The sequence below is a fragment of the Aeromonas sp. PS2Canimalfood6 genome (assembly GCF_048276795.1).
GTDB classification, from domain to species: Bacteria; Pseudomonadota; Gammaproteobacteria; order Enterobacterales; family Aeromonadaceae; genus Aeromonas; species Aeromonas caviae.
Genome location: NZ_JBLUXC010000023.1, coordinates 1 through 55267, shown reverse-complemented (window position 1 = coordinate 55267; position 55267 = coordinate 1). Strand labels below are relative to the sequence as shown.

The 55267-nt window shown below is 63.9% G+C and carries 42 protein-coding genes, 1 tRNA gene, 1 rRNA gene and 1 riboswitch; of the genes, 14 read left to right on the top strand and 30 right to left on the bottom strand.

The window, feature by feature from the left end; all coding sequences use genetic code 11:
- Positions 1–250: 250 nt before the first annotated feature.
- Positions 251–880, top strand: coding sequence for a PolC-type DNA polymerase III (locus ACNPAA_RS11490; protein WP_171865504.1), 630 nt, complete (start codon positions 251–253; stop codon positions 878–880).
- Between the two features lie 194 nt (positions 881–1074).
- Here the strand turns inward: ACNPAA_RS11490 and ACNPAA_RS11485 are convergent, their stop codons facing one another.
- The 3 genes from ACNPAA_RS11485 to ACNPAA_RS11475 all read right to left on the bottom strand — a co-directional run bounded on the left by ACNPAA_RS11485 (position 1075) and on the right by ACNPAA_RS11475 (position 2951).
- Complete coding sequence (locus ACNPAA_RS11485; protein ID WP_417891780.1) at positions 1075–1755, bottom strand: SDR family oxidoreductase; 681 nt, start codon at positions 1753–1755, stop codon at positions 1075–1077.
- Positions 1756–1786: 31 nt separating this feature from the next.
- Complete coding sequence (locus tag ACNPAA_RS11480) at positions 1787–2416, bottom strand: TIGR04219 family outer membrane beta-barrel protein (protein WP_128313680.1); 630 nt, start codon at positions 2414–2416, stop codon at positions 1787–1789.
- Between the two features lie 94 nt (positions 2417–2510).
- Positions 2511–2951, bottom strand: coding sequence for a copper chaperone PCu(A)C (locus tag ACNPAA_RS11475; RefSeq protein ID WP_368204325.1), 441 nt, complete (start codon positions 2949–2951; stop codon positions 2511–2513).
- An 89-nt stretch (positions 2952–3040) separates the two neighbouring features.
- Here ACNPAA_RS11475 and ACNPAA_RS11470 point away from each other — a divergent pair, with 89 nt between their 5' ends.
- Entirely contained in the window at positions 3041–3790 is a 750-nt protein-coding gene (locus ACNPAA_RS11470; protein ID WP_408794525.1) for an enoyl-CoA hydratase-related protein, read from the top strand.
- A gap of 2 nt (positions 3791–3792) precedes the next feature.
- On the opposite strand, the gene ACNPAA_RS11465 is transcribed toward ACNPAA_RS11470, so the two are convergent.
- Both ACNPAA_RS11465 and ACNPAA_RS11460 read right to left on the bottom strand, forming a co-directional pair.
- Positions 3793–4221: a DUF2753 family protein gene (locus tag ACNPAA_RS11465; protein ID WP_010672859.1), complete on the bottom strand. Its 429-nt coding sequence runs from the start codon at positions 4219–4221 to the stop codon at positions 3793–3795.
- A gap of 85 nt (positions 4222–4306) precedes the next feature.
- Positions 4307–5014 carry a ParB-like protein gene (locus tag ACNPAA_RS11460; protein ID WP_408794527.1) on the bottom strand — a complete coding sequence of 236 codons (708 nt, stop codon included), beginning with the start codon at positions 5012–5014 and terminating at the stop codon, positions 4307–4309.
- Between the two features lie 174 nt (positions 5015–5188).
- Here ACNPAA_RS11460 and ACNPAA_RS11455 point away from each other — a divergent pair, with 174 nt between their 5' ends.
- The 3 genes from ACNPAA_RS11455 to ACNPAA_RS11445 all read left to right on the top strand — a co-directional run bounded on the left by ACNPAA_RS11455 (position 5189) and on the right by ACNPAA_RS11445 (position 8914).
- Positions 5189–6793, top strand: coding sequence for a peptide ABC transporter substrate-binding protein (locus ACNPAA_RS11455; protein WP_128318329.1), 1605 nt, complete (start codon positions 5189–5191; stop codon positions 6791–6793).
- 110 nt (positions 6794–6903) lie between these two features.
- Positions 6904–7203 carry a hypothetical protein gene (locus tag ACNPAA_RS11450; RefSeq protein ID WP_010672856.1) on the top strand — a complete coding sequence of 100 codons (300 nt, stop codon included), beginning with the start codon at positions 6904–6906 and terminating at the stop codon, positions 7201–7203.
- Between the two features lie 151 nt (positions 7204–7354).
- On the top strand, positions 7355–8914 hold the full coding sequence (locus tag ACNPAA_RS11445) for a methyl-accepting chemotaxis protein (protein ID WP_042864414.1): 1560 nt from the start codon (positions 7355–7357) through the stop codon (positions 8912–8914).
- Between the two features lie 96 nt (positions 8915–9010).
- On the opposite strand, the gene ACNPAA_RS11440 is transcribed toward ACNPAA_RS11445, so the two are convergent.
- Together ACNPAA_RS11440 and tpx are read right to left on the bottom strand one after the other, a co-directional pair.
- Positions 9011–10231 carry a DEAD/DEAH box helicase gene (locus ACNPAA_RS11440; protein WP_244813085.1) on the bottom strand — a complete coding sequence of 407 codons (1221 nt, stop codon included), beginning with the start codon at positions 10229–10231 and terminating at the stop codon, positions 9011–9013.
- 146 nt (positions 10232–10377) lie between these two features.
- Entirely contained in the window at positions 10378–10878 is a 501-nt protein-coding gene (tpx, locus tag ACNPAA_RS11435) for a thiol peroxidase (protein WP_010672853.1), read from the bottom strand.
- Between the two features lie 254 nt (positions 10879–11132).
- Here tpx and ACNPAA_RS11430 point away from each other — a divergent pair, with 254 nt between their 5' ends.
- Entirely contained in the window at positions 11133–13550 is a 2418-nt protein-coding gene (locus tag ACNPAA_RS11430) for a zinc/cadmium/mercury/lead-transporting ATPase (RefSeq protein ID WP_113978337.1), read from the top strand.
- A 193-nt stretch (positions 13551–13743) separates the two neighbouring features.
- Here the strand turns inward: ACNPAA_RS11430 and pulA are convergent, their stop codons facing one another.
- Positions 13744–17778: a pullulanase-type alpha-1,6-glucosidase gene (pulA, locus tag ACNPAA_RS11425; RefSeq protein ID WP_417891779.1), complete on the bottom strand. Its 4035-nt coding sequence runs from the start codon at positions 17776–17778 to the stop codon at positions 13744–13746.
- Positions 17779–18039: 261 nt separating this feature from the next.
- On the opposite strand from pulA, the gene ACNPAA_RS11420 reads away from it, so the two are divergent.
- Entirely contained in the window at positions 18040–18441 is a 402-nt protein-coding gene (locus ACNPAA_RS11420; protein ID WP_042014589.1) for a hypothetical protein, read from the top strand.
- A gap of 15 nt (positions 18442–18456) precedes the next feature.
- On the opposite strand, the gene dmeF is transcribed toward ACNPAA_RS11420, so the two are convergent.
- Complete coding sequence (gene dmeF / locus ACNPAA_RS11415) at positions 18457–19398, bottom strand: CDF family Co(II)/Ni(II) efflux transporter DmeF (protein WP_043155840.1); 942 nt, start codon at positions 19396–19398, stop codon at positions 18457–18459.
- A 71-nt stretch (positions 19399–19469) separates the two neighbouring features.
- Here dmeF and ACNPAA_RS11410 point away from each other — a divergent pair, with 71 nt between their 5' ends.
- Complete coding sequence (locus ACNPAA_RS11410; RefSeq protein ID WP_041214512.1) at positions 19470–19745, top strand: metal/formaldehyde-sensitive transcriptional repressor; 276 nt, start codon at positions 19470–19472, stop codon at positions 19743–19745.
- 28 nt (positions 19746–19773) lie between these two features.
- On the opposite strand, the gene bcsC is transcribed toward ACNPAA_RS11410, so the two are convergent.
- Genes bcsC through bcsG form a run of 7 tightly spaced genes read right to left on the bottom strand, consistent with a single transcriptional unit; the run spans position 19774 to position 31642 of the window.
- Positions 19774–23214 carry a cellulose synthase complex outer membrane protein BcsC gene (bcsC, locus tag ACNPAA_RS11405; RefSeq protein ID WP_417891778.1) on the bottom strand — a complete coding sequence of 1147 codons (3441 nt, stop codon included), beginning with the start codon at positions 23212–23214 and terminating at the stop codon, positions 19774–19776.
- Complete coding sequence (gene bcsZ / locus ACNPAA_RS11400; protein WP_233759657.1) at positions 23199–24308, bottom strand: cellulose synthase complex periplasmic endoglucanase BcsZ; 1110 nt, start codon at positions 24306–24308, stop codon at positions 23199–23201. Before bcsZ ends, bcsC begins: the two co-directional genes overlap by 16 nt.
- Positions 24309–24311: 3 nt before the next feature.
- A complete protein-coding gene (gene bcsB, locus ACNPAA_RS11395) occupies positions 24312–26537 on the bottom strand; it encodes a cellulose biosynthesis cyclic di-GMP-binding regulatory protein BcsB (RefSeq protein ID WP_081844101.1) in 2226 nt (741 codons plus the stop codon).
- Entirely contained in the window at positions 26534–29101 is a 2568-nt protein-coding gene (gene bcsA, locus ACNPAA_RS11390; protein ID WP_417891777.1) for a UDP-forming cellulose synthase catalytic subunit, read from the bottom strand. The genes bcsB and bcsA overlap by 4 nt, the downstream gene beginning before the upstream one ends.
- On the bottom strand, positions 29098–29760 hold the full coding sequence (gene bcsQ / locus ACNPAA_RS11385) for a cellulose biosynthesis protein BcsQ (RefSeq protein WP_417891776.1): 663 nt from the start codon (positions 29758–29760) through the stop codon (positions 29098–29100). Before bcsQ ends, bcsA begins: the two co-directional genes overlap by 4 nt.
- Positions 29757–29981, bottom strand: coding sequence for a cellulose biosynthesis protein BcsR (gene bcsR / locus ACNPAA_RS11380; RefSeq protein WP_010672842.1), 225 nt, complete (start codon positions 29979–29981; stop codon positions 29757–29759). Before bcsR ends, bcsQ begins: the two co-directional genes overlap by 4 nt.
- Before the next feature lie 14 nt (positions 29982–29995).
- Positions 29996–31642 carry a cellulose biosynthesis protein BcsG gene (gene bcsG, locus ACNPAA_RS11375; protein WP_417891775.1) on the bottom strand — a complete coding sequence of 549 codons (1647 nt, stop codon included), beginning with the start codon at positions 31640–31642 and terminating at the stop codon, positions 29996–29998.
- A 392-nt stretch (positions 31643–32034) separates the two neighbouring features.
- On the opposite strand from bcsG, the gene ACNPAA_RS11370 reads away from it, so the two are divergent.
- Both ACNPAA_RS11370 and ACNPAA_RS11365 read left to right on the top strand, forming a co-directional pair.
- Positions 32035–33231, top strand: coding sequence for an aromatic amino acid transaminase (locus tag ACNPAA_RS11370; protein ID WP_043156135.1), 1197 nt, complete (start codon positions 32035–32037; stop codon positions 33229–33231).
- Positions 33232–33289: 58 nt separating this feature from the next.
- Positions 33290–34135 (top strand): LysR family transcriptional regulator, encoded by an 846-nt coding sequence (locus tag ACNPAA_RS11365; RefSeq protein WP_417891774.1) that lies wholly within the window; start codon positions 33290–33292, stop codon positions 34133–34135.
- 16 nt (positions 34136–34151) lie between these two features.
- Here the strand turns inward: ACNPAA_RS11365 and ACNPAA_RS11360 are convergent, their stop codons facing one another.
- The 4 genes from ACNPAA_RS11360 to ACNPAA_RS11345 form a co-directional block, all read right to left on the bottom strand.
- Positions 34152–34475, bottom strand: coding sequence for a DUF1820 family protein (locus ACNPAA_RS11360; RefSeq protein ID WP_010672837.1), 324 nt, complete (start codon positions 34473–34475; stop codon positions 34152–34154).
- A 117-nt stretch (positions 34476–34592) separates the two neighbouring features.
- The gene (locus ACNPAA_RS11355; protein ID WP_417891781.1) at positions 34593–35441 is read right to left on the bottom strand and encodes a YjjW family glycine radical enzyme activase; all 849 of its coding nucleotides are present in this window, start codon (positions 35439–35441) and stop codon (positions 34593–34595) included.
- 37 nt (positions 35442–35478) lie between these two features.
- Positions 35479–37005: a YjjI family glycine radical enzyme gene (locus ACNPAA_RS11350; protein WP_417891773.1), complete on the bottom strand. Its 1527-nt coding sequence runs from the start codon at positions 37003–37005 to the stop codon at positions 35479–35481.
- A gap of 164 nt (positions 37006–37169) precedes the next feature.
- Positions 37170–37649 (bottom strand): L,D-transpeptidase family protein, encoded by a 480-nt coding sequence (locus ACNPAA_RS11345; protein ID WP_047434434.1) that lies wholly within the window; start codon positions 37647–37649, stop codon positions 37170–37172.
- Between the two features lie 279 nt (positions 37650–37928).
- On the opposite strand from ACNPAA_RS11345, the gene ACNPAA_RS11340 reads away from it, so the two are divergent.
- On the top strand, positions 37929–41096 hold the full coding sequence (locus tag ACNPAA_RS11340) for a S41 family peptidase (RefSeq protein WP_201872272.1): 3168 nt from the start codon (positions 37929–37931) through the stop codon (positions 41094–41096).
- A gap of 15 nt (positions 41097–41111) precedes the next feature.
- On the opposite strand, the gene ACNPAA_RS11335 is transcribed toward ACNPAA_RS11340, so the two are convergent.
- Positions 41112–42416: a ferric reductase-like transmembrane domain-containing protein gene (locus ACNPAA_RS11335; RefSeq protein WP_337984039.1), complete on the bottom strand. Its 1305-nt coding sequence runs from the start codon at positions 42414–42416 to the stop codon at positions 41112–41114.
- A gap of 308 nt (positions 42417–42724) precedes the next feature.
- On the opposite strand from ACNPAA_RS11335, the gene ACNPAA_RS11330 reads away from it, so the two are divergent.
- Positions 42725–42958, top strand: coding sequence for a hypothetical protein (locus tag ACNPAA_RS11330; protein WP_058056487.1), 234 nt, complete (start codon positions 42725–42727; stop codon positions 42956–42958).
- 87 nt (positions 42959–43045) lie between these two features.
- Here ACNPAA_RS11330 and ACNPAA_RS11325 read toward each other — a convergent pair whose 3' ends face one another.
- Positions 43046–44908: a M3 family metallopeptidase gene (locus tag ACNPAA_RS11325; RefSeq protein WP_201872274.1), complete on the bottom strand. Its 1863-nt coding sequence runs from the start codon at positions 44906–44908 to the stop codon at positions 43046–43048.
- A gap of 294 nt (positions 44909–45202) precedes the next feature.
- Between ACNPAA_RS11325 and ACNPAA_RS11320 the strand changes: the two genes are divergently transcribed.
- Both ACNPAA_RS11320 and gbpA read left to right on the top strand, forming a co-directional pair.
- The gene (locus ACNPAA_RS11320; protein ID WP_010672830.1) at positions 45203–46882 is read left to right on the top strand and encodes a methyl-accepting chemotaxis protein; all 1680 of its coding nucleotides are present in this window, start codon (positions 45203–45205) and stop codon (positions 46880–46882) included.
- Positions 46883–47111: 229 nt separating this feature from the next.
- A riboswitch (cyclic di-GMP riboswitch) is annotated at positions 47112–47197 on the top strand.
- Between the two features lie 60 nt (positions 47198–47257).
- Complete coding sequence (gene gbpA / locus ACNPAA_RS11315) at positions 47258–48679, top strand: N-acetylglucosamine-binding protein GbpA (protein WP_043156145.1); 1422 nt, start codon at positions 47258–47260, stop codon at positions 48677–48679.
- Between the two features lie 111 nt (positions 48680–48790).
- Here gbpA and cbl read toward each other — a convergent pair whose 3' ends face one another.
- From cbl to rrf, 8 genes are all read right to left on the bottom strand, one after another.
- Positions 48791–49738: an HTH-type transcriptional regulator Cbl gene (gene cbl, locus ACNPAA_RS11310; protein WP_043156146.1), complete on the bottom strand. Its 948-nt coding sequence runs from the start codon at positions 49736–49738 to the stop codon at positions 48791–48793.
- A gap of 116 nt (positions 49739–49854) precedes the next feature.
- Positions 49855–50922 (bottom strand): sulfate/molybdate ABC transporter ATP-binding protein, encoded by a 1068-nt coding sequence (locus tag ACNPAA_RS11305; RefSeq protein ID WP_010672827.1) that lies wholly within the window; start codon positions 50920–50922, stop codon positions 49855–49857.
- Between the two features lie 31 nt (positions 50923–50953).
- Positions 50954–51847 carry a sulfate ABC transporter permease subunit CysW gene (gene cysW, locus ACNPAA_RS11300; protein WP_417891772.1) on the bottom strand — a complete coding sequence of 298 codons (894 nt, stop codon included), beginning with the start codon at positions 51845–51847 and terminating at the stop codon, positions 50954–50956.
- Positions 51844–52683, bottom strand: coding sequence for a sulfate ABC transporter permease subunit CysT (cysT, locus tag ACNPAA_RS11295; protein ID WP_039039454.1), 840 nt, complete (start codon positions 52681–52683; stop codon positions 51844–51846). Before cysT ends, cysW begins: the two co-directional genes overlap by 4 nt.
- Before the next feature lie 269 nt (positions 52684–52952).
- Positions 52953–53528 (bottom strand): RBBP9/YdeN family alpha/beta hydrolase, encoded by a 576-nt coding sequence (locus ACNPAA_RS11290; protein WP_161469995.1) that lies wholly within the window; start codon positions 53526–53528, stop codon positions 52953–52955.
- Between the two features lie 39 nt (positions 53529–53567).
- Positions 53568–54569, bottom strand: coding sequence for a sulfate ABC transporter substrate-binding protein (locus ACNPAA_RS11285; RefSeq protein WP_042864432.1), 1002 nt, complete (start codon positions 54567–54569; stop codon positions 53568–53570).
- A gap of 410 nt (positions 54570–54979) precedes the next feature.
- Positions 54980–55056: transfer RNA gene (locus tag ACNPAA_RS11280), tRNA-Asp, on the bottom strand.
- Between the two features lie 98 nt (positions 55057–55154).
- Positions 55155–55267 (bottom strand): 5S ribosomal RNA (gene rrf, locus ACNPAA_RS11275); the annotation flags it as partial.

Genomic DNA, 55267 nt, shown 5'->3' with positions numbered 1-55267 from the left:
AATATCAATATGATGCACGGCGACAGCAGGGTGATGGTGGTGGTGTGTTTGGAGACAGCCAGTTTACCAGCACCCTGTCTGTCAACTTCCACTTCCCCAAGATCCCGCGAAGAACCTTTTTATATGGCTCTCAGCCATGATGCACAAAAATGCGTCTCCAGCGTGAACCAATGAGATAACTGCATTGCCCTGTACACGGCACGGCTGATTTCCTAGACTGGCGCTCTTTACCCAGCTTGCCCGAGAAGTTATGTCCATCGCCTCAGCCAATACCGTTGTCGTGCTCGACTTCGAGACCACAGGGCTTTCACCCGGACAAGGGGATAGAGCCATCGAGGTCGGTGCCGTCAGAATCAAGGATGGCCATATCAGTGAGCGTTTCTCGGCATTGATGAATCCGGGCTTCAACGTGAGCAGCTTCATCGAGCAATATACCGGGATCAGCAATGCCATGCTGAAACAGGCTCCCCCCTGTAACGAGGTGATGGCGGATTTCGTCGACTTTATCGGTGATGACAATCTGGTCGCCCACAACGCCTCCTTCGACAAGCGCTTTCTGGATGCGGAAATAGAGCGATTGCCGGCGCAATACCGCGGCCAGTTCGCCTGTTCCCTGCTGCTATCAAGGCGCCTGTTTCCCGATGCCCCGGATCACAAGCTGGGTACCCTGGTGCAATACCGGAGTCTGCCCAATGACGGGGTGTTTCACCGTGCCCTGGCGGATGCAGAGGTGACGGCCCACCTCTGGCTTGCCTTGTTGGAAGAGCTGGCGTGTCGACATGGCATTATCGACCCGGACTTTGAATTGCTGCTGACCCTTGGCAAGAAGCCAAAACAGGTGATTCCATCCTTCCTGCGGGAATATGCGACTCGGAAATAATATGTGCCGACATGCATCATCAATCATCCATGCCATGTCGGCACTGAATTTACCCGCCTTCAAATCCATGATGGCCCGGCGTAAAGAGAGGCAGGCAAGCAGATAATTTAGCACTGCACATCAATGAAAAAGCGCGCCAAATGGCGCGCTTTTTGTTTCCTTGTCATCTGGCGACGGGGCCGGTTCACGGCGCTTCAGGCATTGCGACCGATAAAGAGATCGGTCACATGGCAGCTGCTTCTCGCGGCCAGCGCATCCAGCATGTAGGCTGCCGCGTCTTCCGGCGTCATGAAGCCACTCGAATCCACGTGATCCGAATTCTCCCAGAACTCGCTGCGGATCCCGCTCGGATAGAGGTTCACCAGTCGCAGGGGAGCACTCTTCAGCTCGGCCCGCAAGGATTCGAGAAAGCCGCGCATGCCCCATTTGGAGGCGCAATAGAGGCTCTCGTTGGCCTTGCCGGTCTGGGCGGCAGAGGAGAGCACATTCGCCAGCACCCCGCCCTTGTCACTGATGAGGCGCACCGTCTGCTGGGCCACCAGAATGGTGGAGATGAGATTGCTCTCCACCACCCGGCGGATCTGCTCGGCGGTGTAGACACCGACCGGGCCAAACTCGCCCACCCCGGCGCAGTGGATCACCATGTCGGGCTGCCCGCCCCACTCCACCGCAGCGGCGAAGGCGACGTCGACCTCTTCATGGTGCGCCAGATCGGCAGCGATGCCGATCACCGCCTTGCCGAGCAGCTCTTCCTGCTCCTGCAGTTTCTGGTAACGGCGACCCATCATGGAAACCTGATGGCCCCGCTCAACCAGTCCGATGGTCAGCGCCCGGCCGAGACCAGAACCGGCACCTGTCACTATGATGTGGCCCATTATCGCTCCTCGTCGTCAGTCGACGGTCAGATTAGAAAGTGAATTCGCCGCCCATGAACCAGCCATCGACAGACTGATCGATATTGGCGAAGTCGACCTTGGCTTCACGCCAGCCGGCACGCAGCTTGATCGGCATGGAGGAGAACTTGTAGGAACCACCCAGACGGTAGTCATAGTTGTCCGCATCGTGAGTGCGCAGATCGCCGAAGAAGGCGATGCCGGTGCCCGGGATCTTCACTTCACTGCCGGCATAGGCCATCAGGGTATCTTCGTCATAACCCTTGCGACCGGAGTAGACCTGCTCGCCATCGTAGTGACGACCGGTCATACCCAGATCGATCTTGAACAGATCGTTGTTGAACAGACGGTAGTAGAGGCTCAGATCGTAGGCTGTCAGGTCGTTCTTGAAGGCGCCACCGGAGGTGCTGAAATCGGAAATTTCAAATTTGGCGTTCGGCAGGAAGATGATACCGTGTTCCAGTTGCAGATAGCCGTTCCAGTTGTATTTGTCATCATAGTGATTGGCACTATAACCATATGCCTGACCACTGCCCTGAGAAGCCCATACATCAGCACCGGCGGCAAAACGCCAGTCGTCAGCGGCCATGGCACTCTGGCTGCACAGCGCCAACACAAAACCGGCAATCAGTGTCTTCTTCATTACTTCACTTCCTCTTGCATACATGGAAAGAGCGCTATTTTACCCGGTGCAGCCAAAATACCCAGTCTCAAATCTGAACAAACGACGATAAATGTCAGTGCTTCATCCCTTTCATGGGTTCGACCGGCTTCACGGGCAGGCTCAGTGACAGCGTCTGACCATCGTCCAGGGTCAGGGTCAGCGGGAAGGGGGTCCCCTGGGAGAGCTCGCGCACCTCGAACAGCATGATGTGCAGGCTGCCGGGCTTGAGGACGGCCTCCCCCCTGGCCGGGATCTCGATGCGCTCCACCTGGCGCATCTTCATCACCCCGTTCTCGTGCAGGTGGGTGTGCAGCTCGGCACGACCCGCTTCCGGGGAAGCCGCCGCCACCAGCGCCACCGGCTTGTCCCCATCGTTCTTGAGCACCATGAAGGCCGCCGTGTTCGGCGAGCCCGGTGGCAGCAGGCGCACATAGCCGTCGACGGCCTCGACCTTGGCCAGGGCCGGTGCGGCCAAGAGCAGGGCCAGGCTGGAGTAAAACGCACGTTTGAACATGGTTGAAATCCTTTTATGATGTTGTTAAACGAAGCGAAGCTTACCCCCTATGGCAAGCTTTTGGCAGCCCCGACAACAAGGATTCAGACATGCCCCTCACAATTCTGACCGAACAGCAGGATGGCCTGCTCATCCTGACCCTCAACCGGCCGGACAAGCGCAATGCCCTCAACGCCGGGATGTATCAGGCCCTTGCCGACGCGCTGCGCCAGGCGGCCCGGGACGAGCACGTGCATGCCCTGCTGCTGCAGGGACAGTCCGACTGCTTCACCGCCGGCAACGATCTGGCCGACTTTGTTGGCAAGCACGCCCTTGAGCCGGACGACCCCATCCTGCAATTTCTGCACACCCTGGCCGACTTTCCCAAACCGGTGATCGCCGCCGTGGGCGGCCCGGCAGTCGGCATCGGCACTACCCTGCTGCTGCACTGCGACCTGGTCTATCTGGGTGACAACGCCCGGCTGCAACTGCCTTTCGTCGAGCTGGGGCTGGTGCCGGAGTTTGCCGCCAGCCTGCTGCTGCCACGCGCCGTCGGTCACCTCAAGGCGGCGGAGCTGTTGCTGCTGGCAGAGGCCATCGATGGGGAAGAGGCGCTGCGTCTCGGGCTCGCCAACCAGGTGCTGGCCCCGGCGGACCTGCTCCCCTTCGCTCGGGAGCAGGGACTGAAACTGGCGGCCAAGCCGCCGATGGCGCTCCAGAAGAGCAAGGCGCTGCTCAAGCAGGAGCTCAAACAGGCAGTGCATTTCGTCATCGACCTGGAAGCGCGCGCCTTCGCCCAGGCCCTGCAAGGGGAAGAGGCGCAAAGCCGCATCGCCAGCAAGCTGCAAAAACGGCGCTGAACTCAGTTGAGACGGAACCGGCCTATCAACTCGCAGCCCTGCACCCTGTCCTGCACCTGGATAAGCCGGGCGATCTCCGGATTGGGGTGGCGCTTCAAGAAGGAGAGCAGGGCGGCGCGGCAGCAGCCCAGCTCACTGATGAGGGATTCGCACTCCCGGTTGGGGCACTGGGGCACCAGGGCGGTGACCAGCTCGGAGGCGAGCTTGAGGTAGCGCAGTTCATAGGCGGGCTCTTCCATGGCACGCCAGAAGTCAGCCATGCGGTGACAGGTGGCGACCCGCATGCTGGCCAGTTCGTCCAGATCCCCGGAGGCCAGCTCATAGACTTCCCCCAGGGCCTGCTGATAGAGGCAGATCGCCGTGCCCAGAGCCCCCATGCCAAGGGCATTCTCCGCCTCCAGCATGTAACGTTGCCAGTTCTGATGTTCCATGTTCCTCTCCTTTGCCGACACGAGTGGAGTCTGTATCATGGCCAATCGAGAACAAATATCAACCAGACCCTTTGTGCAGGATCCCTCAACCCGCCGTTCTGGGCTGATTGACGCGACACTGCTTGCCGGGGTAACCAGGCAGATCCGCCGCCTTGCTGCTGCACGCCAGCCGTTTGGCTTCGGCGAGGCGATCCGCGAGGTTGACCTCATCGATCGGCTGCCAGGCCATCTGCTGGCCGAGCCAGCTGGCCCAGGCAAACTCGACGAAGTAGACCTGATCCTTCTTGCTGAAGTAGCCCGCATCCTGCAACAGCCCCGCCAGGGTGCGGTAGGGATAATCCGGCAATTCACCGATATGACCGGGCAACTGCTCGGGAGTCAGGGGTTGACCCCGTTCATCCTTGAGCCAGGCCCAGTGGTTGTTCTGCATCTGGCTCCAGAAATTGGCCCTGTCCTGCAACCGTGCAATCACCTTGACCCTGACCTGCTTCACCCCCTGCTGCCACAGCGCCTTGGTCAGGTGGTGCCTGTCCACCAGCCAGTAACCCCCATCCGGCGCGATGACGATGGGGATCTCTTTCTTTTTCATCAGTTTGTCGAGCTGCTTCTCGCTCTTGCCCGCCAGCTCCCGGGCAGTTGTATCCACCTGCAACTGCCCCACGCCGCCCTGGGTGGGGTGCAGCGCCTCTATGTTCACCTCGCACCAGCTTCCCACCGGGCTGCTCTTCTCGCACGGGGCCAACGCCCAAGCGCCCTGGCTCAGCACGCAGACCAACAAGATCCATGCTCTCATCATTCTCTCCTTTTCCTGGCGCTCACGGCGCCCCTTCGTTGACAGCCGCATCGGATATCAATGGGACTCATGCTGGCGGTCTGACCAGCAAAGGGGATATCATGATTTCCCATCTGCCGGCGATGCATTCTCGCCGAGTTTTCTCCCCGCTTCACACATTTTGAAGGATTCACCATGAAAGGATGGAGCCCCCTGCTGGCCCTGCTGGGCTGTGCCTGCGTCCAGGCTGCCGATGTGCCGCCCGGCACCCCACTCGCCGCCGAACAGGCCGTCGTCCGTCATCTCAAGGATGAACCGGCGAGCCTGAGCCCCCTCAAGCTGGTGGGACTGCCGGAGCTGCAGGTCCTCAGGGATCTTTACGAGGGGCTGCTGACCCAGGGACCGGACGGCAAGGTGCTGCCCGGGGTGGCATCCCGCTGGGACAACGAGGGGAACCAGACATTCACCTTCCACCTGAGGCCGGATGCCCGCTGGTCCAACGGCGACCCCGTGCGCGCCGCCGACTTCGTCTATGGCTGGCGCAAGCTGGTTGACCCCAGGGAAGCCGCCACTTTCGCCTGGTTCGCCCAGCTCGCTCGCTTCGACAAGGTGGACGACATAGTGGCAGGCAAGCTGGCCCCCGATGCGCTCGGGGTGGAGGCCGTCGATGACCATACCCTGAAAGTGACCCTCTCCCAGCCGGTGCCCTATTTCCTGAGCCTGCTGACCCATCCCAGCCTGTCGCCCCTGCACCGGGCCAGCATGGAACAATATGGCAACCAGTGGACCCAGCCCGGCAAGCTGGTGGGCAACGGCGCCTTCGTGCTGAGTCACCGGGTGGTGAACGAGAAACTGGAGCTGACGCCCAATCCCTACTACTGGGATCGCGCCCACACGGTGCTGACCCGCGTCACCTTCGTGCCCATCAACCAGGAGAGCGCGGCCACCCACCGCTATCTGGCCGGGGATCTGCACATCACCGAATCCTTCCCCAAGGAGCAGTACCAGAGCCTGATGGCCCAGATCCCGGGGGAAGTCTATACCCCGGAACAGCTCGGCACCTACTACTACGCCTTCAACACCCAGCGCCCGCCCCTCAATGATGTGCGGGTGCGCCAGGCGCTCTCCTACACCATCGACAGGGGCCTGATTGCCGACAAGGTGCTGGGCACCGGGGAGAAACCGGCCTACCACTTCACCCCGGACGTGACCGCCGACTTCGACCCCAAGCCCAATCTGCTCTCCACCAGCAGTCAGCAGGCGCTGGACGAGCGTGCCAGAGCCCTGCTGAAAGAAGCGGGCTACGGCCCAAGCAATCCCCTCAAGCTGACCCTGCTCTACAACACGGCGGAAATTCACAAGAAGATGGCGCTGGCCATCGCCAACCTGTGGAAACAGAAGCTGGGAGCCCGGGTCGAGCTCACCAACCAGGAGTGGAAAACCTATCTCGACAGCCGTCAAAGCGGCCAGTTCGAGGTGATCCGCTCCTCCTGGGTCGCCGATTACAACGACCCCTCCGCCTTCCTCGGGCTCTGGGGATCGGGCCACAGCGGCAACATGGCCCGGTTCGCCAACCCGGCTTACGACAAGCTGCTGGCGCAGGCGGCCAACAGTCAGGATCCCGCAGAACGGGCCCGCCTGTTCGATGAGGCCGAGGCCATCTTGCAGAAGGAGGCCCCCATCGCCCCCATCTACCAGTACACCAATGCCCGGCTCATCAAGCCCTGGCTCAAGGGGTATCCCATCAACAACCCGGAAGACGTGGCCTACAGCCGTCAGCTCTACCTCGTCAAACACTGAGTCCGGGGAGGGGTCGGGACATCTGACCCCTCCTGGCACTGTTCCTGTTCAAGTTCCCGGCATAAAATGCCGCCTCTTTTCATTCATCAACCCCGTGATCCGATCCTGCCATGCGTGCTCTGCTCCTGATTGCCCTGTTTGTTGCCCTTCCCGCCAAGGCCGCCGATGAAACCGAATGCCGCCAGGCCTTCCTCGAATGGATGTTGAGCCAGCAGAAGCAGTTCAGCGACCGCAAGGCCAGCAAGATGGAGCGGCGCAATGCCGAACGAGCCATCGATCAGGCCCGGGATGCCTTCGCCAAGCAGGAGAGTTTCTGCCAAGCCATGGCCTGGGTCGCCAGCGCAGAAGACAATGACCCCCGCTTCAAGCCGAGGACGGGGGAGATCCACGACTTCACTCCCCGCGGCTGAGCCGCCATCTACGACTTTTTTCAGCCTTTCCCGTGTTGATTTATTGACCCAAGCCAAGGTGGTGTAACAGTCCGCATCTACAATGACGCCGTAACAGTCACAAAAAATAAAAACAAATTTATCAGTTACTTGGCTCATTCAGGATGCGCACATGACCACAACCCGGCACGAAGGGGAGATCCGTTTCCCCGATCACATATCACTGATCTCGACCACGGATCCCGCCAGTCACATCACTTATGCCAACCAGCACTTTTGCGATGTGGCGGGCTACAGCGCGACCGAAATGGAAGGGGAGCCCCACAATCTGGTCCGCCACCCCGACATGCCCAAGGCCGCGTTCGCCGACATGTGGCGCCGCCTGCAACAAGGAAAGAGCTGGATGGGGCTGGTAAAGAACCGCGCCAAGAGTGGTCAGTTCTACTGGGTCAACGCCTACGTCACGCCGATCCTCAACGATCAGCAGCAAATCATCGAATACCAGTCTGTCCGCACCCGTCCCCAGGATCACGACATCGCCTGGGCAGAGCAGCTCTATGCCCGGATCCGTGACGGCAAGGCACTGCCCTGGCTGACCCGGCTGACCCTGGAGCCGGGGCAGCTGTGTCTGCTGCTCTCTGGCACCGCCCTGCTCGGCATGGGGGCCAGTCTGGTCACCGGCCAGCCGGGGTGGGGAGTCATCACCCTGCTCTGCTTGCTGGCCCAGATGGGGCATGGCTGGCATCTGCAACGGCGGCTGGCCAGACTGCTGGCCATGGCGGGCGAGGAGCAGGGCAGCGCCCTTTGCCAGGTACTCTATGCCAGGCGTCAGGACAGCCTGGCCGCCCTTGAACTGCTGCTGCGCATGAAGAAGGCGGAGCTGCGCGCCGTGGTAGGTCGCAGCGCGGACACCAACCAGCAGATCCTGCAGGCGGCGGAGGATGACAGGGGGCATATCCAGACCATAGACACTCACCTGCAACAGCAGCGGGCCCAGAGCGAGCAACTGGCGGCGGCCATCACCCAGATGAGCCAGTCCATCCGTGATGTGGCTGACAATGCCCACCAGGCCAATGCGCTGGTGGGCGAGGTCCAGCAGGTGTCCGCCAGTGGCCAGCAGGCGCTGGCCACCACCCGGGATTCGGTCGACAGGCTTCATCAGGAGCTGGACGCCAGCCAGGGCGTGCTGGCGCGTCTGACCCAGGACAGCCAGAAGATCAACGGCATTCTGGAGGTGATCGGGCAGATTGCGGATCAGACCAACCTGCTCTCCCTCAATGCGGCCATCGAGGCGGCACGGGCCGGTGAACAGGGGCGCGGCTTTGCGGTGGTGGCCGACGAGATACGGGCCCTGGCCCAGAAGACCCGCAGCTCCACCGGCGAGATAAGCGACATGATAGGGGCGCTGCAACAGAGCACCCGGCAACTGTCCGATGGCATGGAGCAGGGGGCCCAGACATCAGTGCTCTGCCAGCAGCACATGGGGGCCACCGCCGAGGTGCTCGACCAGATCAACCGGATGCTGGCCCGGGTGACCCACACCAGCGACGAGATAGCCCAGGCGGTGAGCCAGCAGGCGGATGTCACCAGCACCCTGGATCAGGGGATCCACCAGATCCACCAACTGGCGAGCCACACCGCGGACAACAGCCGTCAAGCCCTCGATGGCATCACCCTGCTGGTGGAGCGGTTGCAAAACCTCTCCCGCCTGATCAACCAGTTCCACGACTGACCCCCTTGCCGTGTAGTTTGGCGCGCCCCCGGGCGCGCTGCCGATCTCTCCTCTCCTTCACGACGACAGGCTCCCGCCGGGGGCAAGAAGTCCGTCTCAGGATTTGCCCTTGAACTGCTTGATGCTGCGCTTGCCCTGGGTGCGACGGTTCGCCTGCTTGTCTCTTGGCGCCCGTTTGCTCTCCCCGCTGGCGGGTTTGTCGGTCACCGGGAAACCTGCCAGCGCCGCCAGGGGCAGGGGGCGACCGGTCAGGGCCCGGATCCCCTCGAGCGCCTCCCCATCCCCGTGGCAGGTAAGGGAGATGGCCAGACCGCTCTGCCCGGCACGGGCGGTACGACCGATACGATGCACGTAGACGGGCGCATGCTCCGGCAGATCCAGATTGATCACCACCGGCAATGCCTCCACGTGGATGCCGCGCGCCATCAGGTCCGTGGCCACCAGCACCCGCACCCTGCCCTCCTTGAAATCCGCCAGCGCCTGCTTCCGCGTGGCCTGATCCTTGTTTCCGTGCAGGGCTGCCACCGTCATGCCAGCCCTGGCGAGTTTCTTGGCCACCCCGTCCGCGTCGTCCCTGGCACTGATGAAGACCAGCACCTGGGGCCACTCTCCGGCCTCCAGCAGAGCGATCAGCGCAGGCACCTTGCTGCTCCTGTTGACCAGATAGAGCCGCTCCTCGATGTCGCTCACCAGGCTGTTGAGCGGCTCGGCCTCGATGCGCACCGGATCCTGCAGCAGGCCCGAGGCCAGGCTCTCCAGCTCGACCGGCAAGGTGGCGGAGAAGAGCATCTGCTGCCGCGCCTCCGGCATCGCCTTCATCAGCCACTGGATATCGGGCCAGAACCCCATCTCCAGCAGGCGATCCGCCTCATCCAGCACCAGCATGCGCAGGGCACCCAGCCCCAGCGCCTGCTGGGCCAGCAAGTCTCGCAACCGTCCGGGTGTCGCCACCAGCAGTTGGGGGCCGAGAGCCAGTTCCCGCTCCTGCCACTCCTGGGCCACCCCGCCACACAGGGTCAGAAGGCGCACCCCCAACCCGTCGGCAATCTCCTGCAGGGCGGCGCTCACCTGGCTTGCCAGCTCCCGGGTGGGGACCAGTACCAATCCCTGTACCCGGTCGCTGGCTGCGTCCAGCCTCTGCAGCAGCGGCAGGCCGAATGCCAGGGTCTTGCCACTGCCGGTCCTGGCCAGGGCAAGCAGATCCCGTCCTGACAAGGCAGCAGGAATGGCTAGCTGCTGAATGGAGGTCGGTTTTTCCAGCGCTGCGGGCAGCAGGGGCAACAGGGCGGGGTCAAGGGCGAGTTCGTCAAACGTCATGGGGATCGCAGATACAGGCTGAACGAGGATGTGGAGGCGAAGTCTAGCCAGACCCACCCCATAAGTAAAAGGTTCGGGAGCGCAATAAAAACGGCCTGCCCCGTGTGAACGGAGCAGGCCGTCAGGCAATCAGCCTGTGGCGCGACTTACAGAACGGCCAGGGCGGCGGCGTAGTTCGGCTCGTCGGCGACTTCGGCCACCAGCTCGCTGTGCAGCACCTTGTCGTGCTCATCCAGTACCACGATGGCACGGGCAGCCAGACCCACCAGCGGGCCGGAGGAGAAGGCCACGCCGTAGTCCTGCAGGAAGGAGACACCGCGCAGGGTGGAGAGGTTCACCACCTTGTCCAGACCCTCGGCGCCGCAGAAACGGGCCTGGGCGAACGGCAGGTCGGCAGAGATGCACAGCACGACGGTGTTGTTCAGGGCGCTTGCCTGCTCGTTGAACTTGCGCACGGAAGTGGCGCAGGTCGGGGTGTCGACGCTCGGGAAGATGTTCAGGATCTTGCGCTTGCCGGCGAAGGTCGCCAGGGTCGCATCGGACAGATCGCCAGCAACCAGGGAGAAGGGCTTGGCCTGCTCACCGGCAACGGGGAAGTGGCCGGAGACGGAGACGGGGTTGCCTTGCAGGGTGACGGTATTGCTCATGTTAGGTCCTTGATGATTGATGTGGGATCCAGGGTCCCCAGTATAGGCCCGCCACGGGATGACAAACACCCGCTAATGAAAGGGATTTGGCATCCCTTTGCGTCCCTCCTGCTCCAGGGGCAAATCAGCGGCCACTGTCATGGCCCCGAACAAAGAGGAGAAGAGGGCTTGACCTTGGACTTTACACCAAGGTTTACACTCGGCGCAGTCATCCAGGATCCCGCAGGGGCGGGATCCCTCAAGAGGAACGCATCATGAGCAAATCCTGCTGCAGCCATCAACACGCCGCCGCCCCCATCAAGGCCGTCAGCAAGGCCGCCACCCCACAGGCCGGGCACAGCCACACCAGCCACTGCTGCGACAACGGGGCACAGGCCAGTGGCGTCGCCAACCCGACCCGCCACGATCATCAGGGGCAAAGTGGCGCAGACGGCCCGGGTGATGAAGAGCTCCCCAGAGGCGCTTGCGCCACCGACACAGCCCACGACCACGATCATCATGAGCAGGGGCACGCCCACACGACCGCCGCGACCGAGCCGCCGCTGGCTACCCCCGAGCAAAACAGCCGCCGCCATAGCTGGCAGGTGCTGGGCATGGATTGTCCCAGCTGTGCCCGCAAGATAGAGACCGCCGTCAGCCGGGTGGAGGGCGTACAGCAGGCTCGGGTGCTGTTTGCCACCGAGAAGCTGGTGGTGGATCTGGCCCCCGGCCTCTCCCCCGACCCCGTTACCGCCGCCGTGCTGGCCGCCGGCTTCCAGCTCAAAGGAGGCGCTCAGAACACGGCTCGCAGCGAACCGGGCCGCAGCCCGCAGATGCAGAGGGTCAGTAACCTGCTCGGCAAATACTGGCAGCCCCTGTCGCTCGCCGGCTTGATGGGGATGGCGGCCCTGTTGCCGGCCCAGATCGGTCAGCCGCTCTTTACCCTGGCCACCCTCTGGGGGCTGTGGCCCGTCGCCCGCAAGGCGTGGGCACTGACCAGAAGCGGCTCCCCCTTCGCCATCGAGACCCTGATGACGGTCGCCGCCGTGGGGGCCCTGTTCCTCGGCGAAACCGCCGAAGCGGCCATGGTGCTGCTGCTGTTCATGCTGGGTGAACATCTGGAGGCCTACGCCGCCGGCCGCGCCCGCGCCGGGGTCACCGCCCTGATGGCGCTGGTGCCCGACAAGGCGCTGCGCATCCGCACCACTGCCGAGGGCGAGGTGCGCGAAGAGGTCGGCGCCGATGAGCTGCGCCCCGGTGACATCATCGAAATCGCCCCAGGCGCCCGCCTGGCCGCCGATGCCCGCCTGCTCGACCCCCTCGGCGCCTTTGACGAGAGCGCCCTGACCGGCGAATCCATCCCGGTGGAGCGCCGCCGGGGTGACAAGGTCCCCGCTGGCAGCCTGGCGGCGGATCGGGTGCTGCGCCTCGAGGTGGTGTCCGAGCCCGGCAACAACGCCATCGACCGTATCCTGCATCTCATCGAAGAGGCCGAGACCCAGCGCGCCCCCATCGAGCGCTTCATCGACCGCTTCAGCCGCTGGTATACCCCGGCCATGATGCTGGTCGCCCTGCTGGTGGTGCTGGTACCGCCGCTCGCCTTCGGCCAGAGCTGGGACGAGTGGGTCTATCGCGGGCTGGCGCTGCTGCTGATCGGTTGCCCCTGCGCCCTGGTCATCTCCACCCCGGCGGCGGTCACCTCGGCGCTGGCGGCAGCCACCCGGCAGGGAGCCCTCATCAAGGGGGGCGCAGCGCTGGAGCGGTTGGCCCACATCGATACCCTGGCCTTTGACAAGACCGGCACCCTGACCCTGGGCAAGCCGCAGCTGACCGAACTGGTGAGCCTCAATGGCCAGCCGGAGGCCGAACTGCTGGCGCTGGCGGCAGCCATCGAGCAGGGCTCCCACCACCCGCTGGCCCGCGCCGTGGTGACCGCGGCCAGCGAACGGGGCCTCAGCCTCGCCGCGGCCCAGGCGCTGCGCGCCCTGCCCGGCATGGGCGTGGAAGGTCGCATCGACGGCACCCTCTGGCAGCTGCTGGCACCGAGCCGGGTCGCCACCCTGGATGCCGCGATACAGGCCCGGGTCGCCACCCTGGAGCAGCAAGGCAAGACAGTGGTGGTGCTCGGTCAGCCTGACGCCGCCCCGGCCGCCCTGCTGGCCCTGCGCGACCAGATCCGGCCAGAAGCGGCGGCGGCGCTGCAAGAGCTCAACCAGCTCGGTCTCAAGAGCATCATGCTGACCGGCGACAACCCCCGCGCCGCCGAGGCGATCGCCACCGAGCTCGGCATGGGCTGGCGCGCCGGCCTGCTGCCGGAGGGCAAGGTCGATGAGATCGCCAAGCTCGGTCTGACGCAAAAGGTCGCGATGATCGGCGACGGCATCAACGACGCCCCGGCCATGAAGCGGGCGAGCATCGGCATCGCCATGGGAGGCGGCACCGACGTGGCGCTGGAAACCGCCGATGCGGCGCTGACCCACAACCAGCTCGGCGGGGTCGCCGCCATGATCCGGCTCTCCCGCGCGGCGCTGGCCAACATCCACCAGAACATCGCGCTGGCGCTGGGGCTCAAGGCCATCTTCCTGGTCACCAGCCTGCTCGGCATCACCGGCCTGTGGATTGCGGTGCTGGCCGACACCGGCGCCACCGCCCTGGTCACCGCCAACGCCCTGCGCCTGCTGCGAAAACGCTAGGCCGGCCGTTAACGGTACAACCAACAGCCGCTCCAATGGGGCGGCTTTTTTATTGCCTCGCCCACGAGCAAAGAAAAAGCGCGGCTGCCGGTCGGCAGTCGCGCTTTGCTTACTCTCTCGGTGTTATCCCGCCCTTGGCAAGGCGGAATTCAACCCGGGGCTGCCGAGCCAGCCCCGGGCTCAATGGGAAGGCTTACTTGGCGCTGCACTCTTGGATCACGGCGGTGCCCGGCTTAGCCGCAGCCGGATCCACCTTCACCAGCACGCTCCACAGACCCTGCGGCAGGGTGATCTTGTTGTTGGCGCTGGCTGGCTGGGAGAAGGCAAACGGATAGACTGTCTCGGCCTGAACTTCACCACCGCCATTGATCAGGTACTCCTTGCTCCAGTCCTCGTTGGCCACCTTGAACTCTGTGGTGCCGGTGTAGTTGAACGCGACCTGATAGATGGCGAGATCGCCCTCCATCCCCTTGTAGCTCAACTGGTACTGAGGCTGGGGATTCCAGCCAGACAGCTCACCCTTGACGAACAGGTTGTAGCCGAGCGGGTTGCCCGCCACCGTATCCAGCACCTTGCAGCTCTGCGCCGGTTCGGTGTAGCTGACGCTCAGGGTGGGCTTGTCCTTGTTCATGGCGGTGAAGACAAACTTGTAGGTGCCAGCCTTCTCCACGTTGAACGGCAGATCCCCGCCATTGGCACAGAGCGTATTGACCTGGCCGGTCGCAAGCTGGTCGGTATCGCTGCACTTGCCGTAATTGACGGGGCCGCTCCACTCGTTGCCAGCGATCTTCACCTGGGTCGACCCCAGCTGATCCGCCGTCACCTCGGTGGTGAACTCATAGGTGAAGTTACCACTGAAGTTCATCTTGTTGACCGGATCCCACTGATTCAGGAAACCGCGCACGAACACCTCGGTGTCACCGAAGGGAGGCAAGGTGCTCAGATCCGTCTTCTTGCTCACCGGCAGCCCCGCGCCCTGGGCACCGCTCTGCGGCTTGACGAACACCGCCGCCGACCAGGCGCCAAGGGTCAGCTGACCGCTGTCATTGGCCGCCCCGCTGGCGATGCTGTCGGAGTCACGGTGGGCACCGCTCAGGACCATGCCGGTCAGATCGATGGGCTGATCCTTGCCGTCACGGAAATCACCGATGCTCTGGGGCTGATTGGTGGCGTTGATCATCACTACCAGGCCGTCGATGGCCGGATCCAGATCCGCGCCGGCCTTGCTGCCATCGTCCACCGTCATCACGATGAGACCCGGAGTCTGATCCGGCCCGGTGTTGCGGAAGTCAACCCGCTTGATCACCTCGGCACCACTGCCCAGACGCAGCAGGCGGGAGGATTGACGCAGCTCGGACAGCTCCTGGTAGAAGCTCACCATCTGCGCCATCTCGGCCGAACCCGGCTTGGCGTGCTGGCCGAGCACCTGCTCGATCAACTCGTAGTTGGCCTCGTCCTTGTCCTTGCGCGGCAGGCCCTTGTCGAAGTTGTTGTCGCCCAGGGTATAGTCGACCCGGTTGTACCAGTCGCCGGAGTCATAGCTGTCTCGCTCCATGGACTTGGAGCGCAGCAGTTCCACCCCTGCGTGGGTGAAGGGAATGCCCTGACCCAGCATGGCGGTAGCGAGCGACACCCCCTGCATCCGCACCAGATCGGCCCCCGCCGGCGCCTTGTAGACCAGGTTGTCGAACAGGGTCTGGTTGTCGTGCTTGTCGACATAGTTCTGGATTTCGGTCGGATCCTGGGCATAGCCCGCGGGCTGACCGTTGTAGTCGATGTCGGACCCCTTCTTCGGTACGCCGTCCTTGTCGGTCAGCACGAACTCCTTGAGGTTGCCCGCCATGCCGAGGCGCACCAGGTCTGCAAGGTGTTTCGCGCTATCCTCGTCAACTTTGCTTGCCTCGTTCTGGTCAACGAAGGCGCCGTTGCCAAAGCCCTGGGTTTCACGGATGGCGTCACCGCCGTCGAACGGGCTGCCGCCGCGCACCGCATCCCGCAACCGGTCGGAGAAGGAGCCGATGCCGGTACCGGCCAGGTGTTTCTGGGTCGCCTGCACGAAGCGCTTGTCATCCTGCACTTCGCCGAAGTTCCACCCCTCGCCGTAGAAGTACATGTCCGGGTTGACCTTCTTCACCTCGGCCAGGGCCTGCACCATCTGATCCTTCGGGTGGTGACCCATCAGGTCGAAGCGGAAGGCGTCGATCTTGTAGTCCCGCGCCCAGGTGACCAGGGAGTCATCCATCAGCTTGGCGAACATGGCGTGTTCCGGCGCCGTGTTGGAGCAGCAGGTGGAGTTTTCCACCGAACCGGTCTCCGGATTGAGGCGCTGGTAGTACCAGGGCACAATCTTGTCGAGCACGGATTTGGAACCGAGACCCGCTTCGTTGGTGTGGTTGTAGACCACGTCCATCACCACGTTCATGCCGATGTTCTGCTTGATGGCCTGCACCATCTCGCGGAACTCCTTGATCCGGGTCGTCCCCTCCGCATTGGTGGCGTAGGAGCCTTCCGGAGTGGTGTAGTGGTAGGGGTCATAGCCCCAGTTGAAGGAGTCCACCCCGCGCAGATAGCCGTACAGCTCCTGCACCACGGGGTTTTCCTTGCTGTCGCTGGCTTGCAGATCACCGAGCACGGCTTCGATGGTCTCGCCGCCACCACAGTGGCTGGCAAACCTGGAGTTCTTGACCTCGGGATTGACCTCGCACAGCTTGCTGAAGTCATCACCGATGTTGGCCACCTTGGCCGGATCCTCGTTGACGGTGGCGATGTCGAACACCGGCAGCAGGTGCAGGTGGCTGACGCCGCTCTTGGCCAGGGATTTCAGGTGGGTGACGGGCACGCTGTCGCTGTCGGTCAGCCCGAGGAACTTGCCGCGGTGATCCACCGGCGTCGACTCGTCGTTGCCGGTCAGATCCCGGACGTGGGCCTCATAGATGGTGATGTCGGCGGGGTTCTTCTGGCTGTGGGGCGCCTTGAGGCTGTCCCAGCCTTCCGGCTTGAGGGCCGGATCGTCGAGATCCACCACCTGGCTGAACTCGGAGTTCATCGCCAGGCTCAGGGAGTAGGGGTCGGTCACCTGATAGGATTCCAGCTTGCGGCTGACCGGGTGATAGACCTGGATATCGTAGCGGTAGTATTTGCCGACAAGATCGCTGCCCCCCTGCACGCTCCAGCTGCCGCTGGCCTCGTCCAGGGTCATGGCGCGCTCGCCAAGCGACTTGTGCTGCTCGTCGAACAGCGCCAGCTTGACCGACTTGGCGGTCGGTGCCCAGAGCCGGAAGGTGACATTGCCCCCCTCCACCACGGCGCCGTAGGCCAGCTTGGTGGCCGCCTCGCTGTAAAGGGCATCGAGGGCACCGGCACTCTGCACCAGGGTCGCCCCCTGCAGGATGCCGTCCGCATCGGTCCCGATGGCGACCAGCTCACCCTTGAGCAGGGGCTTGAGATCTTTCCCCGCAGGCAGGGCGAAGGCGGCGGCATCCTTGAGGTGCGGGTATTTGGCCTGCTGCTCTTCGGTCAGGCTGGTCGGAGTCAGCTTGAGGTAGGGGAAATCGAATACACCCTCGCTGTTTGCGGTGATGGTGCCTGACTCTGTGTAGTAGAGGCGCACATAGGGCTTGTCCTTGCCCCCTTGCCAAATCAGGGTGTTGTCGTCGATGAGATGGGCACTGGCCCCCGCCACGCCGAAGGCGGCGGTGAAGGCTTCCGCCCGGCTGCCGAAGATCTCGTTCTTGCCGGCGACGATGGCCACCGTGCGATCCGGGTGATCGCTGAAGACCACCTTCATGTCGCTGCCGGTCAGGTTCGCGAGATCGCCGTTGCGGGCGATGAAGTTGATGCAGCCTTCCATCTTGGAGAGCGGCACGACCCAGGCCGGACCAAAACTGTCCGCCGCGGACGGCGTCTTGCTCTTGTCATCCCAACCGGTGTTGAGGCCGCCCTCCGAGGTCGAGTTGCAGGCGTCGTTGTTCCACAGGTGCAGGCTGTGGCTGGCGAAGGGGCCGGTGACACCGCGCGCCGCGCTGGTCTGGGTATCCACCAGGGCGATGACCGCTTCGTCGGGGCCGGCCGTCAGCAGTTCGGCCGGGGGCTGGACGTTGGGAAGACGAGCGACGGGCTCATCCTGAGGGGCAGGGGCAGGAGCAGAAGAACTGTTGTCGTTACAGCCTGACAAAAGCGCGAGCAGTGAGGCTGTTACCAGCGCCACTTTGGTCTTTTTCATATCCATTTTTTTATAATTCCCTCTGTAGTTAGTCTCGATATCCGAGTACCCGGTCATTGCCGAGCGGTGTCATATTAATCAGCGGGAATTGCCGTAAATGTGAGCGGATGGGCAAAAAAAACCAATTCGCATCAACAAGATAACGTTTTCATAACGAAAACTCGATCGCGCTCACAGACCTGGCACCGCTTTCGGCCCATACCAGCGGGAAGAGGGGAGCGAGTGACGAAATCAATGTCCAATCAAATGGATAGAGGGGGCTGGGTGATGAAACGGATTGAGGAGCAGGCCAGGCGGCTGGACCAGGAGTATCAGGGCATTGCCCAGTTGTTCGATCAGTTCTGCCAGCAGGCCGGCGTGCTCGCCGAACGCTATCACTTCTTCAACTGGCCGGATTATGAAGAGAGCCCGCCCCTCGCCCGCGCCTTCACCCTGCTGGGGGAACCACGGGAGCTGCGGCTGCGCTGTCAACCCGGCGAGGGGGGTTCCCTGAACGGCCTCCTCCAGGTGTGTGGCGAGGAAGGCAAGGTCCACGCCAGCCTGGGCTTTCGTGCCGACGGCCACCTGCTGCTGGAGCCGGGCCGCCTGCTCGACGACCCGCCGGGACTGCTGCTGAGGCTGATGCTGGGCTCCCTCTGGCAAGATCAGGGGAGCGAGCCTCCCCGCTGACCCCCGCCAGGGGCGTCAGTCGGCAGACACTTCGATGGTCAGGTGCACCAGCTCCTCGTGGATGGCGAGGCGCTCGCGGATCGCCTGTGCCGGGACCGGGGTCGCCATCTGCAACGACATCGCGGCGGCATACTGCATCTGCCCCACCCGCCAGACGTGCAGATCGCGGATCTCGGCGCCAGGCAGCTCGGCAATCACCTCGCGGATCTCGTCCACCAGGGGCGCATCCATCTCCGCATCCAGCAAGACGCGCCCGGTATCACGCAGCAGCCCCCTGGCCCACACCGCCACCAGCACGGCCCCGGCGATGCCCATCAGGGGATCCAGCCAGTCCGCCCCCCACAACATGCCTCCCACCAGCGCCACAATCGCCAGCACCGAGGTGGCCGCGTCCGCCAGCACGTGGAGGTAGGCGGCCCGCAGGTTGAGATCCTGATGGCCGTGGTGGTGATCGTGCGAGTGGTCGTGATGACCGTGATGGTGGTCGTGACCATGGTGATGGCCGTGATCGTCCCTGAGCAGCCAGGCACAGGCCAGATTCACCAGCAGGCCCAGCAGGGCAATGCCGATCGCCTGCTGATAATGGATGGGGCTGGGGTCCAGCAACCTGGCCACCGACTCGAACAGCATCAACCCCGCCACCCCCACCAGCAGCAGGGCGCTGCTGAAGCCCCCCAGCACCTCTATCTTCCAGGTACCGAAGCTGAACCTGTGATCCCGCGCAAAGTGGCGGGCCGCGCGATAGGCCAGCACCGAGAGGCCGAGGGCCAGGGCATGGGAGCTCATGTGCCAGCCGTCGGCCAGCAGCGCCATGGAGTTGTAGAACCAGCCGCCACCGATCTCCGCCACCATCATGACGACGGTGAGCAGCACGGCCCAGCGGGTCTTCTGTTCGGCCAGGGGATTCCCTTCGTGGACGACGGGGTGATGGCAGTGGGATGAGGCGAGGGATGGCATGGATTTCTCCTGAAAACGAGGATGTTATATACTATACCCCAGTATAGTTTTATTGATCGAGAGGATCCTGGATGTCACACACGGTTCACGACAAGAAGAAGCTGCTGGCACGGGTCAGGCGCATCAAGGGGCAGACCGGCGCCCTGGAGAGCGCCCTGGAACAGGAAACAGACTGCGCCGCCATCCTGCAGCAGATCGCCGCCATCCGCGGCGCCGTCAACGGCCTGATGCTGGAGGTGCTGGAGGGACACATGCGCGAGCATCTTGGCGCCGAGGAGGCGACCCATGCCGAGCGGCTGGAGGATCTGGATCAGGTGGTGAGGGTACTGCGCTCCTATCTGAAATAAGGGCGCCCGGTGATGACGGGCGCCTCTGTCAGTCGAAGTCCGCGTAGGGAGTGAGAGGCCTTGGCGGCATGTCGAGATCCCCTTGCCAGGGCTTGAAGGTGTAGCGCAGGAACAGGGTGACATGGCTGGGGGCATAGTCATCCGCCTGCTGGATGTCCACCCGGCCACCGATGCGCCAGTGCTCCGTCAGCCTGTGTTCCACCACGCCATTCAGGGTGTAGCCGAATCCACTGCTGCTGCCCCCTTTCACAGGCGCATTCCTGTCTGGCAAACCGCTTGGCAACAAGCCTTCCAGCGGGTAGCGGCGACTGTCGTCGGTACGGGAGCGGGACCAGGATCCCGAGCCTCCCAGCTCCCATGACCAGTCGGGGGTGCGCTGCCGGTAGCTGACCGGCACCGAGAGTGAGAAGTACCCTTGCGGACTGTAATAGCCCCCCTGACCCAGGGTATAGCCCCCCAGATCCTGCTGGTAGTGCCACAGCATGGTGCTGAGCCCCACGCTGGCACGGCGATGGGTCTCGTTGACGAACTTGTAATAGCCCCCTCCCATGAGCCGGGTGCGCCAGTTGTCGGGCACGTTCTTGCCGGTCAGCAGGTGCTGCTGGGCGCTGCCCCAGAACCCGACGGCCCCTCCCAGATCCCGGCTGAGATCGAGGCGGACCCCGTTCGCCCGCACCCCGCCCCAGCTGATGCCCGTGCCCGGATCCACCGTTCCCCCATAGGAGAGCAGCGAGCTGCTGACGGGCCGACGCGAGAGGGTCATCCCCCACCCCAGCGTGTGCCAGTCACCGGTCAAGGTGGCGCCCCCGACCCAGTCCACCACCTCGAAACCGAGGGGCGTGGTCCCCAGATCGAACGCCCAGGCCCCCCGCTGCCAGCCTGCCGCCAGGGTGGTCCCCCGGCTCTGCTGGTGCGCGTCCCCGCGGCAGTCCCTGGCCGCACAGGTACCGAACTGCGCCCGGTAAGGGGAGTCCGGCAGATCTCCGGCATCCATGTCGACCAGTTCAAGGCGGCCGAAGGCGGTACCACCGGCCAGCGGCGTATCCAGTTGCGCCATCTGGGTCAGCGCCCGCAGATCCGAGTAGCCCCCGGTACCGCTGGAGCCCCAGTAATCGCTGTCGAGGGAGAAGGTGGTCTGGCTCTGCCGGTAGTGCCTGTCGAGATCGCTGCGCAGGCCGGATGCCAGCCACCCCTCCCCATCCTGACTGCGTGCCAGCCGGGTCAGCTCGCCCCCCTCCAGATCCTCGCGGGGGGCCAGACCTGCGGCCACCAGCCCCTTGCGATCCCGCACCAGAGCCCCTTCCACATCATGCTCGGCAACGCGCTGACGGGCGGCATCGCGCCAGAACAGCGCCGTCTGCTGGGAGGCCGGTTGCATCGCCACCAGGGGTTCGTAGTCGGTGAAGATGGCGCGGGCTGTCTCGCCCTCTCCCAGCGCCTGATAGAGATTGGCTACCCGGCGGTAGTAGTTGGCCCCCTCCGGGGGCAGCGGGCTGACCGGCCAGGCGGGCAGCCAGTGACGGGCCTTTGCCAGATCGCCCCTGGCCCTGGCCAGTTCGGCCATGCCGAGCCTGGCCTCGGGCTGTTGCGGCGTGCGGGCAAGCACCTCCTGATAGCGCTGCTCCGCCAGTGCATAGGCCCCCCGATCCGTGGCCCACTCCGCCAGCATCAGGCTCGCCTCTTCATCCGGCTGCAACGGCTGAAGCAGGCGTTCGGCCCCCTCATCATCCCCGGCCTCGTGACTCGCCCTCGCCCTGGCGAGCACCTCGCCGCGGGCGAGGCGCCGATCCAGCGCATCCATGTCCTGTGTCCAGCCGGACCTAGGGATGGCGGCCAGCACCCCTCTCGCCTCTACCGTCTTGTCCTGCCCCGAGAGATAGAGGGCGGTGGCGTAGCGCAGGGTGGCGTCCTGGGGCCGCGCCGCCAGCCGTTCCCGCAAGAGCCGCTCCCCGCTCCCGGCTTCCCCGAGGCGGGCCCGGGTATCGGCTACTCGATAGGCCAGCCACACCTCTTCCGGGGTCAGCGCGAGTGCCTGCTCGCGAAGGCGCAGCGCCGCCGCCACCTTGCCGGCCCGATCGAGCTGATCGGCCTCCTCCTGCAACAGCCCGGCCTTGAGCCGCCGCCCTTCGGCCTGCATCCCTGGGGTGCCCTGCTGCTCCAGCAGGGCCAGGGCACGTGCCGGATCCTGCTCCTTGTAGAGATCGAACAGGCGGGCCAGGGCCCGCTCCCGCGCGCTCCCCATGGCGAGCGCCTTGCGGTAGGCGGACTCCGCGTCGGCATCGCGATGACGGCCACGCTCGCTGTCTCCGAGCCCCAGCCAGGCTTCGGGCTCACGCCCATCCTGGGCGATGGCACGGCGATACAGGGTCGCCGCCTCATCCCACTGCTCCCGTTCCAGGGCGCTGCGCCCCTGGCTCACCAGCAGCCAGTAGCGGTTGGTGGCCAGCAGGCTGCGCCATTTGTCCTTGTCGGTCACCTCGGGGTGTGCCAGCACCCGTTCAAACTGGGCGATGGCCAGCGCTCGCTGATCGTTGCGGGAGTAGGCCTGCCCGAGGGCCCCCATGAGTTCGGGATCCCCCGGGTTGGCAGCCAGGGCACGCTGCAAGCGGGAGATGGAGGCACCACCTCCCGCCGTGCTTGCGAGCGCCGACTGGCGTGCGCGATAGGCGGGCAAGGCCCACTTCTCCTCCTGGGTAGCGAGCAGCTGTTCCGCCTTGGTGGTATCCCCTTCGCCAAAGAGCACCATGTACTCCTGCAAGGCAGCGATGCTCCCGGGACCGATGAGCAGGGATTCGATGTCCGCGAGCCAGATCTCGGCGGCCTCGTCCCGCTGATAGGGGTCTCGCGCCATCTCGCGCAACAGGTTCTGCGCCCCCTGGCGCCGACCCTCCGCCAGATAGAGGCGAGCCAGCCCGCCCCGCACTCTGGGCTCACCCGGATATTGCCGGTTCAGGCTCTCCAGCGAGGCCATGCCCTTCGCCTTCATGGCGGGCATGCGCATCTGCAGCAGGGCATATTCCACCGCCACGTCGAGATTGGGGGGCAAATCACCGGAGAACAGGGAGCGATAGAGACGCTCGGCCTCCTCCAGCCTGCCGGCGCTGGTCAGCAGCCTGGCTTGTTGCAGTTGCTGGCGCCTGGCCGGTTCGTTCAGGGCCAGGTTGGCCATGCCCTGACGATAGAGCGCAGAGTCGGGGTCTTGCTTGCCAAGGCGGGCCAGCAGTGCCCCGGCCTCCTTGACCTTGCCCTGGCGCAGGGCCTGACGGGCCTGGGCTGCCAGCAGCTCCGGATGATCGGGCTCCACCAGGGAGAGGGAATAGAGGCTGTTGCTGACGAGATCTTCCCGCCCACGGGCCTCGCCAATCCTGACCTGCTCCAGCAGCCAGGCCACCGGCTGTACCGTCCCTTGCGCCAGGGCTCCGCTCATCAGGCAGGCGAGCAGGCACCCCAGGGTCACTCTGCCTGACATGACTCGCTCCAATCCGGCTGCAGGGTACCGTCGGCGGCAAAGCGATAACGCCCCTGATCCCAGCCTGCGCCGAACAGGGTCAGCACGCTGCCGTAGTAGGCATCCGCATCCAGCCCGTGATCGGAGACCTGCTTGCGCAAGGTGACCTGCGCCGGCAAGCCCCGTGACAGGGGCAGGAGGGCGGCGGCAAAGCCGCTCGGCCCCTTGCCCTGAACCTGACCACTTTGGCTGGAGACCCGCTCGGGCAGATGACCCGATTCGGTCAGCTGCGCCAGCATGGGGGCAAAGTGGGCCACCAGGGAAGCCCTGGCGGGATCCTCTTCGCTCAACATGCCGAGCCAGAGATAGACGCGGATGGCGTCATAGCCACCGGTGTCGCCCTTGTCCGCCGTCACCTGCCATCCCTTGTCGGCCTGCCAGTCCACCCAGTCCGGGGCAAAGCCACGGGGCGCACTCTCCTGCAACAATTTGGGCAAGAGGGCCCGCATTTCCCCCCAGGGCCCCTTGAAGGAGGCGAATCTGGCCAGCAGTTGTGGAGGCAGATAGCTGGGGTTGAGGGTCCAGCGTCCCTCCCCCTCATAGCCTTTCGCCCCTGGCAGCAACACGGGGCCGAGACCCGGCAGCGTGGCGACCTCCTCCCGGGCGATACGCCGCAGCAACAGGGTGCCGAGGGCAGAGTAGCTGTGGTTGTCCCACAGGCGACCTGCCTCCAGCAGGCTGTAGGCTATCCAGAGATCCGAATCGGACGCGCTGTTCGCGTCCAGCACGCCCCAGTTGCCGTCCTGCTGCCTGCCCCAGAGCCAGGATGGCAGGAAGCCGGTCAGATCCCCTCGGGCGAGCTGCCGCTCCGTCCAGTCGAGCAGGCGGGCAAAGGTCTCCCTGTCATCGTTGACCAGGGCGAAGAAGAGGGCATAGCTCTGGCCTTCCGAGGTGGTGATGCGGCGCCCCTCGGCAGGGTCGATGACCCTGCCCTCTTCGCTGATGTAGTGCTGGCGAAAGTGATCCCACTCCGGCCAGTGGCAGACGGCCTGCGCCGGGAGGGAACAAAGGGCCCAGAGGAGCAGGGCACCACAGACATTTTTCATCTGAGTCATATCTTAATCTTCCTTCAGACGGCGGCGGCTGGCACTGGCAAGCAACACCCGCAGGCCCCAGCCCAGTACCAGCATGCAGAGCAGGGTCAGCCCGGCAAGACGCACCGGATAACGGGCAAACAGTTGCCAGAGACGCTCCCACCACGGCAGGTAGCCCACCTCGTAGCGATCCCCCACCACCAGGCTCTTCACCCCGGATTCCCGGATGATGGCCACCGAGCCCGCCACCTGATCGCGCAGGGTACGGGTCTGCAGAGCCTCATTGAGCAATGTGACCCCCGCCGGTCCATCCGCCAGCAAGGCCACCAGGCTGCGCTGATCATGGGTCGGCGATTGCAGCCCCAGGATGACGGCGATGGCCCGGTTGCCCGTCATGCCCACCCGGGCCTGGGGCTGGCGATCGGCCATGGTGTGCAGCAGATCCCCCTTGTGCTGGCGGGTTGGCTCGTTGACCCAGCTGCGCGTGGATTGCAGCAGGGCGTCGGGAGCCAGATCCCCTCGAAACTCCTCCGGCAGGGTGCCAATGAGCAGGGTATCCCGATCCGCGGTGCGCGCCCGCTCCCAGTCGTCCAGAACCTGCAGGGAGAGCGCCGGATACCCGGTCTCGGCCCCGATGGCACCGACGGCATCGAGCAAGGTGGTGATCTGCCCGGGATGGGGTCTGGCCGGCATGACAATCTGGGTGTCGGCGAGATCCGCCATCCTGCTGAACGGGAAGCCGGCATAGGCGAACGCCTTGAGGTCGGGCATCTCGATGAAGTGGCGATAGCCGGTGAAGTCGATGGTGGAGCCCTCGTCGATGCGCACCTGATGGGCAGGCGGCATCACCAGGTCGCAACGGCCATCCTCCGTCCCTCCCATGTATTGCTGGGCATACTCGAACGAGAAGCTCAGGCTGTTGGCCTGGGTGGTCTTGAGCCCGGGCATGCGCAGCGCCATGGTGTCGCCGTCGTCGGCAAACCAGAGCGGCAGGGTCAGCAACCGCTCACTCTTGACCTCGCCGGGCTCGAGCGTGAACGACTTCATGAGCTGGCCGTTGACCGCCACATCCAGCCGGGAACCGTCGCGCAGGGTGGGCGAGGTGTGGTGATACTTCAGCTCCGTCCTGATGCCGTTCTCCCCCAGTAGATAGAGATCCGGCGGCAGGCGCAGCGTCATGCTCATGGGCCACAGCGTGCGCCCCGTTGCCTGCAACTGGCCCGGGTACTCCGTGAGCTCGTCAAAGCGCATCTTGCGATCCAGTCGCACCCAGTTCGGGGCGTCGTAGGGTTGACGCGGGGAGAGCGGCTTCACCTCGTCCACCATGACGCTCTGGCCACGCAGCATGACATCGCCTCGCGCCAGCCCCTGCACCGCCGTCAGCAGATCCTGCTGATCCCGCCCCAGGATCAGCAGCAGCTTCACATAGGGGTTGTCGGGGGAGCTGATCATGTCGATGGTGGGCCCCTTCACCTCGGGATAGTCCACCAGGAAATCGGGGCGCGCGTCATTGGTGGCAAAGATCACTGCGTTGCGATCCGGCAACTGGTTGATGAGCACAGGGAAATGCTGGCCCCGCCACTGGGCCTTGGTGCCGAACCAGGAGGCCAGCACCGCCGCCGCCTGCTGCTGCTCCGGGGGCACTGAGCCCGTGAACACCATGGGCAGAGTCAGCTTGCCATTGTCCCGCACGTCGAGGAACGGCATGGGGAAGAAGGAGAGCTCGTTGCGCACCGGCAGGGTCTGCAACTGCAGGGTCAGCTTGCTGTCCCGGTTGACGTTGAGCCAGAGGGTATCGCTCGCCGGGTTCTCGCACACTTTCCGATAGTGGCCAACGAAGCTCACCTTGAGGCGGTTGAAATCCTTGGCATAGCGGGGATCCAGCTCGATGCTGGCATGGGTCATCGTCCCCATCTGATCCTGGTTGAGGGCCGTCACCCCCATCAGCTCGTCATTGAGATAGACCTTGACCTGGGAGATGAGCGGCAGCAGGGAGGGCGATGGCGTGAAGTTCAGGTCCAGGGTGGCCCGGGTCACCACCTCGTCCCGCCGCACGGTGAAGTCGGCCAGTCCGTCTGGCGCATTACCGCGCAGGGACAGGGTGCCTGGCGATGATGCCATCTGTTCAAAGCTCATCCCCTGGGTGCGCACCGGAGCGGGAACGGGCGGCAGGGGGCCGACGGCCTCGGCGGCAGTCGCACCCTGTGCCATCAGCAGGAGAGGAATAAGGTAGCGTTGTGGTTTCATCATCCTTTCACTGTCTGTGAGGTCGGAGTCCCGGCCCGGAAATCTGGGGAGACGCGACGGGGAACGAAGGAGAGGAGCCAGCGAGCCAGCTTCTCGAGGAGGATACAAACAAAGCCGATGGGTGAGGTACGGGCCAGACGCCAGTAAGCCCCCCAGCCGAGCAGGGTAATGTCGATCAGGCTGTGGAGGGGGCGATCCTTGCCCAGACGCTGCTGCCACAGGGACCAGGTATCGGCCCGGGCGAAGGTGCACTGGATGAACTCGACATGCTGTGCCTGCGCCATGGGTTCCAGCTCCAGTCCCAGCTTGCAGCCGAACACCCGCTGCACCTTGGCGGCGAACGCCTGCTCCCGTTGGTCATGGCGCAGCAGCAACCAGACCCTCTCCTTGTCGGCCAGGGGCAGGGGCGCCTCGAGCAGCACCCCGCCCCCCCCGTTGGAGTAATCCCTGACAGTACAGGGGTAGAGGTGACCGTTCGCCAGCCTGATGGCCGCAGGCATCACCATCTCCACCCTGGGATTGGCACGGACCTGCCGCGACTCGAAGGCCACCGCCAGGGCGCCGCCCAGTATGGTCATGTTGTAGAGGGTCCAGATCATGCTGAGGATCAGGGTCGGCACCTCGTCGGCAGGGCCGGTGCCGATGCGCCAGAGGCCGAACCCCAGCCCGCACAGATTGAGCAGGATCAGCAGCAGATAGGGGCGGGAGACCGACAGATCGAGGAACACCTCCTCCGTCATCCCCCCCTTGGCAGTCACGTTGAACGTCCCCTTGTGAGGTGCAAAGAGCGCCACCGTGGTCGGCCTGGCGATGTACCAGGCCAGCATCGTCTCATAGACCTCGCCCCAGAAGGAGTGGCGCACCTTGCCCTGCAACCGGGAGTTGGTCAGGGCGCTGTGGAAGATGTGCGGCAACATGTAGAGGGCGATGGCCGCCGCCGGGGCATAGATGATGTAGGCGTGCAGGATAAGGAAGGCGAGCGGCGCCGTCAGGAAGATGAGCCTCGGTATGCCCGAGAGGAAGTGCAGCATGGCATTGAAGTAGCAAAGCCGCTGCCCCAGCTTGAGCCCCTTGCCGAAGAGGGGGTTGTCCAGACGCAGGATCTGCACCATGCCGCGCGCCCACCGGATGCGCTGACCGATGTGGGCAGAGAGGCTTTCGGTGGCCAGCCCCGCCGCCAGCGGGATCCGGATATAGGCCGAGGTGTAGCCGAGGCGGTGCAGCCGCAGGGAGGTGTGGGCATCCTCGGTGACCGTCTCCACCGCGATGCCGCCGATCTCGTCAAGGGCGGTACGCTTGATGACGGCACAAGAGCCGCAGAAGAAGCTGGCGTCCCACATGTCGTTGCCATCCTGCACCAGGCCGTAGAAGAGGGCCCCCTCGTTCGGCATCTTGCGAAACCGTTGCAGATTGTGTTCGAACGGATCGGCGGAGAAGAAGTGGTGGGGGGTCTGGACCACGCCCAGACGGGGATCCCGGTAGAACCAGCCCACCGTCATCTGCAGGAAGGAGCGGGTCGGCAGGTGGTCACAGTCGAAGATGGCGACCAGATCCCCGGTGGCCATCTTGAGGGCGTGATTGATGTTGCCCGCCTTGGCGTGCTCATGGGTCGACCGGGCCACATAGCGGATCCCGGCCTCCTCGGTGAAATCGCGAAACGCCGCCCGCCCCCCGTCGTCAAGCAGCCAGATGGTCAGCTTGTCGGCGGGCCAGTCGAGCCCCATGGCGGCGTAGACAGTCCCCTTCACGATGGCGAGATCCTCGTTGTAGGTGGGGATCATCAGATCCACGCTGGGCCACTGGGCCGGATCCGCCGGCAGTTGTGCCGGGGGGCGGTGCAGGGGCCATGCGGTCTGCCAGTAGCCGAGCAGCAGCACCAGCCAGGCATAGGTCTCGGCGGCCAGCAGCAGCAGGCCGCAGGCCAGGCTGACGGGGTCGAACCAGTCGAGGGTCGAGGTGTAGCGCCACCAGATGTAACGGCAGGAGATGGTGAGGGAGAGCACCATCATCATCAGCATGGGATAACGGCCCGGCACGGCCCGCAGGATGAAGGCCATGGCCGCCAGCAGGAGGACGAACACCAGCTGCGCCTGCAGGGTGAACGGCTGGGTGACGCAGAGCAGGGAGAGGCTCCCGGCCACCACGCAGAGCAGCACGCTCTTCCAGCGTGCCTCGCGGGGCGTGGCCCTGGCGGCGGCCAGCCCTTTCTCCTCCTGGCGGGCCAGGAAGGCCCCGAGAGTCTGGGTGCCCCGGTGCCAGAGCCGCTGCCAGGAGGCAGGCCAGCGCAGAGGGATGGGTTGTGGGCGACGCACTATCATCCAGAGGCTCTGCAACAGAACGCGCAGGGGATCCCCCACTCGGGGGTGCGTCAGCTGGGGATAGAGCCCCCGGGCATGGCCCAGCACCCATTGCCAGCCATGACGCTCGAGGGGGAAGAGAGCCCAGGCCAGCAGCCAGCCCAGGGTCAATGCGGCCGCCCCCGGGCGGGAAGCCCCCCGCTCGCGCAGTGCGCGATAGCGCTGCGAGCACCAGAGGCCCGCAGCCGGCGTCAGCAGCCGCACTCTCATCGGGGCGCCTCCCCCTCTGCCAGACACCAGGTCGCCAGGGCGGCCAGCTCGTGGGCAACCAGACTGGTGGGCGCATAGCGGCCGACCGGCAGCTTGGCGGCCATGGCCTCCGCCATGGCTTCGTCCCTGTGCAGATGAAGATTGAGCAGAGGGAGCCCCCCTGCCAGCCAGAGATCCAGCAACCCCTGCTGCAGGGCCCGCTGGCTGGAGAACTGGGTCACCAGCAGACGCTCATCGGCCGCCCAGGGGTGGCGGTGAAGCCGCACATGGCAGTTGGCATCCGCATTGACCACCAGCAAGCGCCTGCTGGGAATGACGGGGACCATGCCCAGGGGCAGATCCAGCAGCACCAGATCATAGCCATCGATCCCCGCCAGCCACTCGGCCGACGCCCCCTCCCCCCCGCCATGGGAGAGCAGATCCAGTCCCTCCTCCCGGCGGTGAAGCGCTCCTCGCCACTCCCGCGCCGGCTGGGTCAGCCGGCTCCAGCCTCCCGGATCGTCATGGGACAGGCCAAGGTGGATGCCAAGCTGGTTGTCCGGGCAGAGCTCCACCGCCAGCACCCTTGCCCCCTGCTCATGGGCAGCCTGGGCAAGCCCCGCCACGATGGCGGTGGTCCCCACGCCTCCCCGGATCCCCTGCAGGGCGATCACCTTCATGCAGACCTCCCTTCGCCAGTCCCCTCGGGCCCTTTCACTGCCACCTCCGCCAGCAGGGGGAAGCGTGCGCACAAGGCCGCGAGCCGCTCCCTGGCGGCAATATCCTGGTAGGAGAGGCTGACACCAAAGGCCTGCTGGACCATGGCCACGTCATTGATTACCGTGCCCTCCACCGGGACACCGAAGGGGGTCTGCATGTCTGATTGCCGTTCGCTGCGCATCGTCACCTCCGGTCTCATTGGGGATAGGGGACCCAGTCCCCCTGCCCCAGCTTGATGTGGTACTTGCCCTGATATTCGATCACCACCGAGCCCTGGTTCTCGGACACCGACGGGGTCTGCGGCAGGTCGCCCAGCAGGGCATCCCAATCGATGGTCTCGCTCCCGAACACATCCTTCCCCACCAGCCTGGAGACCAGTTCTGATACCGCCAGGAAGCTGCTGGGGGTGTCCACGTTGCGGGTCGCCTCGTGGGGCGCCTTGGTACCGAGCAGGGCAACCCCCACCGGCACCTGGGTGATGCTCGGGCTGGGAATGTCCCGCAGCCCGGCCATCTGCATTTTGTCGCCGGTGAGAGCGGCGCCGTGCTCAGGCACCATCACCACGGCCACCTTGCGGCCGGATTGCTCCAGCGTCGTCATGAAGTCGTCCAGCTGATCCAGCAGGGTCTTGAGCCTCGCCTTGTAGGGCGCTATCTGGCGGCTCGCCACATAGCGGTTGCCATCGTGCAGGGCGATGAGGTTGAAGAAGGTGACGTTGCGTGCCGCCTGACTCTGTGTCCGCTCGTTCAGCCAGCGGCCGAACAGGGCATCCCCGCGATAGATGGGCTCGCCATCGAAGGAGGCGAGGTCATGGGCCAACCCCTTCTTGTCCATGGGAGTCACATCCAGCCCGGCATACTGCTGCAGGCCGGTCAGGTAGTTGCCAAAATCCCCCGAGTGATCCATGGCCACCTGTTTGGCAAAGCCGAGCTGGGCTAGGTTCTCGAACAGCAGGCATTGCTTCGGCGCCGTCACGTAGAGCCCCTGGTGGCTGGTCTGCCCGCAACTGGCCCGCAGCAGGCGAATGGAGCTCGGGCCGCTGTAGGAGGTGGCGGAGTTGAAGCGGTTGAAGCGAATGTCGAAGTGGGACCAGACCGGGTGCCCTGTCAGGCCGCTCGCCTCCACGTCACGCCAGGCCAGGGAGCAGACATTGATGATGAGCACATCGAAGGGGGTCGCCTGGGCTGGCAGGCTCTCCGGGAAGTGCACCAGCCTCTCCTGCTCCTCCCGATAGAAGTCATCGAGATAGGCGTTGAGGTTCTCGTTGGTCGGCGGGGCACTCTGGTCAAGCTGCTCCTCCATGGGCAGCACTGAGGGGCGGGTCTCCTCCCGGGACGTGTTCAGGGCGTGCTCGCTCGCCCCCTTGCTGCTCGCGAAGGGATTGCTCACCTGGGGCGAGACCCAGAGCCAGAGCAGCGCCAGCAGGATCCAGGGGGTGAAGCGCAGCCATTGGGCGATGAACAGATAGAGCGTCAGCAGCACGAACCCCGCGCCGACCATCTCCCAATTGATGAAACGCCCGAGCAGCTCAGCCCAGTAATCCAGGGTGAAGGAGAAGACCTGGCTGCCCTGATCGAGAATGCTCTCTATCCCCGGCAACCAGGTGTCGTGATAGAAGATCCCCACCCCGATGGGCAGCGCCAGCCAGTGCCGCGCACGGCGCCACCCGGCCCTTGGCAGGGGAAAGATCAGGAAGGCGGCAAACACCAGGTTGATCAGGGGATGGAAGTTGAGATATCCCCCCCAGAGCAGGGCGAACTTGGCAAGAAAATAGACATTCCAGCCACCCAGGCCATGCCAGTCCAGCCAGGGAGAATCGGCATCAGAAACGTGTCGGGTCATCGGCGATGAGTCACCTGTTATCGTGGGCCCCCCGAAGGGGCCGGGCACACTGCAATGGTTGTCAAAAGAATAGCCTGACTATTATGCAACTATTAATTTGTCTCAGGTGGCGCTGAACCTGACTCCCCCGGATGGGTGTAAGGGGAATGAGAGGGGCCGTATGTATCCATATATTATCCAAACGATCCCGATAAGGCAGCCTTCTCTGACAAAATGGGGGGAACGTGCAGACGGGATGCAGGATCCTGGCAAGGGCCCCGCGCTTACCACTGCGACAGACTTTGTCAGCCCTGTCGCCATCTCGAACAACTTGAGGCCACCTCTGGATTGCGCCATCATATCGGCCCGGCTGATGGCCGGCCGAATTGGACAGTCAACTTCAAGGACCCCCCATGTTTGAACACGTCGATGCCTATGCTGGCGACCCCATACTGACGCTAGTCGAGACCTTCCATAAAGATACCCGCGAGCAGAAGGTGAACCTGGGGATTGGCCTCTATTACGACGAGCAGGGACGCATTCCGCTGCTGCCGTCGGTGCAGCAGGCCGAAGCGCAGCGCGCCGCTGCCCCGGCCCCGCGCCCCTACCAGCCGATGGAAGGCGCCGCCAACTACCGCACCGCGGTGCAGCACCTGCTGTTTGGCGCCGAGCATGAAGCGGTCAAGGCGGGTCGCATCGCCACCATCCAGACCATCGGCGGCTCCGGCGCCCTGAAGATCGGTGCCGATCTGCTCAAGCGCTACTTCCCGACCTCCGAGGTGTGGGTCAGCAATCCCACCTGGGACAACCACAAGGCGATGTTCGAGGGGGCCGGCATCAAGGTGCACGACTACCCCTATTACGATGCGGCCACCGGCGGCGTGCAGTTCGACGCCATGATCGACTGCCTGAGCAGCCTGCCTGCGAAAAGCATCGTGCTGCTGCACCCCTGCTGCCACAACCCGACCGGGGTGGATCTCTCCCGTGCCCAGTGGGACCAGGTGATCGCCCTGGTGGTCGAGAAGAACCTGATCCCCTTCATGGACATCGCCTATCAGGGCTTCGGTGACGGGCTGGAAGAGGACGCCTATGCCATCCGCGCCATGGTGGCCGCCGGTGTCAGCTTCTTCGTCAGCAACTCCTTCTCCAAGAACCTCTCCTTCTATGGCGAGCGCTGCGGCGGCCTGTCGGTCATCTGCCAGGATGCCGAAGAGGCGAGCCGGGTGCTCGGCCAGATGAAGGCCACCGTGCGCCGCAACTACTCCAGCCCCCCCACCCACGGCGGCCAGATCACCGCGGCGGTGATGAACGACGCCAGCCTGCACGCCATGTGGGTCGGTGAGGTGACCGAGATGCGCACCCGCATCAAGGCCATGCGCCAGAAGCTGTTCGAGGTGCTGAGTGCCAAGGTGCCGGGCCGTGATTTTGGCTACTTCATCAACCAGCGCGGCATGTTCAGCTACACCGGCTTCACGCCGGAGCAGGTGGACCGTCTTCGGGAAGAGTTCGCCGTCTACCTGGTGCGCTCCGGTCGCATGTGCGTGGCGGGCCTCAACAGCCGCAACGTCGACTACGTGGCCGACGCCATGGCCGCCGTGCTCAAGGGCTAAGCCCGCAAGCCCCGCTCAGGCGGGGCTTTTCATTTGTCCCCTTGCCCGTGGAACCGTGATGGATCTCATTGCCCTCTCCCGCCTCGGCGGTCGCCACCTGGTGACCCTGCATCTGCTGCTCGACACCCGCAGTGTCACCCGCAGCGCCGAGCGCCTCTGCACCACCCCCTCCACCGTCAGCAAGACCCTCAACCAGTTGCGCGAACTGCTGGGGGAGCTCAACGGCCTCACCAGCCAGGAAGGATTTGCCCCTGCCAACTGGCAGGGGGAGCTGAACCTGGCGATGCGGGAGAGCAGCATGATCTGGCCCATGGGAGCCGTCCTGGGTCAGTTGATGCAGGAGGTGCCGGGGCTGATGCCCGTCGTGCGTAACAAGGACGAGCAGGGACTGGCTGCTCTGGCGGCGGGCAAGCTCGACTTCGTGATCCTGCCCCACGATCAGAGCCAGCCCGGGGTCAATCAGCCCGGCCTCGTCTGGGAAACCTTGCGGGAGGACGAGCTGGTCTGCCTGATGCGCGCGGATCATCCGGCGTTGACGCGCCCCTGGGATCTCGATGCCTACCTGAGCTGGCGCCACATCGCCATTCGCGATCAGGAGCTGGCCGACCCCTTCTTCGAGCAGAGTCTGGCCCAGCGCCAGGTACGGCGCAGACTGGGGGTCACCCTGCCGGATTTTGGCAGCGCCGCCGCCCTGCTGCGCCAGAGCGATCTCATTCTCACGGCCGTGAAGGGCTGGGCTACCCGGGCTTGTACCCAGGGGCTGGTGAGCCGCCCTGTCCCCTTCGATTACGGTGCCGTGACCCACAGCCTGGTGTGGTATGGCCCCCTGGGGGAAGATCCCGCCCTGCGCTGGTTCCGTCAGCGCATCCTGCAACTGGCCCGGGAGCTGGACGCCCCACAATGATGCCTAGCGGCAAGACTCAGGGCTTCTTGGTATAGATGGGGCCTGGGAAAGAGGTGACGTTGTTGCCCAGTTCGGTGATGCGGGCGGCCCCCTGCTTGCGCACCTGATCGACCCGCAGCACGTGGTGCATGGGAATAAGGGTGCGGGTGACGTCGGCAAATTCGCTCTTCAGCTTCTCGTGGCTGGGGTCGACGATGAGCGCCGTGTGGTTGTCCCACACGAAGTGGGCGATCTCGATGAACCCGAACAGCTGGCCCTGATTCACCTCTCTTACATAGACTTCGTAACGCTCGCTGTGACAAATGAACTGCACTCGATAAAGGGCGTTGGATTCACTCATGGGTATCTGTTGGTGATGGACGGTTTGCCCATTCTAGCCGTCCCCTCGGACAGCCCCTATAGACAGAGTTCACAGTTGCGTCATATCGGGTCTCAGCATCCCTACGTGCCGCAGAGCTCAGATCGCAGGCAGCATCACCGACCCAAACCCCTTGGCCTTCAATGCGTTGGCCAGCACTGTCAGATCAGCCGACCCGGCTTCTGGCCATGACAGCGCCTCCCCTCGCACCCCGTGGTGGCGAAAACCGTTGAGGCGGATGGGTACGGGTCCCAGCGACAGCAAAAAGGTCGTCAACGCCTCCTCCAGCGCGCCGGTGGCATCGAGAAAATCGCTCCGCCCCGGCACCAGCAACAGCCGCACCTCCGCCAGCTTGCCCGCCCGCGCCAGCAGTTGCAGCGACGCCAGCACCCGCTCGCGGCCCCGCCCGGTCAGGGCCAGATGCACAGGCTCGCGCCACCCCTTGAGGTCTATCATGGCGCCGTCCAGCACCGGCAGCAGCCGCTGCCAACCCGTTTCCCCCAGGGATCCGTTGCTGTCGAGCAGGCAGGTGAGACGGGCCAGATCCGGCGCAGCCTTGATGGCCGTGAACAGGGCGATCACGAAGGGCAACTGGGTGGTAGCCTCCCCGCCAGAGACGGTGACGCCGGTGAGCAGCGGGCCATAGCGACGCAGCAGGGCCAGCACCTCTGCCACCGACATCTGGTGCGTCTTGGGGTTGGCACTGCGCGGGCAGGCCTCCAGACAGGCGTCGCAATCGGTGCAGAGCGCCTCCTGCCAATGAACCTTGCCCTCGCTCATGGTGAGGGCGCCACTCGGGCAGACCGCAAGGCAGTCGCCGCAATCGTCGCACAGCCCGATAGTGTGGGGATTGTGACAACCGGGGCAGCGGAAGTTGCAGCCCTGCAAAAACAGCACCAGCCGGTTGCCGGGGCCGTCCACGCAGGAGAAGGGCAGCCAGCGGCTCACCGTCGCCCTGAGCTCGGCCCCCTTCTGCCTGCCGTTCTCAGTGCTCATTCAAGAGGGTCTCGATAGCCACCACCCGCGGTGCCCGCTGGCGGATCCCGGTCAGCTCGCTCGCCTCGGCGCCGAGGCTGGTGGTCTGCAGCCGCGAGCCTTCTGCCGCGAAGCGGACCACATCGCGCTTGCGGATCATGTAGCCGGTCACCCGCACCAGATCGCTGTCGGCCACGTTGGCGGTGAACTCGCGCATGCCGAGGGCGAAGGCCCCCTTGCAGAGCTGCAGCAGTGCCTGCGGATTCTGGCGGATGGTGAGATCCAGGGTCAGGATCTCGCTGATCCCCGAGTGGTAGTAGCCGTGGTGCGGCGCCAGCGCCAGCACATGGCTGGCCGGATCCGGCTCCTGCCCGTAGGGAATGCGTACCCCCGGGGTCACCGCCACATCGATGCTGAGGCCGCCCTGTGAGTGCAGCAGAGCGTGCCCACCCCAGGCATGGGCCTGCGGCGTCGCAGTAACATATTCCGAAAGCTGGGCCGAGATGCGATAGCCAAGCTGGTTCGCCTCTTCGTCGTGACCGTAGCGGCCCGGCAGATTCTCTTTATCCATCAAGATGTTGAGCGCTTCCGCCATGCCGTAGATGCCGAACATGGGGACGAAGCGCTCCTCATCCAGCAGCCCCTCCTTGACCAGGAAGCTGTCGAAGAAACCGGACTCCTCGTGCAGGAAGGCGGCGCGCACCGCGATCAGCTGGGACGTGAGGCGGCAGTAGTGGGGCAGCAGACAACCGAGGAAGTCATCGATCCCCTGTGCCTGCTCGGCGACTCGCTTGAGGGAGATGCGCACCAGGGTGTTGGCGCCACCGGCCTGCGGCAGGGCGTTGTAGCAGCTGACGATGCCAAAACCACGCTGGTCGAAGGTATCGCGATGGACCGGGTAGTTGGCGATATGCGGCTTGCTGCACTCGGCGATATTCTTCACCGCCAGCAGCAGCAGATCGTCGGGAGTCTGCTCCGGATCGTGGAAGAAGGTGAGGTTGGGGGCCACCTGCTTGAGCTCGTTGTCGATGCGCAGGATCAGGCGGCAGATCCGGTTGTCATCCGGCCCGATGTTGACGTGCATGAAGGCGTCCGGCAGCACCCTGTCCAGATAGACCCAGAACCCCTTCAGCTTGCGATAGAGGGTCTCGTCATCCAGTTCGCCGACGAACGGCAGCAGCAGATGGTCGAGCCGCCCCAGCCAGACCGGCATGCCGGTGACTGAGGGGACATGGTGATAGAGGATGCGCAGGGCGTTGAGCGCCTCGTCGAAATCCTGCGGCGGCGCCAGCTCCAGCCAGGAAGAGCCCTGACCCAGGAATTTTTCATAGTCCGGCAACACATAACGCGGCTTGTAGGGGGCGTGCCCTTCGAACATGTCGCAGATAAATCCCTGCTCCATCGCCTCGGCGACTGCGGCAGGCAGGTCGGGGTAGGGCAACGCATTCTCGGCGGCCAGCGCCAGTGCGTGGCTCTTCTGGGCGGCGGAGAGATGGGGATCGCGCACGATGCGCTGACAGGTTTCGATCAAAGACATGGGACACTCCTTCACAGACAGAGCCCATATCCTCACCATTTGCAGGCTTTTTTTGAAGTGACATTCACAACAATACGAATGTCTCAAAAAGACATCCGCGAGAGAGGATCACACCCCAAACAGAACGGGGGCCTTGTCTGCCGACAAGGCCCCCGTTGTGCGGATCAGGGCTCGATGACGATGGGCGTTCCCGGGTCAACGGCATCCCACACTTCATCCAGCTCGTGGTTGAGCATGGCGATGCAGCCGTTGGTCCAGTTGGAAGGCTGAACCCTGCGGTTGCCAATGCTGTTGCGCTGGCCGTGGATCATGATCATGCCACCCGGACGAACACCCAGCTCATTGGCGCGCTTGATGTCATCCAGGTTCGGATAGTTGATATGGATGGCTTTGTAGTAGCCGGAATTGGTCTTCTTGTAGTCGAGGGTGTAGCGTCCTTCCGGAGTACGCTGATCCCCTTCCTGCTGCTTGTGCCCCTTGGGCGCCGGGCCCAGAGCAATCCAGTAGCGCTTCAGTTCTTTGCCATCCTTCATCAGGGTCAGGCTATAGGTCGACTTCTTGACCACCACCAAATCGGCTTTTTCGGTAAAGGCAAAACTCAATGCGGGCCAAAGCCCCAACAAACACAGTAATACGGCTCTCATTCCATCCCTCGACAAGCCTCTGGTGCGGGCTTTTCTTGTTACCAGATCATCTGAACGATGCCCGCCGAGCGGCGAGCGAGCGCCATGATATTGGATCGCCATCAATACTCAATATGCCCGGCAAAACATATCTTGCCGCAGCAAGGCCATCTTCCTTGGACACCGTCATTTGGCATTAGTAATTAACAGTTAAAACAACAAGATACCAAAAATTATCGCGCTGGCACCCGGGGCAATGATCGGCGAAGATAACACTCCACTCCCCGACAGGATCATGCCATGCGCTCTTCGTGCCGCCTCGCCACCCTGCTGTTCTCGCCACTTCTGCTCTGGCTGCCTGCCTGTGTCGCCGCCGATGCACTCTGGCTGCGCGAGCCCGCCCTCTCCCCCGATGGCAAGCAGCTTGCCTTCACCTGGCAGGGGCGCATTTTTGTCGCCAGTGCCGAGGGAGGCCACGCCACGGCGCTCACCGGCAGCGACTACCTGAGCCAGCGGCCAATCTGGTCGCCGGATGGCAAACAGCTCGCCTTTGCCGCCAATCTCTACGGCAACGAGGATGTGTTCGTGGTGCCTGCCAGCGGCGGCGAGATGGTGCGCCTCACTCGCGATTCGCGCACCGATCTGCCGCAAGCCTTCAGCGCCGATGGCAAACGGCTGTTGCTGAGCAGCCAGCGCCTGGGGGCGCCAGATGCCGACCATTTTGTCGCGGAAGGCTACCAATGGGGCGAGCTCTACTGGACCCCGATCACCGGCGGCACCCTGCAGGCCGACCTGCCGCTGCCTGCGACCCTGGCCCGTCCCCACGGGGAGCGGCTCGTCTACCAGATGCCCGCGGCGGATCAACCCTTTCGCAAGCATCAGCACTCGTTTGCGGTGCCCCGCCTCTGGCTGTTTGATGGCAAGCAGCACAAGCAGCTGACCGAAGATCGGGTGGCGGCCACCGATCCGGTCTGGAGCGACAAGGGAGATACTCTCTTTTACCTGAGCGAGCGCAGCGGCGATTTCAACGTCTGGCGCCGGGACCTCGCCAGCGGCAAGGAACAACAGCTGACCCACTATCAGGGCCATCCGGTGCGGGGGCTCAGCGCCTCTCGCAATGGCGATCTGGTCTGGTCATGGCTGGGGGAACTCTATCGCCTTGATGCCGGTAGCAGCGAGCCACGCAAGCTGACCCTCACCCCGCAAGTGGCCAGCGCGCCGGATGAGGCGAGCGAGGCCCTGACCCTGGCAGACGAAGCGCTGGTCAGCGAAGAGGCGGATGAGCTGATCCTGGTGAGCGAGGGCAACCTGTTTGCCGTTGACCCCGAGCGGGAGCGGGTGCGTCAGCTGACCCGAGATCCAAGCGAGCAATCCAGCCCCCTCTTCGCCGAGCAGGGCCGCGCCCTCATCTATCTGTCGGAGCAGCAGGGGCACGCTGCCCTCTATCGCCTGCGCAAGGGGGATCCGGATCTGCTGTTCAGCGATCCCGGCACTCTGACCGAGAGCCTGCTGCTGGCCATTCCCGGCAAGGGGATCAGCCGTCCGGTGCTCTCCCCCGACGGCAAGCAGCTCGCCTTCGTGGTAGATGGCCAGGCCATCCACCTGCTGGATCTGGCGAGCAACAAGCAGCGGGAGCTGGTGCCTGCCAGCTTCAACCCCTCGCGCCACGAGGTGCATCTCGCCTTTGCCCCCGACTCCCGCCATCTGGCGCTCACCTTCCGCCCCGATGCGGCAGAGCAGGAGATCGCGGTGATCGACACGGCCAATCCCAAGGCCAAACCGGTCAATGTCAGCCTCAACGGTTATCAGGACGGGGCACCAGCCTGGAGTCAGGATGGCGCCATCCTCTACTGGCAATCGACCCGGTTTGGCGCACTGGGGCCCGATGGCGAGCCCCTCGTCACCAACCTGCTCGGCATTTACAGCAGCCGCGCCGCCAGAGCTGATGCGATTGCCGAACTGGAGCCGCCGAAAGGGGGATACGGCTTTGAGAGCGATCGTCTCAACCATAGAGAAGCGCTGCTGCTGCAACCCACCGGCACCCTGCTCGCCAGCCGCATCATCGGCGACCAGCTGATCTATCTGGTGGAGGAGATGGGGGTCAACAGCGAGAGCGAGATCAAGGGCTACAGCCAGGATCTGCGCAAAGGCAAAACCAGCGAACTGTTTGGCGAGCAGCCCGGCCCAGCGTTGGCAAGCCTCAACCAGCAGGGCACCCTGGCTACCCTGGTGCGGGATGGGGAGATCACCCGGATCCACCTCGACTCCGGCGAAGCCACCAGCGCCCCCTTCGCCTTGCAGCTCACCAGCCGCTGGCAGGAACGCATGACCGCCGCCTTCGATCAGATCGCCCGGCTCACCCGGGACGAGTTCTATCTGGACGATATGAACGGGGTGAACTGGGATCGCTATGTCGCCGCTTACCGCCGCCTGCTGCCGGGCATCGGCAACCCGCGGGACTTTGGCAACCTGTTGGCGGAGCTGGCTGGCGAGCTCAATGTCTCCCACACCTGGGGCAGCGCCCCCGCCCCCTTCCCGCGCATGGCGGATGAGACCGCCAGCCTGGGCGGCTACTGGCAGGATGGCGAGCAAGGGGTCGAGCTCATCGCCATGCTCTCTGGCGGCCCGCTGGATCAGGAGAGCGATATCGCCCCGGGCGCCCGCCTGCTCGCCATCAACGGCGTCCCGATTGCCAATCTGGCCGAGCTGGATCAGGCCCTTAACCATCAGGCTGGTGCCCGGCTCGCCCTCACCTTCCAGCAGGAGGGCAACAAGCAAACTGACGAGGTAGTGCTCACTGCCATCGACAAGCAGCAGGAGTACCAGCTGCAACAGGATCGCTGGATTGAGAAACGACGGGAACTGGTGGCCAGCCTGAGCGGAGGACGGGTCGGCTACGTCTATTTGCCGGCAATGAATAGCGAGGTCTACGATGCGGTGGTGGCGGATGCCCTCGGCAGACAGCGCAATCGCGATGCGCTGATCGTCGATGTCCGCTTCAACAGCGGCGGCTATCTCGCCAATACCCTGGTGGAGTTTCTGACCGGCAGCGGCAGCAGCAAGGGGATGGCCAGCAGCTGGCCCCGTCAGGGCAAGGGGGAAACCGACGCCGCCACTCGCCAGTGGACCAAGCCCTCGGTGGTGCTGGTCAACGCCGCCAGCTACTCGGAAGGCTCCGCCTTCCCCGAGTACTACCGCACCCTCAAGGTCGGCCCCATCGTCGGCGATCCGGTGCCCGGCACCGGCACCATGGTCTACAGCCACGACTCTAGGCTGATCCCGGGACTCTCCTACGGCATTCCGACCCTGGGGCTGCGCAAACCGGACGGCACCTTCTACGAGAATCAGGAGCTGGTCCCGGATCTGCAGGTGCCCCTCCCCCCCGCAGACATGGTGGCCGGGCGCGACCCGCAACTGGAGGCGGCAGTACAAGCCGCCCTCAAGCAGTTGCCAGCCAGCGCCAAATAACGGCGCCCATCGAGCTCAACGAAAGCGAAACAGCTCGCGATGCAGATGCCCGTCCGGCAACAGCCGGGTCAGGGCATCTGCCATCCCCTCCGGCCCGCAAAACCACACCTGCTCGGGCGCATCCTGCGCGATGCGAGCCAGATCCAGCCGCCCGGCCGCCTTGTCCAGATGCAGCTGATAACGCACACCGGTGCGATGACAGAGCTCGGCCAACCGTCGGTGGTAGACAGCCCCCGCCAGATCCGGCGCGCACTGGATCAGGGTGATCCCCTCGCCTCGCTCCCCACGGGCTGCCAACCCCTCCAGCCAGGCCACAAACGGCGTGATACCTATCCCGGCCCCCAGCCAGAGGGCTCTACCTCCCCCTTGCGGGGCGACAAAGGCGCCATAGGGCCCGGTCACCACCACCCCATCCCCGGCGCGCGCCTCTGCCACCAGCTGACGGGTATGATCCCCGAGCGCCCGCACCGCGATCACCAACTGGCGCCGATCCGCTGACACCCGCACCAGGGTAAAGGGGTGCGGCCCCTCCTTGGCGTCAAACTCGAAGAAGGCAAACTGGCCCGGGCGGTAATGGGCGAGCGGCCGCTCCAGCTGCATGGTCAGCTCGCAGGTGTGATCCGCCAGCCCCCGCACCGCAATGACCCGGCCCGGATGGCGATCCCGCACTCCCACTTGTCCCAGCAGGGAGTAGAGGGCCCCGATAGCGCCGATCCCGCCGATCAACCAGATCGATACCCCAACAGGGGTCATGGCCCCTACCTGAGGCAACAGGCAGAGCCCGTGCCCCCACCCCGCCAGATAGATGAGCGGGGCCAGCCGGTGGATCAGCCGAAAGCGACCATAACTCACCAGCGCCAGCAAGCTCACTACCACCAGCGCGATCAGCAGATAGAAACTCCACTCGCCTAGGGTATTGCCAAAGGCATGGATCGAGAAGCCATTGCCTGCACCTGCTCCGGCGCCAGCTCCGACACCGCTGGCCCCACGCCGGGCGGGACGACTCAGCCAGCCTGCCGAGATCGCCCACTTGGGCGCCTCCACCACCAGCCAGTGGGCGGTCAGCGCCAATGCACCGCCGATGGCTGTCTGGCGGTGCCATCGCAACATCCGGTCCAGACCGCCACACCACACCTCCAGCTGCGGCAAGCGTAACGCCAGCAACAGCGAAATGGCCATATAGGTCATCCCCAGCAGACCCGTCAGCAGCAACATCTCATGGCGCCAGGGCCACACCCCGTTGGCATCCCCCGCATAACCGAGCCACCAGACTCCGACCACCAGCAGCGGCAACAGCCACCACATCCATTTGTTCGTCATAACATGCTCCCTGGTTCCATCGCGGCAGGGCCTCATCTCCCTGCTGATGGCACCATTGCACACCCGCCCGGTCACAAGACTTTGCCAGAGGGGGAAGCTTGTGTGGCAATGTGTGACAAACGGAAACAAAACAGGGACCGACTGGCCCCTCGTGATCACCCTTGTTGGCTCGCCCCTCTTCACAGGAGATAGCGCACAATCCACCTCCGCTGTGATTGACGACCTGCCAGAAAAAGGAATCAAATGGGGACGTTACATATCTGCGGCGGAAAACCTGCTGCCCACTCTTCTGCACAAGGAGTCCCCCCTTGCTTTCATCCACTGAACAACGCGTCTGCCCGAGTTGTCAGCGCGAGACCAACCATGTCGTGGTGCTGGTCGACAAATCCTTTGGCAAACAGCCGACACCGGAGCAAAAACGAACAGCATTTATCAAAGACTTCATTACCGGCTGGGCCGCCGGCCCCTTTCTGGCCAACATGGATCGCTTTGAGCGCCACGCCATCTGTGAAAATTGTGGAAAAAAGGTCATCGATGAGTAGTGAACAATGAGCAAAAAGAATGGCAGGAAGGTTTCCCCGCCTGCCAATTGCCGTTTCAAAACAGGTTAACGCCCATTAAATTGCTCACTACACGTAGCTCCGCCCCTCCCCAACATCTCCAGCAAAGTAGCGCCGGGTAATCCACGCCTCGAAATCGGCCAGCATGCAGGTTTCCGACTCGCTGTTGTCGGCGATGAGCTCGGCCCCGTGTACCACCCGGATATGGGCGTCGAGGGGCGTTCCCTCCCCTGCCGGTGGGCGCTGCCGCGCGGCCGCCATGCATGCTTGCGCCTGTTGCCACGCCTCGGCGGCACTCCGGTTGCACGCCTCTGCCAGCGGCACCGCACTGAAACCCTCGCCGGTGAGGCTCTGCAGTGTCTCGTCGTGGGTCATGCCGTTGCCCGGTCCCCAGTAGTGGGCGGCCAGATCCGGCCCGATGCGCGGGTTGTCGGTGAGATAGCCGTCGCGCCTCAGGAAATAGGCGCGGGTCTGCTCCACCGCCATCAGCGCCAGCAGATATCCGTGATAGGCGCAGGCCGACTCCTGGTTCAGAAGGTGCGGGATGGCCAGCAGCGGGCGTGGGCTCTCCACCCCCAGGATCTTGCGCTCCCACTTGCGGGCCAGGGCTAGCACGGCTGCCGGGGTGCGCTCGTTCTCTGCCATGGCGTAGAGATCCCGCTCGAAGTAGGCCACCAGCGCGATCTGGCGCTCGTTGAAGGCGCGAAATGGCTGGCGCGCTTCAATCATCTCCTTGATAAGCGCATCGGGGATGGGTTCTCCCGCCGCGTTTCTGGCGTAGCGCTTGAGCCAGTCCGCGTCGTCCAGCAGGCTGTCGCAGAACATGGACTGGGTCTCGGCATAGGCCATGGAGGTGGGCGGAAACTCCTGGGAGAAGCAGGGGGCGTTGCCGGTGACGTTGGCAAAGTGCGCCGCGTGGCCGCCCTCGTGGAACAGGGTGTTGAGCCCGCTCCAGCCGCTGCCCACCTGGGCCGGATTGGCCAGGCTGGTGAAATTGACCACCGCCGGCACCCACTCCCCTTCCTGCCAGAAGCTCGGCACCGGGCCGTGACAGAAGCCGTTCTCGTATTTCCCCTCCCGGGTCAGCAGATCCAGGGTGAGGGTGGCACCGCGGTACTGGATGCCTAGGCGGCGGAAGCTCTCGACCCAATCCTTCAGCGCCCGGGAGAAGGGCACGTAAGGGTCGAGCTGGCGGGTCACGTCACCACTCACGCTGTAGCGCAGGTTGTGGGGCAGCAGGGCTGCTTCCCCCTTGGCCGCTTTCAGCTCCGCCAGACTCTGGTGCAAGCGGGCATCGGTGCGGGCGATGAAGTCGTCAAGAATGGCAAACAGCTGCTCCGGGCTCATCTGCTCGTTCTTGTGCACCTTGTAATCGAAGTAGTCGCGATAGCCCATGGCACGGGCGAAGCGGTTGCGCAGCGCGACGATGGCCAGATAGCCGTTGTCGACCACCCACTGCTCCAGGGTCTGGAACATGGCGAGCGCGCTCTGGCGCACCGCCTCGTCGCTGCTGGCGGCCAGCGCCGTGCTGGCGGCGGGCAGACTGCCGGGCACTTGGCGGCCCTGCTCGTCCAGCAAGGTGAGCTTCAACCCCTTGCGACGGGCGAAGAGATCCGCCTCGGCGGCCACCAGCTCGTCCATCAGGGCGGAGGCACCGGGATCTTCGATGACGTTGCACTCGAAGAAGGCGATCCAGCCCCCCAGGCCGCGCCTGAGATCCGCCTCTTCGGCCTGGGCATGCATTTCCCGCAGCACCGGCAGGCGGGCAGGATCGGCACAAAATGCCTTGTAGGCCTGTTCGGCCGCAGTGAAGCCTGCCTGATCGTCGCTGGTGCCCATGTAGGTGGACCAGAACAGGTCCTCCTTGCGTCTGTGCACCTGCAGGTAATCGGCATTGAGCTGATTGAGATAATTCCTGGCAATGGAACTCATAACTTCCCTCTTGTTATGGGGCGACCACGGGAGCGCCCACTCCTTTTTGGTGAAATGCCAACCCATTCACACTTCTTGCAAATTGAGCAGACAAATTGTGCGCCGGGATGCGCGCCATCACGCTATCAAAAGCGAGGGTTTCTGTCTGCTGGCTATACTGGTTGTCAAACTGCTCAATTGGCTGTTTTCCACCGCAACCCATTGAAAGTTAACGATATGTTAAAATAACAACAATCAGGTCCGGCCGGCAGTTCGGCCACAATCAGACCCGCATGGGAAAGTAAGGATAAGACTATGTTCAAGCTCGGTGATATTGCCGTGAGTCGCAAGCTGATGCTGCTGCTCTCACTGGCCCTGGTCGGCTTCATCGCACTGCTGCTCATCTCGGCCAGTGCCCTGCACCGCAATCTGATGAGTGAACGGGAAGCCAGGCTGCAGGCGGTGCTGGACCTGGCCATGAGCCGGATCCAGGCCCTGGCCGCCACCCTCCCCCCGGAGCAGGCCAAGGCACAGGCCAAGGCCATGCTCGACAGCATGCGCTTTGACGGGGACAACTACCTGTTCGTGCTGGATGAAGATCGTCGGGTGGTGGTGCATCCCGCCAAACCCGAGCTGGTCGGCCAGCAGATGGGCAACAACCCTGCCGAGTCCCACTGGCAGCACATGGTGGATCTCGGCAAGGGCGGCCACCAGGGCAGGCTGGAGTATCAGTGGGTCTCCCCGTCCGGCGAGGCGGCCCAGAAGATGTCGCTGGTGACGGGCTACCAGCCCTGGGGCTGGATCCTGGGCTCCGGTGTGTTGTTGCAGGACATTGAGGCCACCATGTGGTCGCAATATGAGTGGATGGGTGGCGCCACCTTGCTGGTGATCCTGTTGATGGGGCTGCTGGGACTCGCCATCAGCCGCTCCATCGTCAATCCCCTGGCCGAGATCAACAAGGCCATGGCCCGGGTCGCGGCCGGCGATCTGGTGGTCAGCATCCCGGTGCTGGGCAGGGATGAGCTCGGCGCCGTCGCCAGCTCCACCAACCAGGGGCTGGATGCCATCCGCCGCGCCCTGCTGGAGGCGAGCCAGGGGGCCCGCAACGTGGCGGATGCCGCCCTGCGCATCGCAGCCTCCGCCGAACAGACCAACCAGGCGGTCAACAGTCAGCGGGATCAGCTCGCCCAGCTCGCCACCGCCATGAACGAGATGAGCGCCACCATCGCCGACGTGGCGGGTCACGCAGAGAATACGGCCCGCGACACCCAGGATGCCACCAGCGAGGCCGGGCTCGGCAACCAGGATGTCCATGCCAGCGTGCACGGCATCCAGGCGCTGGCCACCGAGGTGGATCAGGCCACCTCGCAGGTCAACCAGCTCAAGGAGGGTGTGATGCAGATAAGCGAGGTGACAGCGGTCATCAGCGCCATCTCGGAGCAGACCAACCTGCTGGCCCTCAACGCCGCCATCGAGGCGGCCCGGGCCGGCGAGCAGGGCCGTGGCTTCGCCGTGGTGGCCGACGAGGTGCGCCAGCTGGCCAGTCGCACCCGCCACTCCACCGAGGAGATCCAGAGTACCATCACCCAGTTGCAGCAACGGGCTGTCACCGCCGCCAACGCCATGGACGCCAGCCGCAAGCTGGCGGAGAGCAGCGTCAACCAGTCCGAGAAGGCGGGGCAGGATCTCTCCCTCATCGTCAATCACATCCAGCACGTGAGCGACATGGCGACCCAGATCGCCACGGCGGCGGAGCAGCAGAGCATGGTGGCGGAAGACATGAACCGCAACGTCAGCGGCATCAACGACTCGGCGCTAGAGATGTCCCAGGCGGCCTCCCAGTTGGCCCAGGAGAGCGAACTGCTGGCCGGTCTCTCCCGAAGCCTCGACGAGCGACTGGCGGTGTTCAAGCTGGACAACGCCCAAGCCCAGGACAGGATGATGCGACCGACCCAGGCGTCTTCTTCCCGAGCAGGCATGCAACCCCGCCACTGAGTGGCCCCGTGAGCCCCTGCCAGGCTTGCAGGGGCTCCTTTCCCGTCATGGCCACGGGAGCCTCTCCCGGGCAACCATCTCGCACTGAACCAGCGCGCAGATCCCGACGGAGCCATCTGCCGCTGATGCGCTGCTCCGATGAGATGGCACTGTCAATTTTTACACTTAATTTTTTAACAAAATATAGTCATGATGAGTGGTCGCCACAGGCGGCACCATGATCCTTTCTGTAGTCATTTGGCAAACTGGTTGAAAGGCCAGGACGCAAAGCCTCCGGTCTAAAGACAAGCTGTCCAGGATAGCGGGGTTGCAGCACCGTGTTTCGGGGAACTCCCCTGCCAACGTGACTGCCCACATCACCGAACAGAGGAATGTATGGCAGCAAATATCCGACTCACCCATCTCGCGGCAGCGCTGGCGCTGCTGGCCAGTGGCGGCGTGCTCGCTCACGGCTACATCAGCCAGCCCGAAGGGCGTAACTACCTGTGCAAGACAGGGGGCAACAGCCAGTGTGGCGCCATCCAGTGGGAACCCCAGAGCCTGGAAGCCCCCTCCGGCTTCCCCGATGGCGGCCCCGCCGACGGCCAGATAGCCTCGGCCGGTCACCCCCAATTCGGCGAGCTCAACACCCAGACTCTCGATCGCTGGACCAAGCGTGAAGTGCAGGCCGGTCCCTTCGCCATCAGCTGGACCTTCACTGCCAACCACGTGACCCGCAACTGGCGCTACTACCTCACCAAGCAGGACTGGAACCCGAACCAGCCCCTCACCCGGGATGCGTTCGATCTCAATCCCTTCTGCGTCATCGACGGCAACATGGTGCAGCCCCCCAAACAGGTGACCCATCAGTGCACCCTGCCCCCGCGTACCGGTTATCAGGTCATTCTCGGGGTGTGGGAGGTAGGGGATACCGCCAACAGCTTCTATAACCTGATCGACGCCCGGTTCAAGGATGGCACCCAGCCCCCGCTGACCTGGAGCCAGGGAGGGACCATCTATCCCTCCATCGACCTGGTGGCGGGTGACAAAGCCAGAACCCGGGTGTTCGATGCCAATGGCGAGCGCACCGATCTCCAGACCGAGCTGACCATCGCCAGCGCCGGGCAGGGCCAGAAGAACAACTGGGCCCACACCCTGGCGAGCAAGATCAACGCCGAGCAGAGCCAGATCCGTGCTGGCCAGCAAGGTACGGACGGCCAGTTCAACCCCGTCTACGGCCAGAACCCGGTCTACCTCAAGGCTGGCAGCAACCTGCAACGGGTCGAGATCCAGCTTGAGCAACAGCAGCCCCCGGTTGAGAACGGGATCAGCGTGAGCGGTCTGGCGAGCGACTACACGCTCGACAACGGCAAGCTCCCCCTGACTTTCACCGTCACGGCCCAGGGGGATCTCGCCATCACCAACACCCTCTATGACCACGGCGGTGTCGCCAGGGGACAGAGCAGTGCCGACATCAAGGACGGCAGCCAGAGTTTCTCCATGGCACTGACCGGCTTGAGTGCAGGCCACCACCAGCTGGTGATCGAGGGCAAACCCAAGGCCGGTGGTGACGCGGTGCAGCAGACCCTGGACCTCATGTTCAAGGATCCGGCAAGCGGGGGCGATTACCAGTTCACCTTCCCGGACGGCCTCAAGTCCTACACCGCCGGAACCCGGGTGCTGCAGCCGAAGAACGGCAAGGTCTATCAGTGCAAACCCTTCCCCTACAGCGGCTGGTGCAGCCAGTGGGCGAGCACGGCCACCCAGTATGAACCGGGCGTAGGCTCCCACTGGCAGGAGGCCTGGACAGCGCAGTGATGGGACGTCTCCGACCTGGCGGGAACCCGCTCGGCGTTTCCCGTGCCAGATCAGGTCAACATCAAACAAACGGGGAGCACATGGCTCCCCGTTTTTCATCCATCCCTCGGTTCAGATCTGATAGTCGAGCAGGGGTTCGTTGCTCATGGCGCGGGCCTGGATCTCCGCCAGCGCCAGATCGGGGTTGCAGAGCTGGATGAACTGCCAGGCAAAGTTGTGCTGGAACTGCCCCTGCTTGAGGCCAATCCAGGCGGTGTGCGGCGCAAACAACCGACTGCCGTCCAGTTGCACCAGTCCCTTGTCCCGCTGGGAATCGAACGCCATGTCCGCCAGTATGCCCACCCCCATCTCCAGCTCGACATAGGTCTTGATGACGTCTGAGTCCTGGGCGGTCAGCAGGATCTGCGGCACTATACCCGCCTCGGCAAAGGCATCATCCACCCGTGCCCGACCGGTGAGGCCGGCCTGATAGGTGACGATGGGCCAGTGGGCCAGAGCGGCCAGGGTCAGCTCCCGCTCGGCGGTGAGAGGGTGCTGCTCCGGCACGACGATATTGTGGTGCCAGCGGTAGTAGGGAAAGGCCACCACCCCTTCGCTCTTGTCGAGCTGCTCGCTGCTGATGCCGATGTCCACCTCGCCGGTCTGCACCAGCCGCACTATCTCCTCCGGGCTCCCCTGACGCAGCTCCAGCTGTACCAGAGGAAATTGCTCCCGAAACGCCTTCACTACCCTCGGCAGGGCATAACGGGCCTGGGTATGAGTGGTCGCGATGAGCAGCCGGCCCGAGTCGCGATTGGCAAAGGTGCTCGCCAGTTTGCGGATGTTGTCGGCATCCCCAAGGATACGCTCGGCGATCACCAGCAACTCCTTGCCCGGCTCGGTCATGCCGAGCAGACGCTTGCCATAGCGAATGAAGAGGGCGAGCCCCAGCTCCTCCTCCAACTCGCGAATGTGGCGGCTGACCCCGGACTGGGACGTAAAGAGGGCATTGGCCACGTCGGTCAGGTTGTAATCCCGCCGTGCCGCCTCCCGAATGATTCGCAATTGCTGAAAGTTCACCTCATCGCCTCCTGCGCTGAGTGGCGGTGGCTCGTGCCACCGTCCTCTTGTTATGGATTGCCGGGATCATAGCCCGGCAGCAAGCCTGAAAGAGGGCCGCACCTCGCGGCTTGCCCTCAGATCTGGTAGTCGGGATAGAGCTGTGCCTGCCTGGCCACCAGACGCACCCCCTGGCCGGGGGCAAAGGCCCGGGCGGCCTCCTTGCTCAGTTCGGCCTCGTAGTGGGCGCCTCCCGTCTCCCCATCGCCACGAAGTTCCACTCGAATGCGCGGCCCCATTGGCAGCAGGCGGGTAATGGTGGCGCGAATGCCACCGGGGGCATCCGAGGGCAGGATCTCCAGCTCGTGGGGGCGCACATAGGCGATGGCCGCACTCCCTTCTGCCAGATGGGAGGGGATGGGGCCACCCAGTTGCTGTTCACCGATGCCGAGCCCCTGCCCGGCCACCCTGCCACGAAACAGGTTCACACTGCCAAGGAAGCTGTGCACGAAGGCACTGGCGGGCTGATCATACACTTCGGCAGGGGTGCCAATCTGCTCTACCTTGCCGGCGTTCATCAGCACCACCCGATCCGCCACCTCCAGGGCCTCTTCCTGATCGTGGGTCACGAACAGACTGGTGACATGCAGCTCGTCGTGAAGCTCACGCAGCCAGCGGCGCAGCTCCTTGCGCACCTGGGCATCGAGGGCGCCGAAAGGCTCGTCCAGCAGCAGCACCTTGGGCTGCACAGCCAGGGCCCGGGCCAGGGCGACCCGCTGGCGCTGACCACCGGAGAGCTGGGTCGGGTAGCGTGCCGCGACGTGGCTGAGCTGCACCAGATCCAGCAGCTCCTTGACCCGGGTGCGGATGGCCGCCTCGTCCGGGCGTTCGCTGCGCGGCTTGACCCTCAGGCCAAAGGCCACGTTCTCGAATACCGTCATGTGGCGAAACAGGGCGTAGTGCTGGAACACGAAGCCAACGTTGCGCTCGCGCACATGGAGATCCGAGGCATCCTCGCCGCGGATGATGACGCTGCCACTGTCCGCCTGCTCCAGCCCGGCAATGATCCGCAGCAAGGTGGTCTTGCCGCAGCCGGAGGGGCCGAGCAGGGCGACCAGCTCACCGTCGTGAAAATCGAGGTTGATGTCGGCCAGCGCCGCGTACTGATTGAAATGCTTGTTGAGCCCTTGAACCTGAATGCTCATGAATGCCTCTCCTATAACCGTTAATTCGGGATCAATGGGACTGGGTCGGTTGGCCGCGCAGCCTGGCCAGCAGGGTTTCACCCAGCAGGGTGAAGATCCCGAACAGCGCCAGCAGGCTGGCCACCGCGAAGGCGGCGCCGGTCTGGTACTCGTTGTAGAGGATCTCGATGTGCAGTGGCAGCGTGTTGGTCTGGCCGCGAATATGGCCGGAGACCACGGAGACGGCGCCGAACTCCCCCACCGCCCGGGCGGTACAGAGCAGCAGGCCATACATCAGGCTCCAGCGGATGCCGGGCAGGGTGACGCGCCAGAACATCTGCAACCCGCTTGCCCCCAGCATGATGGCGGCCTCCTCTTCCTCCGGGCCGCGCGCCTCCATCTGGGGCAGCAGCTCGCGCACCACGAAGGGCACGGTGATGAAGGTGGTCGCCAGGATAATCCCCGGGGTGGCGAAGATGATCTTGATGTCGTGCTCGCCGAGCCACTCGCCGAACCAGCCGCGACTGCCGAACATCAGCACGAACATCAGGCCGGCGATGACGGGGGACACCGAGAACGGCAGATCGATGATGGTGATGAGCAGTTGCCGCCCTGGGAAGCGGAAGCGGGCGATGGCCCAGGCCGCCGCCACACCGAACAGCAGGTTCAGGGGCACCGAGCAGAGCGTCACCAGGGCGGTCAGCCCCAGGGCGCTCAGGGCATCCGGCTCGCTGATGGCGTGCCAGAAGAAGGCCAGACCCGGGCTCAGCGCCTGGATGAAGACGGTGGCCAGCGGCAACAGCAGCAAGGCGGCAAACCAGCCCAGACCGACGGTAACCAGCAGCCATTTGACCCAGACCGGTTCATGGGTCACCGGGGGATGACGCGCCGGGGTGGCCGGAGCGGACTCCTGGGCCTGATCGAGATGTGCAGTAGAGGCGTTCATATACGGCTTCCTCCGATGCGAGCCCAGCTCCAGGCTTGCAACTTGTTGATGAGCAACAGCAGCACAAAGGAAATGAGCAGCATGACGGACGCAATGGCCGATGCACCGGCGTAGTCATACTCCTCCAGGTGACTCATGATCATCAGGGGGGCAATCTCGGACACCATGGGGAGGTTGCCGGCAATGAAGATGACAGAGCCGTACTCCCCCACGCCGCGAGCAAACGCCAGGGCAAAACCGGTGAGCAGCGCAGGTACCAGGGTCGGCCACAGTACCCGGATGAAGGTCTGCCAGCGGTTGGCACCCAGGCTCGCGGCCGCCTCCTCTTGCTCGCTCTCCGCTTCCCGCAGCACCGGCTGCAGGGTACGCACCACAAAGGGCAGCCCGATAAAGGTCAGGGCAATGACCACCCCTATGGGGTTGTAGGCAAGCTCGATGCCCAGCGGAGCGACCCATTGGCCAATCCAGCCGTTGGGGGCAAAGATGGCGCACAGGGCGATGCCGGAGACGGCAGTCGGCATGGCAAAGGGCAGGTCGATCAGCGCATCCACCAGTCTGCGGCCGGGGAAGGTATAGCGCACCAGTACCCAGGCCAGTATCAGACCGAACAGACTGTTGAGCAGGGCGGCAATGAAGGCGGCGCCAAAGCTCAGGCGAAAGGAGGCGAGCACCCGGGGGGAGCCGATCACCTGCCAGAACTCGGCGGCGCTCAGGTTGTTCACCGCAAACAGCACCAGTGCCGAGAGCGGCAGCAGCACCAGTATGCCCAGATAGAGCAGACTGAAGCCCAGCGTTGGCCCCAGGCCTGGCAGGACGGAATAAGAACTTAATCGCATAACACATCCGTTTGTTATAAATACTTTGGATGTGACGATTTTGCTCACGGCGGCCAGGGACAACAAACACCAATAATGCCTTTGCTAAGCACTTTTTTATCTAACAATGGTGGAACAAGGCTTTTAGAGCGATAAGCATAAAAAAAGGTCTTTTATATACATAAAAGACCTAAAAGACGGAGCGGTAAAACCGGGAACATGCAAAGTCAGTCACGCTGGCCAAGTTGCCAGCCTGTCTGGAAATCGTGCCGAGACAATCCGAGGGGCACTCATCGAAAACTGAGTGCGGCCTGCTTGCCCCACTCGGCAGGAGCAGGCTCCACCACCATTTCGGCACGGCGGTATAGGGTGCTGAGCAAAGCGAGCCCCTGGTGCCACTCCCCATGGCCGGACTGGGCATTGATATGGCCCACTTCCCCCGCATCGAACAACGGCACCTGCCACTGCCGGCTCCAGAACTCTGCCCGCTCGAAACTCATCCAGGGGTCATTGCGGCTGGCGATCAACTGGGCAGAGACCTTGATGGACCCCGTCAACACCTCATCCGGGATACCGAAACGGGCAGGATCGGCAGGGGCAACGATGAAGATGGAAGAGACCTTGTCTGGTTGCAGTCTGGCGGCAGCGATGGCCGTTAGAGCGCCGAAGGAGTGGGCTACCAGGTGGACCCGGCTGCGCCGGCTCCTGAGCTTGCTCGCCAGCTTTGCGCTCCAGACCGTGAGATCCGGCTTGTCCCAGGGCAGACCCATCATTCTCTGCCACTGGGGAAATTGCTGGTGCCAGCGGCTCTGCCAGTGATCCGGCCCACTGTTGTGCAGACCGGGAACCAGAAGGATCTTGTTCATCGTGGTACTCCTATCTGTTGTCACAGGGGCCTGCGTCTCTTAGCGGCCCGGTTGGTAAATCTGGTCAAACGATCCGCCCTGGGCGAAGTGCTTCTTCTGTGCCTTGTCCCAATCGCCTTCCAGATCCTTGACAGTAAAGAGCGTCAGGTTGGGGAACTGGGCCGCTGTCTCCTTCAGGATCGCCGGATTGCTCGGACGATAGTGGTATTTGGCGATGATGCGCTGCCCTTCGTCAGAGTAGAGATACTCGAGGTAAGCCTTGGAGACGGCCTCGGTACCATGCTTCTTGGCTACCTTGTCCACCACGGCTACCGGCGGCTCGGCCAGGATGGAGACCGAGGGCACCACCAGTTCGAACTTGTCGCTGGTGCCCGGCTGATTGAGCACCAGCAACGCTTCATTTTCCCAGGCCAGCAACACATCCCCGAGCCCGCGTTCGATGAAGCTGGTGGTGGCGCCACGTGCCCCGGAGTCCAGCACCTTCACATTCTTGAACAGATCGCTGACAAACTGTTTGGCGCCCTCTTCAGTGCCGCTTTTCTTCAGCGCATAGCCCCAGGCAGCCAGATAATTCCAGCGCGCACCGCCGGAGGTCTTGGGGTTGGGGGTGATGATGGCGACATCCTTGCGCACCAGGTCGCCCCAATCCTTGATCTGCTTGGGATTCCCCTTGCGCACCAGGAAGACGATGGTGGAGGTGTAGGGAGAGGCATTGTTGGCCAAACGCCCTTCCCAGTCGCTGGCGGTGAGACCTGCCTTGGCCACCGCATCCACGTCATAGGCCAGCGCCAGGGAGACCACATCAGCCTCCAGTCCGTCCACCACGGCACGAGCCTGTTTGCCTGAGCCACCGTGTGACTGGCTCACCACCACATCGTCGCCGGTTTTGGCCTTCCACTCCTTGGCAAAGGCACTGTTGTACTCCTGGAACAGCTCCCGCGTCGGGTCATAGGAGACATTCAGCAGCCGCACCTCGGCGGCTTGGACCTGACCGAGAGCCAGCAGGGAGAGAACGGTGAGAGCGGTCATTCGCAGTTTCATGGTGATACTCCATATCGTTGGGTTGAGTACAGCATGCCCGCTTATGCATATTCCATGAAGAAAGAAAAAGCGCTTTGCTTATCTCTTATCCGCATATGAGCTCCCGATGGTCCTCTGGCACTCTCGGCCAGAGCGTATTTTCGCGCTTGCGGTGCTCATCTCCAGACACGACAAAGCCCGGCCGATTGGCAGGGTTGGGAAAAGATGGAGGAACAAAGGCAAACCAGAGCGAAGGGTAAGCCCTGGGTAAAGGGACAATGCCAGACACGCAATCACCACAGGGGGGAAGAGGCGGGTTGTCCGTGACAAGTGGCGATTCAGACCCGCCGGTTGCCTCTTGTTCCCTGAGCTCTTATCCAGACGCCAGAAAGCAAAAAGGCCTTCCCGACAGGGAAGGCCTTTCAATTTAGTGGCGGAGCGGACGGGACTCGAACCCGCGACCCCCGGCGTGACAGGCCGGTATTCTAACCGACTGAACTACCGCTCCGCATTCGGTTAGCTTTCGCTAAATCTTTTGCTGCTTCTTTATGAGGTGTCATCCTCGCAGCCAGTAACGTGATTTTGCACATCACTGTTTAATTGGGTGCCTGGCAGTGTCCTACTCTCGCATGGCGAATGCCACACTACCATCGGCGCTACAGCGTTTCACTTCTGAGTTCGGCATGGGGTCAGGTGGTTCCACTGCGCTATTGCCGCCA

Excerpts from the sequence above, each read along its gene's own strand:
- ACNPAA_RS11490 (WP_171865504.1), top strand. The coding sequence starts at position 251 with ATGTCCATCGCCTCAGCCAATACCGTTGTCGTGCTCGACTTCGAGACC.
- ACNPAA_RS11485 (WP_417891780.1), bottom strand. The coding sequence starts at position 1,755 with ATGGGCCACATCATAGTGACAGGTGCCGGTTCTGGTCTCGGCCGGGCG.
- ACNPAA_RS11480 (WP_128313680.1), bottom strand. The coding sequence starts at position 2,416 with ATGAAGAAGACACTGATTGCCGGTTTTGTGTTGGCGCTGTGCAGCCAG.
- ACNPAA_RS11475 (WP_368204325.1), bottom strand. The coding sequence starts at position 2,951 with ATGTTCAAACGTGCGTTTTACTCCAGCCTGGCCCTGCTCTTGGCCGCA.
- ACNPAA_RS11470 (WP_408794525.1), top strand. The coding sequence starts at position 3,041 with ATGCCCCTCACAATTCTGACCGAACAGCAGGATGGCCTGCTCATCCTG.
- ACNPAA_RS11465 (WP_010672859.1), bottom strand. The coding sequence starts at position 4,221 with ATGGAACATCAGAACTGGCAACGTTACATGCTGGAGGCGGAGAATGCC.
- ACNPAA_RS11460 (WP_408794527.1), bottom strand. The coding sequence starts at position 5,014 with ATGAGAGCATGGATCTTGTTGGTCTGCGTGCTGAGCCAGGGCGCTTGG.
- ACNPAA_RS11455 (WP_128318329.1), top strand. The coding sequence starts at position 5,189 with ATGAAAGGATGGAGCCCCCTGCTGGCCCTGCTGGGCTGTGCCTGCGTC.
- ACNPAA_RS11450 (WP_010672856.1), top strand. The coding sequence starts at position 6,904 with ATGCGTGCTCTGCTCCTGATTGCCCTGTTTGTTGCCCTTCCCGCCAAG.
- ACNPAA_RS11445 (WP_042864414.1), top strand. The coding sequence starts at position 7,355 with ATGACCACAACCCGGCACGAAGGGGAGATCCGTTTCCCCGATCACATA.
- ACNPAA_RS11440 (WP_244813085.1), bottom strand. The coding sequence starts at position 10,231 with ATGACGTTTGACGAACTCGCCCTTGACCCCGCCCTGTTGCCCCTGCTG.
- tpx (WP_010672853.1), bottom strand. The coding sequence starts at position 10,878 with ATGAGCAATACCGTCACCCTGCAAGGCAACCCCGTCTCCGTCTCCGGC.
- ACNPAA_RS11430 (WP_113978337.1), top strand. The coding sequence starts at position 11,133 with ATGAGCAAATCCTGCTGCAGCCATCAACACGCCGCCGCCCCCATCAAG.
- pulA (WP_417891779.1), bottom strand. The coding sequence starts at position 17,778 with ATGGATATGAAAAAGACCAAAGTGGCGCTGGTAACAGCCTCACTGCTC.
- ACNPAA_RS11420 (WP_042014589.1), top strand. The coding sequence starts at position 18,040 with ATGAAACGGATTGAGGAGCAGGCCAGGCGGCTGGACCAGGAGTATCAG.
- dmeF (WP_043155840.1), bottom strand. The coding sequence starts at position 19,398 with ATGCCATCCCTCGCCTCATCCCACTGCCATCACCCCGTCGTCCACGAA.
- ACNPAA_RS11410 (WP_041214512.1), top strand. The coding sequence starts at position 19,470 with ATGTCACACACGGTTCACGACAAGAAGAAGCTGCTGGCACGGGTCAGG.
- bcsC (WP_417891778.1), bottom strand. The coding sequence starts at position 23,214 with ATGTCAGGCAGAGTGACCCTGGGGTGCCTGCTCGCCTGCCTGATGAGC.
- bcsZ (WP_233759657.1), bottom strand. The coding sequence starts at position 24,308 with ATGACTCAGATGAAAAATGTCTGTGGTGCCCTGCTCCTCTGGGCCCTT.
- bcsB (WP_081844101.1), bottom strand. The coding sequence starts at position 26,537 with ATGATGAAACCACAACGCTACCTTATTCCTCTCCTGCTGATGGCACAG.
- bcsA (WP_417891777.1), bottom strand. The coding sequence starts at position 29,101 with ATGAGAGTGCGGCTGCTGACGCCGGCTGCGGGCCTCTGGTGCTCGCAG.
- bcsQ (WP_417891776.1), bottom strand. The coding sequence starts at position 29,760 with ATGAAGGTGATCGCCCTGCAGGGGATCCGGGGAGGCGTGGGGACCACC.
- bcsR (WP_010672842.1), bottom strand. The coding sequence starts at position 29,981 with ATGCGCAGCGAACGGCAATCAGACATGCAGACCCCCTTCGGTGTCCCG.
- bcsG (WP_417891775.1), bottom strand. The coding sequence starts at position 31,642 with ATGACCCGACACGTTTCTGATGCCGATTCTCCCTGGCTGGACTGGCAT.
- ACNPAA_RS11370 (WP_043156135.1), top strand. The coding sequence starts at position 32,035 with ATGTTTGAACACGTCGATGCCTATGCTGGCGACCCCATACTGACGCTA.
- ACNPAA_RS11365 (WP_417891774.1), top strand. The coding sequence starts at position 33,290 with ATGGATCTCATTGCCCTCTCCCGCCTCGGCGGTCGCCACCTGGTGACC.
- ACNPAA_RS11360 (WP_010672837.1), bottom strand. The coding sequence starts at position 34,475 with ATGAGTGAATCCAACGCCCTTTATCGAGTGCAGTTCATTTGTCACAGC.
- ACNPAA_RS11350 (WP_417891773.1), bottom strand. The coding sequence starts at position 37,005 with ATGTCTTTGATCGAAACCTGTCAGCGCATCGTGCGCGATCCCCATCTC.
- ACNPAA_RS11345 (WP_047434434.1), bottom strand. The coding sequence starts at position 37,649 with ATGAGAGCCGTATTACTGTGTTTGTTGGGGCTTTGGCCCGCATTGAGT.
- ACNPAA_RS11340 (WP_201872272.1), top strand. The coding sequence starts at position 37,929 with ATGCGCTCTTCGTGCCGCCTCGCCACCCTGCTGTTCTCGCCACTTCTG.
- ACNPAA_RS11335 (WP_337984039.1), bottom strand. The coding sequence starts at position 42,416 with ATGACGAACAAATGGATGTGGTGGCTGTTGCCGCTGCTGGTGGTCGGA.
- ACNPAA_RS11325 (WP_201872274.1), bottom strand. The coding sequence starts at position 44,908 with ATGAGTTCCATTGCCAGGAATTATCTCAATCAGCTCAATGCCGATTAC.
- ACNPAA_RS11320 (WP_010672830.1), top strand. The coding sequence starts at position 45,203 with ATGTTCAAGCTCGGTGATATTGCCGTGAGTCGCAAGCTGATGCTGCTG.
- gbpA (WP_043156145.1), top strand. The coding sequence starts at position 47,258 with ATGGCAGCAAATATCCGACTCACCCATCTCGCGGCAGCGCTGGCGCTG.
- ACNPAA_RS11305 (WP_010672827.1), bottom strand. The coding sequence starts at position 50,922 with ATGAGCATTCAGGTTCAAGGGCTCAACAAGCATTTCAATCAGTACGCG.
- cysW (WP_417891772.1), bottom strand. The coding sequence starts at position 51,847 with ATGAACGCCTCTACTGCACATCTCGATCAGGCCCAGGAGTCCGCTCCG.
- cysT (WP_039039454.1), bottom strand. The coding sequence starts at position 52,683 with ATGCGATTAAGTTCTTATTCCGTCCTGCCAGGCCTGGGGCCAACGCTG.
- ACNPAA_RS11290 (WP_161469995.1), bottom strand. The coding sequence starts at position 53,528 with ATGAACAAGATCCTTCTGGTTCCCGGTCTGCACAACAGTGGGCCGGAT.
- ACNPAA_RS11285 (WP_042864432.1), bottom strand. The coding sequence starts at position 54,569 with ATGAAACTGCGAATGACCGCTCTCACCGTTCTCTCCCTGCTGGCTCTC.